The organism is Streptomyces sp. NPDC085866 (genome assembly GCF_044541035.1).
Classification (GTDB): Bacteria; Actinomycetota; Actinomycetes; order Streptomycetales; family Streptomycetaceae; genus Streptomyces.
Window position 1 is genome coordinate 618,737 of the sequence record NZ_JBITSQ010000004.1, and the last position, 43,615, is coordinate 662,351.

The following is a 43,615-nucleotide window of genomic DNA, read 5'->3' on the forward strand; positions in this document are numbered from 1 at the left end:
CGGCTTGTCGCTGTGCTCGGTCATGGTGAGCACGTCGGCGAGCATCTGGGTGGGGTGCCACTCGTCGGTGAGGCCGTTGTAGACGGGGACCCCGGCGTAGGTGGCCAGCTCCTCGATCACGCCCTGGCCGTGTCCGCGGTACTCGATGGCGTCGAACATCCGGCCGAGGACGCGGGCGGTGTCCTTCACGGACTCCTTGTGCCCGATCTGCGAGCCCGACGGGTCGAGGTAGGTGGTGTGGGCACCCTGGTCGGCGGCGGCGACCTCGAACGCGCAACGGGTGCGCGTCGAGGTCTTCTCGAAGATCAGTGCGATGTTCTTGCCGCGCAGGTACTGCGTCTCGACCCCCGCCCTCTTGGCGGCCTTCAGCTCGGCGGCCAGCTCGACCAGACCACGGAACTCCTCCTCGGTGAAGTCCAGCTCCTTGAGGAAGTGGCGGCCGGCGAGGGCGGTCGGGACTGTCGCCATGGGGGCGCTCCAGGGATACGGGTGCACGGACTTTGGAATTCTATACGATCCTCAGCATTTATATACAGCCCGCTTCGTCACACCGGCCCGGTCACACCGCCTCGCGCTCGACGGGACAGCTCATACAGCGCGGGCCGCCCCTGCCCCGCCCCAGCTCGCTGCCCGGGATCTCGATCACCTCGATGCCCTGCTTGCGCAGATGGGTGTTGGTGGTGACGTTGCGCTCGTAGGCGACGACGACACCGGGCTCGACGGCGAGCACGTTGCAGCCGTCGTCCCACTGCTCGCGCTCGGCCGCGTGGACATCCTGGGTGGCGGTCAGGACGCGGATCTCGCTGAGCCCGAGGGCGGCGGCGATCGCGCGGTGCATGTGCTCCGGCGGGTGGTCGGTGACCTTGAGCTCCTTGTCGGCGGCGCCCGGCTCGATGGTGTACGAGCGGAGCATGCCAAGGCCCGCGTACTGGGTGAAGACATCGCCGTCGACCATGGTCATCACGGTGTCGAGGTGCATCAGGGCGCGCTTCTTGGGCATGTCGAGCGCGACGATCGTCTGCGCGGACCCCGCGGCGAACAGCTTGTGCGCGAGCATCTCGACGGCCTGCGGGGTGGTGCGCTCGCTCATGCCGATGAGGACCGCGCCGTTGCCGATGACCAGGACGTCGCCGCCCTCGATGGTGGACGGGTAGTCGGCCTGCCCCTCGGACCAGATGTGGAACAGCTGGTCGCGGAAGAGCGGGTGGTGCCGGTAGATCGCCTCGAAGTGCACGGTCTCGCGCCGCCGCGCCGGCCAGCGCATGGCGTTGATGGAGACTCCGTCGTAGATCCAGGCGGAGGTGTCACGGGTGAAGAGGTGGTTGGGCAGGGGCCTGAGCAGGAAGTCGTCGAGGTCCATGACGTGGAATCGCACGGAGGTCGGCTCCTCGTGCGCCGCCAGGAACTCCCGTTTGGTCATCCCGCCGACGAGGGCCTCGGTCAGCTCGCGCGCGGGCAGGGTCTCGAAGGCGGCCCGGAGGTGGTCGGTGGCCAGCGGGCCGTACTCCTTCTCGTCGAAGACCCGGTCCAGGACGAGCGCCCGCGCGGCCGGCACCTCCAGCACCTCCGCGAGCAGGTCGCCGAAGAGATGGACGGCGACCCCGCGGTCGCGCAGGACGTCGGCGAACCCGTCGTGCTCGGCGCGCGCCCGGCGCACCCACAGCACGTCGTCGAACAGCAGGGCGTCCTTGTTGCTGGGGGTGAGCCTTTTGAGCTCTAGGTCGGGCCGGTGCAGGATCACGCGGCGCAGCCGCCCGGCCTCGGAGTCGACGTGGTATGCCATGCCACCATCCTGGCCATTGCCGCCCGTCTTCACGCCCTTCTTGGCCGTTTCCGCCCCTTCCTGTTTTCGTCCTCTTGACGAGAAGCGGAGTGGACGATTATCGTCGCCATGACGAAAAGCGAGGGGGACTCATGGCCGACATCACCCGGCGCCTGGGCTGGCGCCATCTGCGCGGCGCGCCCACGGCGCACATCCGGCACCACCGCTCCGGAACGCTGGTCCACGACGGTCCCGGACTCAGCTTCTGGTTCCGCCCACTGACCGCCGCCCTGTCCGAGGTGCCGGTGGACGACCGGGAACTGGCGATGACCTTCCACGCCCGCACCTCCGACTTCCAGGACGTGGCGGTGCAGGCGACGGTCACCTACCGGATCGCCGACCCGGCCGTCGCCGCCGCCCGCCTGGACTTCTCGATCGACCCCGACACCGGCGCCTTTCGCGGCACCCCGCTGGAACAGCTGGGCACCCTGCTCACCGAGACGGCCCAGCAGCACGCACTGGACGTCCTCGCCCGTACACCGCTCTCGGCTGCGCTGGTCGACGGCGTCGCGGCGGTGCGCGAGCGGGTCGCAGCGGGCCTCGGCGCCGAGCCGCGGCTGCCCGCCACCGGCATCGAGGTCGTGGCCGTACGCGTGATGGCGCTGCGGCCGGAACCGGAGGTGGAGCGGGCGCTGCGCACCCCGGCCCGGGAACAGATCCAGCAGGAGGCCGACCGGGCGACCTACGAGCGGCGGGCCGTCGCGGTCGAGCGGGAGCGGACCATCGCCGAGAACGAACTGGCGAGCCGGATCGAACTCGCCCGCCGCGAGGAGCAGTTGGTCGAGCAGCGGGGCACCAACGCGCGCCGCGAGGCCGAGGAGCAGGCTGCCGCGGACGCGGTGCGCGCCCAGGCGGAGGCGGCGCGGTCGGTGAAGCTGGCCGAGGCGGAGGCCGCACGCTCGGTCAAGCTCGCGGAGGCCGAGGCGGACCGGACCGTGAAGCTCACCGAGGCGGAGGCGGCGCGGACCCTGCGGCTCGCCGAGGCGGAGGCCGCGCGGGCCGAGCGGATCGCCCGCGCGGAGGCCGAGGGCGCGCGCGAGGTCGGCGAGGCGCGGGCGCAGGCCCAGGCGGCCTGGCTGCGGGTGCACGCGGAGGCCGGGATCGACGGGACGGCGACCCTGCAGGCGCTCACCGCGACCCGGCTGGCCGAGAACCTGCCGCGCATCGACAGCGTGACGGTCTCCCCGGACGTGCTGACCGGACTGCTGGCGAAGCTGGGCGGCGGCTCGCCCGAGGCGGCGCGGTGAGCCTCGCGCCGCGCGCCGTGCTGGTGCATCGCACCACGGAGTACGAGGAGTTGGTGGCCCGGCACGGCACGCACGGCCAGGCCGCCTTCTTCCTCGCCTCCCGGGGCCGGGACATCGAGGAGGTCGCCGAGCGACACCGCCGGGCCCGCGGCGCCCTGGCCGAGGTGACCTCGGCCGTGCCGCTGACCTGGCGTCAGGCACAGGTGGAGCGGGCCGACCTGGACCGGTTCCTGTTCGCACCGGAGGACGTGGTCGTGGTGGTCGGCCAGGACGGGCTGGTGGCCAACGTCGCCAAGTACCTGACGGGCCAGCCGGTGATCGGCATCGACACCGACCCGGGCCGCAACCCCGGGGTGCTGGTACGGCACCGCCCGCAGGACGCGGCGAAGCTCCTGTCGGCGGCGGCGACCACGGTGGACGAACTCACCATGGTCGAGGCCGTCGCCGACGACACCCAGCGGCTGGTGGCGCTCAACGAGATCTACCTCGGTACACCGGGCCACCAGACCGCCCGCTACCGCCTGGGCCTCGACGACGACGGGGGTGCCGTCGAGGCCCAGGCCTCCTCCGGGGTGCTGGTCGGGACCGGCACCGGCGCGACCGGCTGGCTGCGCTCGGTGTGGCAGGAGCGGGGCAGCCGGCTCCCGCTCCCCTCCCCCACCGAGGACCGGCTGGTGTGGTTCGTCCGGGAGGCCTGGCCGTCACCCGCCACCGGTACGGCCCTGGTGGCCGGCGAGCTCGCGGCCTCGGCGTCCCTGACGGTCACCGTGGAGTCCGACCGGCTCATCGCCTTCGGCGACGGCATCGAGACCGACGCGCTCCAGCTCACCTGGGGGCAGACGATCCGGGTCGGGGTGTGCGGGCAGCGGCTGCGGCTGGCGGGCTAGGGCTTCTGGTTCACAGGCGCGGGTCGACCGGCTCGGACTCCAGGGCCAGCACCCCGAACGCCGCCTCGTGCACCCGCCACAGCGGCTCCCCCTCCGCGAGCCGGTCCAGGGCCTCCAGGCCCAGGGCGTACTCGCGGATCGCCAGTGACCGCTTGTGGTTCAGGAACCGCTGCCGCAGCTTGGCGAGGTTGTCCGGCCGGGTGTACTCGGGACCGTAGATGATCCGCAGGTACTCACGGCCCCGGCACTTGATGCCGGGCTGGACCAGCCGGCCCTCCGGGCTGCGCACCACCGCCCCGACCGGCTTGACGACCATGCCCTCGCCGCCCCGGCCGGTCATCTCCAGCCACCAGTCGACACCGGCGCGGACCGACTCGGGGTCGCCCGTGTCGACGTACAGGCGCCGGGTGGTCTGCAGCAGTCCGGTGCCGTCGTGCTCCACCAGCCGGTCGATGAGGGCCAGCTGCTCGTCGTGCGGCAGCGCGGCCAGGCTGCGCCCGCGGACGGCCAGGATCTGGAAGGGGGCAAGGCGCACCCCGTCCAGGCCGTCGGTCGTCCAGCAGTAGCGGCGATAGGCGTCGGTGAACGCGGCCGCGGCCGCGGCGCGGTCACGCTGCCGGTCCAGCAGCCCGCCCACGTCGGTGCCACGGCCCGCCGCGGCCTCCAGTGCGGCGAGCGCACCGGGGAACACGGCACCGGAGGCGGCGCCCACCGCCGCGTACTGGCTGCGCAGCAGACCCGAGGCCTTGAGCGACCACGGCATCAGCTCGGCGTCCAGCAGGAGCCAGTCGCCCGCGCCGGAGGCGCTGTTGGATGCAGCGAGCTCCTCCCACAGGCCCGCGTCCCCGACGGCCGAGCGCAGCCGGCCGAGGATCTCCTCGGTCACCTGCTCGTCGTCGAAGAACGGCCGCCCGGTACGCGTGTACAGGGCCCCCGTGGGGCCGTCCACCCCGAACCGCTCGCGTGCGGCGTCCGCGTCCCGGCACACCAGGGCCACCGCCCGCGAGCCCATGTGCTTCTCCTCGCACACGACCCGCGCGACCCCGTCCTCCGCGTACTGCGCGAAGGCCTCCACCGGGTGCTCCAAGTAGCCTTCCTCCTGCGAGGTCGCCGTCGGTGCCATCGTCGGTGGCAGATACGGCAGCAGGCGCGGGTCGACCGCGAAGCGGCTCATGACCTCCAGGGCCGCGGCCGCGTTCTCCTCGCGGATCGCGACGCGGCCCGCGTGCCGGGTCTCCACGGCCCTGCGGCCGTGCACGTCCGCCAGGTCCAGCGGCCGCCCGTCGTGCCCGCCGGGCGCCTCGCTGCGCAACGGCCTCGTCGGCTCGTACCAGACCTGCTCCGCCGGTACGTCCACCAGCTCGCGCTCCGGCCAGCGCAGCGCGGTCAGCTTGCCGCCGAAGACTGCGCCGGTGTCCAGGCAGATGGTGTTGTTCAGCCAGGTGGCCTCCGGGACCGGGGTGTGCCCGTAGACCACGGCCGCGCGGCCCCGGTAGTCCTCCGCCCACGGGTAGCGCACGGGCAGCCCGAACTCGTCGGTCTCGCCGGTGGTGTCGCCGTACAGGGCGTGCGAGCGCACCCGGCCGGAGGTGCGGCCGTGGTACTTCTCGGGCAGGCCGGCGTGGCAGACGACCAGCTTGCCGCCGTCGAGCACGTAGTGGCTGACCAGCCCCTCCAGGAAGCGGCGCACCTCCGCCTTGAACTCCTCGCTCTCGCCCTCCATCTGCGCGATGGTCTCGGCCAGGCCGTGGGTGTGCTGGACCTTGCGGCCCTTGAGGTAACGGCCGTACTTGTTCTCGTGGTTGCCGGGCACGCACAGCGCGTTCCCGGACCCGACCATCGACATCACCCGGCGCAGCACACCGGGGCTGTCCGGGCCGCGGTCGACCAGGTCACCGACGAAGACGGCGGTACGGCCGTCCGGGTGCACGCCGTCGGCATAGCCCAGCCCGGCCAGCAGGGACTCCAGTTCGGAGGCACAGCCGTGGATGTCGCCGATGATGTCGAAGGGGCCGGTGAGGTGGGTCAGGTCGTTGAAGCGCTTCTCGGTGACGACGGTGGCGCCGTCGACCTCCTCGACCCCGCGCAGGACGTGCACCTTGCGGAAGCCCTCGCGCTCCAGGTGCCGAAGGGAGCGGCGGAGTTCGCGGATGTGCCGCTGGATGACGCGGCGGGGCATGTCGGCGCGGTCGGTGCGGGCCGCGTTGCGCTCCGCGCACACCTCCTCGGGCACGTCCAGCACGACGGCGATGGGCAGCACGTCGTGCTTCTTGGCCAGCTCGATGAGCTGACGCCTGCTGTCCTGCTGCACGCTGGTGGCGTCGACGACGGTACGGCGACCGGCGGCCAGCCGCTTGCCGGCGATGTAGTGCAGGACGTCGAAGGCGTCCCGGGTCGCGCTCTGGTCGTTCTCGTCGTCGCAGACGAGACCGCGGCAGAAGTCGGAGGAGATCACCTCGGTGGGCTTGAAGTGCCGGCGGGCGAAGGTGGACTTGCCCGAGCCGGAGGCGCCGACGAGGACGACGAGGGAGAGGTCGGTGACGGGGAGGACCCGTCCCCTGTCCTGCGTCTCGCTCATGCTGCCTTCGCCTCCTTCGGAGTGTCGTTGCGGATCTCGTCACGGTGGAACACGGCCATCTGGGTGGGCGGCCCCACCTCGGGGTCGTCCGGCCCGACGGGCTGGAACCCGACCTCGTAGCCGTGCCGTTCGGCCACGGCCGCAGCCCAGGTGCGGAACTCCTCGCGGGTCCACTCGAAGCGGTGGTCGCCGTGCCGGACGTGTCCGGCGGGCAGGGTCTCCCAGCGGACGTTGTACTCGACGTTCGGGGTGGTCACGAGGACCGTGCGCGGGCGCGCGTGTCCGAACACCGCGTACTCCAGGGCGGGCAGCCGGGGCAGGTCGAGGTGCTCGACGACCTCGCTGAGCACGGCGGCGTCGTAGCCCTTGAGCCGCTTGTCGGTGTAGGCGAGCGAGCCCTGGAAGAGCTTGACGCGGGCCGCCTGCCGCTCCCCCATCCGGTCGAGCTTCAGCCGCCGCGAGGCGATGGTGAGGGCCCGCACGGACACGTCGACGCCGACGACCTCGCTGAACCGCGCGTCCTTGAGCAGTTCCTGCACCAACTGGCCCTGCCCGCAGCCCAGGTCGAGCACCCGGGCGGCGCCGGACGCGTGCAGGGCGGCGAGGATCGCCTCCCGCCGCTGCACGGCGAGCGGGGTCGGCTTCTCCTCGCCCTCCGGCTCCTCCTCCACGGCGTTGTCGATCGACTCGACCTCGCTGTCGTCGGCCTCGGCCAGGCGCACCAGCTCCAGCCGCTCCATCGCCTGCCGGGTCAGCGACCAGCGACGGGACAGGTACCGGCTGGTGATCAGCTTCTGCTCCGGGTGCGTGGGCAGCCAGCCCTCGCCGGCCCGCAGCAGCTTGTCCACCTCGTCGGAGGAGACCCAGTAGTGCTTGGCGTCGTCGAGGACGGGCAGCAGCACGTACAGGTGGCGCAGTGCCTCGGCGAGGGTCAGCTTCTCCGACTCCAGGACGAGGCGGACGTAGCGCGAATCGCCCCAGGCCGGGAACTCGGTGTCGAGCGCGACGGGCTCGGCGGTCACCGCCCAGCCGAGCGGTTCGAAGAGCTGTCGTACGAGGTCGGGGCCGCCTCGGGCAGGCAGCGCGGGCACCTCGATGCGCAGCGGCAGGGGCTCGGCGGCCCGCTGCGGGCGGGCGTTGCACACGCCCCGCAGGGCGCTCGAGAACACGGCGCTCAGTGCGACCGCGAGCAGCGAGGAGGCCGCGTAGGGGCGGTCGTTGACGTACTGCGCGAGTGCCGCGTCGGGTGCTCCGCCACGGCCCTTGCCCTTGCCCCGCCGGACCAGCGCGACCGTATCGACCTCGAGCAACAGCGCGGCCGTGCAGCGCTCGGCGTCCGCCTCCGGGTAGAAGACGTGTGCGGTGCCGTAGGAGGTCGAGAACTTCTGCGCCTTGTCGGGGTGCTTGTGCAGCAGGAACCCGAGGTCGGTGGCGGGGAGGGCGGCTGTGCCGCTCGTGGATATCGTCAGGAACACGCGTCCGAGTCTCCCGCGTACGGCGCGCTGTGACCATCGGTTTTAGGGCGGTGCCGCCGCCCTCCGGTGCCGCCGGCGGGCGCCGCCCTACGCCTTCTCGATGATCGTCCGGGCGTTCCCGACAGCCCGCTCGTTCGCCGCGCGCATGGCGTCCAGATCCTTCTTGCGCTCGCCGATGACCTTCTTCTGGACACGGGACTCGATGCCGTGGACGGTGTCGATGTAGTCGGTGTCGAGCTTGCACCGGGCGTCCGCGGACGCCGTCTTCTTCTCCTTGCCCGACGGCTTCTCGGTCCGGTACCAGGCGGTGTCGACCGATGCCTCGTCCGGGTCGGGGTAGCGGAAGCCCTTCTCCTTCATGCAGGCCGACCACGCGCGGTCGGCCTTCTTCCACGCCGGATCCTTGCGCGCCTTCTTGTGGGACTCGTACCAGAGTTCGAGGGGCAGCGAGTAGTAGCCGGTGAGCTTCACGGCGCCCACCTTCGTCGTCCTCGGCGCAGGACCGTAGATCCGCCGCATCGCCTGTCCCAGACACCCGCCCTCGGGGACGGGGTTCCCGTGGGCACGGTGACTGTCACCGGAGTCGAACACGCCGGTGAGGGCGGCGTACTGGTCGGCCGGCCACTCCTGGGGCTGGGAGGACTCCTCCTGGTCCTGAGCGCGGTTGTGGTAGCCGTGCTCGGCGGCCAGGTCGGGGTCGTCGACCCCGTAGGGGCTGTCGTCACCGACCGTGCCGCGACTCGCGAGGTTTCCCTGCCGGACCGGGTACGTCGACTCGACGGCCTTGGTGTTGAGCGCCGCGAAGCCGGAGAAGCCGAGCCGGACCATGCACCTCTTCGCGAGGATCCACTGCGCCTTGCCGATGGCCCTGCCCCCGTCCGACGACGGGTCCGGCAGGTAGGCGTGCAGCGGGAACGACTCCATGGTGTTGAGTCGGTGGGCGTCGCCGACGGGATCGTCCTGGCCGGCGAACTGACAGGCCGACAGGGCCAGCAGGCCGGTGACAGCGAGAGAGAGCACTTTACGCACGCGGTCATCCGATCAGGCCTGGATCATGCGCGCCGTGACGGAGCCCACAGTTCCGGTACAGGGAGTCCACACCGTGACCACATCGCACCACTTCCTGTGATCTTCGCCATGGCTCTGCGGGGCCCGGCCTGGTGAAGTGAGTGACCGTCAACTGACCACTGACAGAACGGGGATGGCAATGACCATCAACTCAGGCGTACCCAAGCGCAGACGAGCCGCGATCGCGGCGGCGGCCGCCGTCGTGCTCTCCACGGGGGTTCTCGCGGCCGCTCCCGCCCAGGCCGCTCCGTCGGCTCCGCCGGCGCCCACCGTGTCGGCCCAGGGTGCGTACGCGATGAACGCGGCCACCGGCAAGACGCTGTTCGGGAACGCGGCGGACACCGAGCTGCGGACCGGTTCCACGACGAAGATCATGACGGCACTCGTGGTGCTGTCGCAGCGGAACGTGGACCTCGGCCGCAAGGTGAAGATCAAGAAGGAGTACACGGACTACGTCATCGATCCGAAGACCCACGACGCTCGGTACTCCAGCGCCAAGCTGATCCTCGGCGACTCGATGAGCGTGGGGGACCTGCTGTACGGGCTCATGCTGCCGTCCGGGTGCGACGCGGCGTACGCGCTCGCGGACACCTACGGGTCGGGCTCGACGACGGCCCAGCGGACGACGTCGTTCATCGCCAAGATGAACAGCAAGGCGCGCGAACTGGGCCTGACCCACACCTACTTCGACTCCTTCGACGGGGTGTCCAACGGCAGGAACCACGCGTCCCCCCGTGACCTGGCCAAGCTGGCCGGTGTCGCGTTGAAGAACAAGACGTTCAAGAAGGTCGTCGGCACCAAGGTGTACGACGACATGAAGTCGTACCGGCCCGGTGGCGGAACGCACGCGATGGCGCCGTGGAAGAACTCGAACACGCTGCTGAACACCTACCGGGGCGCGATCGGCGTGAAGACCGGCTCCGGCCCCGAGGCGAAGTTCTGCCTGGTCTTCGCGGCGACCCGGGGCGGCAGGACGGTCGTGGGCACGGTGCTCGCGGACACGTCGGCCGACGAGCGGTTCAAGGACGCGAAGAAGATCCTCGACTACGGCTTCGCGCAGCGCGGCTGAGTGAGGTGAGGGACGGTGGGGGCCGGGCAGGCAGCAGTCCGCCCGGCCCCCGTCGGCACCTCGGCTCTCTCAGGTGAAGTCCGACCAGGCGAGGTGGGTGCCGCAGGCCCGGCAGCGGAACAGGTGGGCGGTCGGCTGGTCGTCCGCGTCGAGCGCCCTCAGGTACGCGTCGACCCGCTCGGCGGACCAGCCCCACTCCCCGCACTCCCGCCGCAGCGCCTCCACGGCGTCCGGGAAGTGCCGCAGCTCCTCGGCCCCGGCCGGCCCGAGGAACTCGGCGCCGTCGCCGCAGTGCGTCAGCCAGCGCGGGGACTGCCAGGACCGGATGCCCGGGGTCCGTTCCAGGATCTCGCGCGCCACCTCGTCGGGGACCTCGCCGTCGATGACGTCGTTGAAGGTGACGCCGTAGCGTTCGGCGGCCTTGCCGAAGGCGATGCAGTACGGGCAGATGCCCCCGCTCGGCACCTCGGCCCCGTACACCGGGCCCGTGTACACCCAGCCGCGCACCTGTCCGCAGCACACGCACGGCTCGTCCGACGGTGCCACCGCCCCGGCCCCCGAGTGGTAGGCGAAACGGGGCAGGGCCGGCCGCCTCGGGGGCTCCGGCAAGGGGCGGACGGCCTGCTCGATCGCCCGGCCCGACCAGGCGGCGGGCGGCACGACGACGGCGTGGGCCCGCAGGTCGCCGTCGGGCAGGTGCCGCCGGTCGTGCTCCCGCTGCAGGAGCACGGGACCGTCCGGCGGCATGACCACGGCGCCGGTACGGCGCGCGAGTTCGGCCATCCGGTCGAGGACGAGGCGGCCGGAGACATGGGTGAACGACAGACAGGTGGCGTCGCCGTACACCTCCGCCTCGCCGCCGTCCCGGGTCCGCAGGTTCCACCACTCGGGCAGGCCCCGGCCCGGCAGGCCGTCCACCGTGACCGAGCTCAGCACCGCACGGATCGCCTCCTCCTTCATCGGAACCGGCGCGCCGTCGCGGAACTTCAGCACGTGGAAGGGGTGACTCATCGCTCTCCCCCGTCGGCGTATGCCCGGGCCCGGAGTTCGGCGGCGTACCCGTTCGCCACGACCAGCGCGATCGAGGCCAGGGCCAGCACCGCGACCACGGTGTTGATCCAGAAGTAGGCGGGGCTGCTCGGGTAGGTGCCGCCGTCGTCCAGGACGCAGTCGAAGCGCAGCGGCAGATAGGAGGCCGTCTGCCCGACGAGGTGGTCGGCCCGGTAGTCGTCGCGGCACTCGTGGGCCGGCGTGGAGTCCGCGCCGGACGAGGACTCGTGCACGGCGAGCCCGACCGCCCCGGCACCGAGCACATAGAGGATCACCGCGCCCCAACCCGCCATCCACGCGGACCAGCGCAGCAGATCCCGCCGCCAGTCCGGGCGCCGGCCGGGCGCCGCCACGGAGATGAGTTTGACGGCGACCACGATCACCCAGACCGGAACCGCGAGGACGGCGGGAATGCTCAGCAGGAAGAAGAAGGAGCCCAGCACGGATTCACGCATCGGACGAGATCATCAGGGCGGCACGGATCCGGCTGTGGCGGAGGCCATAGTTCCGGTCACAGGGTCGTCACAGGTCGCACGGCCCCTCCGGTCTCGGGCCGAGAGGGGCCGGTACGGGGCGTGTTACGACAGCTGCGACTGGACCTGAGCGGAGATCAGCTCCAGGTGGTCGAGGTCGGCCAGGTCGAGGATCTGGAGGTAGATCCGCCGGGAGCCGATCTCGGCGTACCGGCCGATCTTGTCGACCACCTCGGCGGGCGAGCCGGCCAGACCGTTGGCCTTCAGCTCGTCCACCTCGCGGCCGATCGCCGCTGCCCGCCGGGCGACCTCCTGGTCGTCCCTGCCGACGCACACCACGAGCGCGTTGGAGTACGTCAGGTCGTCCGCCCTGCGGCCCGCCTCCTCGGCGGCGGCGCGCACCCGGCCGAACTGCCGCTCGCTGTCCTCGACGGAGGCGAAGGGGATGTTGAACTCGTCGGCGTACCGGGCCGCGAGACGCGGGGTACGGGTCGCGCCGTGCCCGCCGATGAGCACCGGGATCTTCTCCTGGGCCGGCTTGGGCAGCGCGGGCGAGTCGGTGAGGTCGTAGTGCCTGCCGTGGAAGTCGAAGGTCGCGCCGAGCTTGGTCGCCCACAGCCCGGTGACGATCTCCAGCTGCTCCTCCAGACGCGCGAACTTGTCCTTCGGGAACGGGATGCCGTACGCCTTGTGCTCCTCCTCGAACCAGCCCGCACCCAGGCCGAGTTCCACGCGGCCGCCGGACATCTGGTCGACCTGGGCCACCTGGATGGCGAGTACGCCGGGCAGCCGGAAGGTGGCGGCCGTCATCAGGGTGCCGAGGCGGATGCGCTTGGTCTCGCGGGCCAGGCCGGCCAGAGTGATCCAGGCGTCCGTGGGGCCGGGCAGGCCGTCCGCACTGCCCATCCGCACGTAGTGGTCGCTGCGGAAAAAGGCGTCGAATCCGAGGTCTTCGGTGGCTTTCGCCACGGTGAGCAAGGTGTCGTACGTCGCCCCCTGCTGGGGCTCGGTGAAGATTCGAAGGTCCATACATCTATCCTGCACGCCACCTACCCCGTCAACCTCACTGGTGGCGCCGGGCGCGGCCGTCCCCGGTCGGGTGAAAATCGTCCCATGTGCGCGCCGGGTGAGGCCTGGGCCAGTGACCGGCCCTGGTGGTGATCGTTGGCCCGTCGGAGCCGGACCGTCCGGCACCCGCGCCGGACGGTCGTCGCCGTCGCGTGTCGGGCCGAGGAGGCCTCATGTCAGAAGAGCCGGTTCCCTCCCGGGGTGGCTCCGCCGGTCAGCCGAAGGGGTTGCTGGAGCAGATGGAGGAGCTGATGGCGGCGTTGAACGCGGATCTGTCAGCCCTGGACGCGGATCTGCAGCGGACGTCGGCCGCAGAGGGCGAGCCGGCCTGACGCTCCGCAGAGCCGGTCTGCGCAGCGCTCGCCTCACACGCCGGACGGGCTGTCCTTCGCCTCCTCCGGTAACACCTCCTCCCGCGCCGCCAGTTTGCGCAGCATCTCCAGGACCCGGTCCCGGGACTCGTCCGCGGCGTCGATGGCCTCCATGCACTGCCAGTAGGTCGTCTCGTCGGCCGCGGAACTGGCCATGCCGACCAGGGCGATGCCGACCTCGCCGAGCAGCCCGCCGAGGAAGAGCAGGGTCTGCCGGGCGTCGTCCAGCTCGGTGAGCTGGGCGGCGCGCAGATCGCCCGGGTCGAGTTCGGGAGGGTCCAGGACGCCGCAGCCCCGGCCCGCCAGCTCGGTCAGGCCCAGTGCCTCGCCTCGCAGCTCCGGAGGGCCGGACACCGCGAGGCGACTGCCGATCGCCTGGGCCAGGGCCTGTGCCTGCCACACCTCGGCCATGATCTCGGGTATGTCGGCACCTCCCGCCAGAGCCCGCCTGCTCGTCACAATGAGCCGCACCGCATCCATGCGCTGCCCCCGTCCCACTTGTCGTGCGTCCTCGCACGTCCGCTTGAACTCTCTTGTCCATTACCCAGCGTGAAACCCTGTAGGGCGAAAAGCCAGAGGTCGTCCGAAATCTGTGGACAACAATTCGGATTCGGCGCGGAATTCAACTGCGTAGAGTAATAACGGAGCTCTGCAGTCCAGGAGTTGGGGCTGCGGCCGACGTCAGGTGGTGTCGTCCGTACCGGGGGCCGGAAAGCGCTGTTCGTTGCGGTCGATCTTGGCCGACAGGGCTGCCAGCGGGTCGATGCCGAGCACCTCGCAGAGCTGCAGGAGATAGGCGAGCACGTCGGCGACCTCGTCCGTGACCCGGTGCGCGGTGTCGGGATCCGCCATGACACGGGCCGACTCCTCCGGGGTCAACCACTGGAAGATCTCGACCAGTTCGGACGCCTCCACACTGAGGGCGGCCACGAGGTTCTTGGGGGTGTGGTAGGGCTGCCAGTTGCGCGCGGCGGCGAACTCGGCGAGTCTGCGCTGAAGTCCGGCCAGGTCAGGGTGTTCCGTCACGGGATCAGGTGTACCACTGTGACGCCCTCGGTCCCGGCCGCCCACGAGGCGTCGCTCACCGCGCCCACGCAGCGGATGTGCCCGCGCTCGCCCATCCGTGCCGCCGTCCGCAGGAGTTCGCGGCGCTGGCCCGGGTCGAGGCCGCGGTCGAAGCCGTCGGCGAGCACGGTGAGGGTCCGCAGGGCGTCGGGCACCTCGCCCGGTGTGTCCATGTCCAGCACGCCGGGTCCGGTCAGCAGGACCAGCGCCAGCGCGACGTAGCGCAGTTCCCCGTCGCCGAGCCGGGCCAGTTCGGTGCGGAAGCCGTCGCCGCGGTCGAGCAGCGCGCGGACAGTACCGTCGGCGAGCGGCTCGGCGACCAGGTCGGCGACCGGTCCCGCGCAGCCCGCGCGCAACACCTCGACCAGCGCGGAGTGCCGGCGGCCGCACTCGAACCGGGTGCGCCACAGGACGTCGGCGAGGTTGTCGCAGCCGGGCATGAGCCGTCCCGTGCCGGTCGGGACGGGGGCGCGCATGTACTCGGGGCGCGGGTCGCAGACGAAGACGGAGCGCAGGGCGACGACCATCTGTTCGGCAGCGGCCAGCACATGCCGCTGCCCGTCCGTCTTGCCCGCCACCCGCAGCGGCAGCAGGGCGGTACCGAGGCGGTCGTCGGGCAGCGGGGCGCGGGTCACCGGGGCGGAACCGGCGGTGTGCCAGGCGGCCTGTACGGTCCGGCGGCCGGGGTCGCGCAGGGCGGTCTCCAGCAGGACCACGCCCCGCGCCGTCAGCCGCTCGCCCACGATCCGCAGCTCCGGCTCGGCCTGTACGGCGACGTCGAGCCGGACCGGGCCCTCGGCACCGTCGGCCGTGCACCCGATCCGGAACCCCCTCCGCCCCTCGGCGTCGGGCCGCGCCCGCTCCGGCACACAGGCGACCGGGTCCGGGAACACCTCGGCGAGCCGGCCCCCTCCGCCGAGTCGCGCCAGCGCCTCGTACGCCCCGAACGCGGTCGACTTCCCCGCACCGCTGGGCCCGGCGAACAGGGTGACGGCCCCCAGCGGAAACGCGGCCCGCCGGTGCCCGGCGAAGGCGGACAGCCGCAACTCGGTGATCCGGGCGCGTACGTCGACGGCAGCGGGTACGGGGGAAACCGAGTCCGCCGGGACGGACTCCGAACAACGGGCCGACTGCGCCGGCACGACAGGCTCGGTGGACGCCGGGAGGTCGGGGGCCACGGAGGACCCGGACGACGCGGCGGACTCGGCGGACGCGGCGGACGCGGAAGGCACGGCCATATCCGGACGGTAGGCCTCCACTGCCACGGTGAACCGTTTTACCGACGGCACCTTCCTACGATCGGGGGACCGACCGACGTGAAACCGGCCGGACGGCTCGCCAGAGGAACGGACACGCCTGCCGGAAGTCCACATCCGCCGGGAAACACGTCCACCCGCAGAGCGCACCCACCGGCAGAGCACGCCCACCGACCGAAGCGCCCGCCCGAAGCCACCGTGCCTCAGCCCCCGGACATACCCGCCCCCTCCATCAACCCGCTGACCTCCGTACCGGGCGGGGTGAGGAGGAACACGTTCCGGTCGACCCGGTGCATTCCGCTGCCCAGGCCGAAGACGACGCCGGTGCTGAAATCGAGGACGCGCTTGGCGACCTCACCCTCCGCGTTGGAGAGGTCGAGCAGCACCGGCACCCCGGCCATGAGTGTCTCGGCGACCTCGCGGGCGTCCGCGAAGACGTTGACCCGCAGGACGACGAAACGGCGTCGCGTCTCGGTCTCCGCGTCGGGCAGCGAGCGGTGGTTCACCGCCGACGGCCAGGCGTCCCGGCCACGCAGCGGCACGACCTGGGCGAGCCCTTCCCACTGTTCATCGGTGACGTCGTAACGGCTCACCGGCTCCCCCCCGACCTGACTCGCACTCCATGCCTGCACCAGCCAATTCTTACGCCAAGTCACCCGTTCGGCCCAACAACGACACGAAGCGCGACAGGTCCGTTCGCCTCTCCCCCCGCCCGGCACGAGGCACATGTACGAATACGCCCGTTTCTTACCGCCCTCACACCGGACTCTTCACCTGCCACGCCGCCCCGCTCACCGGCTGCCACTAGCGTCCGATGCCGTGCACTTGGCAGAAACACAGCAGGTGACACCCGGCCGGCGGACGCAGTCGGCGGTGTCCGCCACCCCGGGGGGTCGCACAGAAGACTTCGGCAGCCCCGCGCAGTGGCACCGCGTCCTGACACTGCTCGCCGACGCGAGCCTCTTCATCGGGACCCGCTCGGTCTGGAACCAGGCGGCCAGCCACCGGCTGGCCCTCGCGGCGGTCATCTCCGTCTGCTACGCCTCGATCCTGATCAGCGGCGTTCTCACGCTGACGGTGCGCCGGGCGCGCTCGCTGGCCCGGCTGGACCTGGTGGTGCTGCTGACCGCGATCACGCTCACCCTGTGCACCTGGGCGCTGAACCACGCCGGCGGCGACGAGGCGGTCCTCACCACCCAGGCCGCGCGGGAAATGGTGGCCGGACACCCGATCTACGGGCAGCCGTGGCCCTGGCTGTTCCACACCAAGGGCGTCGCACTGACGGCGACGATAAACGGCGGTTACGACTTCACGTACGGCTATCCCCCGCTCACCCCGATGCTGACCGCGCCCCTGCTGTGGCTGGGCCACGGCGGCGCTCCGGCGACGGTGATGGCGACGCTCGCGCTGATCGCGGCCGCGGTGGTGCTGTGGCGGATGCTGCCGATGCCGTGGCGCTCGACGGCGACGATGCTCTGTCTGGGCTTCAGCTTCCTGCCGACGTACGCCCGCCAGGGCTACCCGGCGATCGTCGCCCTGGCCCTGCTGGTACCGGTGGTGGTGCGCTGGCCGCGGATCGGCGCCGGTGGCCGACTCGGCGCGGCGGGGATCGCGCGGGCCGTCTGCCTCGGGGCCGCGTGCGCGGCGCAGCAACTGCCCTGGTTCGTGACGCCGTTCCTGCTGGTCGGCATCTACGCCGTACGCCGGGGTGAACTGGGCGGGCGCGCGGCCTGGCTGGTCGTGCTGCGGATCCTGGGGGTCGCCGCGACGACCTGGCTGCTGATCAACATGTACTTCGTCGTGCACGAGCCGGGCCCCTGGCTCGGCGGGATCGCCCTGCCGCTGACACAGGGAGCGGTGCTGCACGGCCAGGGCCTGGTGGACATCTCGCTGTACTTCACGCACGGCAGCGACCGGCTCGACTGGTACGACCACGCGAGCGTGCTGCTGGCCGCCGCCCTGCTGGCGCTGTTCGTGCTGTTCGTACGGCGGCTGGGCCCGGCGGCGACCGTGCTGCCCTGGTGTGCCTTCTACCTGGCGACCCGCTCCCAGGACGGCTACTACCTGATGATGACCCCGCTGTGGCTCGCGGCGGCGATCACCGTACCGCTGTCGGACTTCGCGCGGGCCTGGCAGCCGCGCCCCCGCCGACTGACGGGTCCGCGCCGTCGCCCGGCGCTGGTGGGCGCGGTGGTCCTGCTGGTGCTGCCCGCGCTGGTGAGCGCGACCCTGGCGGTGACGGGCCGGCCGCCACTGCGGATGGCCGTCGCGTCGGCACGGCAGGCCACGGGGCAGTCGCTGGCCGCGCTGACCCTGCGGGTGACCAACACCGGGAGCGGTCCGCTCACCCCGCACTACATGCTGACGACCGGCCAGGGCATGAGCAGGTACTGGTCCCTGGTGCGTGGCCCGGCCACCATCCCGGCGCACACCACGGCCACCGTCGAACTGCGCGCGCCCTCCGGCCGGTTCCCGCTGCCGGACAAGAAGAGCGCCCACATCCGGCTGCGTGCCTTCACGGGGAACCCGCAGACGCTCTCCACCCGGGACCTACGGCCGGCCGATCTGGGCGTCAGGCCGCGGCGCGGCTGAACCTGAGAGCGGCCGTCACCGTGGTCAGGCCGCGCATCATGGCGAGCTGGTTCCAGGTCACCCCGAACTGCTCGCGGTCCACGGTGAACTCGGTCTCCAGGGTGAGCGCCTCGGCCGTCGCAGAGGTCAGACGTGCGGTGAGGTTCAGCGGCCTGCTGACGCCCCGCACGGTCAGCTGACCGGTCACCCGGACGCTGTCGCCGTCGAGGCGGTCGGCGCCGCGGACGGCGAAGGTGATCTCCGGGTGGTTGCCGGCGTCCAGGAGGTCGGCCGAGCGCAGGTGCTCGTCCCGCTTGGCGTTCTTGGTGTCCAGGGAGGCCACCTCCAGCGTCACGGTGCCGGTGGCCGAGCCGTCCGGCCGGACCTCGCCCTGGCCGGTGACCGCGGCGAAGGTGCCCTTGACGGTGACCAGGCCCCAGAAGGTCTTGTGCCGCAGGCCCACGGCGGACGCGGTCGGGTCGAGCTGCCAGGTGCCTGTTTCCACGGCGACGGTCATGGCCGTCCTCCTCATTTCGTTGACATGTGGTCGTTCAAATTTGGATGACCTCACGCTAACCCAATATCCAAATTTGAACAACAGGTAGACTCGAGGCCATGGCCGCCCCCGACGAACACCCCGCCGACCAGCCCCCTTGCCTCTCCGCCGCGGGCGGCGGACTGCTCCCCGGCGAACTGCGCGCCTGGATGCTCCTGCTGGCCGCGACGGGAGCGGTGGAGCAGCGGCTGCGGTCGGTCGTGAAGAAGACCCTCGACGTCTCGCACGACGAGTTCCTCATCCTGTGCCTGCTGGCCGAGCAGCCGCGGGGCGGCCTGCGCATGACCCGGATCGCCGACCTCCTCGGTCGCCCCAAGACCCGGCTCACCTACCAGATCGCCTGCCTCCAGCGGGCCGGCCTGGTCACCCGCGAGTCCGTGTGCGGCGACAAGCGCGGCATCGAGGTCGCCCTCACCGAGAAGGCCCGGCGACTCCTTCGGGAGGCCTCCGGCGCCCTCGCCGAGACGGTCCGCGAGGCGCTCTCCCGGTTCGTCGGCCCCGAGCAGCGCGAGGCGCTGTGCGCGCTGGTGCCGGACCTCGCCGAGGAGCCGGACCAACCATAGGAAAAGGGGCCTCCGCGCCCCCGAGGGGCGCAGGTCACAGCCGTAACGAGGGAAAGGTCACAGGCCCACGCTCTGCAGTCACTTGAGCGCCCTGACCTAACATCCGAGCATGACGGTCCTGCCTGACGACGGGCTCTCACTGGCCGCCGAGTTCCCTGACGCGACACACGAGCAGTGGCAAGCCCTGGTCGAGGGTGTGCTGCGCAAGTCGGGCAAGGAAGTCTCGGGCGCGGCAGCTGAGGACGCTCTGTCCACCACGCTCGAGGACGGGCTGCGCACCCGGCCGCTGTACACCGCGCGCGACGGCGCGCCCGACCCCGGCCTGCCCGGCTTCGCGCCGTTCGTGCGCGGCGGCCGCCCCGAGGGCAACACCGCGGGCGGCTGGGACGTACGGCAGCGGCACGCGACGCTCGCCGACGGCGCGGTCCTGACGGACCTGGAGAACGGCGTCACCTCGCTCTGGCTGGTCGTGGGACAGGGCGGCATGCCCGTGTCCGCGCTCGCACGCGCCCTCGACGGGGTCTACCTCGACCTGGCCCCGGTGGTCCTGGACGCCGGCCCCGACGTGGAGGCCGCAGCGGCCGAGCTGCTGCGGCTGTACGAGGAGCGGGGCGTCGACCCGAAGGACGTGCGCGGCAACCTCGGCGGCGACCCGCTGGGGTACGAGGCTCGCACCGGCGAGGCCCAGGACTTCGCTCCGCTCGCCGCGCTGGCCCGGCGGACCGCCGAGCAGCAGTACCCGGGCCTGCGCACGCTGACCGTGGACGCGCTGCCGTACCACGAGGCGGGCGGCTCGGCCGCGCAGGAGCTGGGCGCCTCCCTGGCCACCGGTGTGGCCTACCTGCGGGAGCTGACCGCGGCCGGCCTCACGGTCGAAGCCGCCTGCGCGCAGCTGGAGTTCCGCTACGCGGCCACCGCCGACCAGTTCCTGACCATCGCCAAGCTGCGCGCGGCCCGCCGGCTGTGGGCGCGGGTCGCCGAGGTGTCCGGGGCGCCCGGCGCCGGCGCGCAGGTGCAGCACGCGGTGACCTCGCCGGTGATGATGAGCCGCCGCGACCCGTGGGTGAACATGCTCCGTACGACGGTCGCGACGCTGGCCGCCGGGGTGGGCGGCGCCGACTCCGTCACCGTGCTGCCCTTCGACCACGCGCTCGGCCTGCCGGACGCGTTCGCCCGCCGTATCGCGCGCAACACCTCCACGATCCTGGTCGAGGAGTCCCATCTGGCCCGGGTCATCGACCCGGCGGGCGGCTCCTGGTACGTCGAACAGCTCACCGACGAACTCGCCCGTGCCGCCTGGGAGTTCTTCCGGTCGATCGAGCGGGACGGCGGCCATGCGGCCGTACTGCGCTCGGGCCGGATCCGCACGGACCTGGCGACGACCTGGGCGGAGCGTTCCAAGAAGCTCGCCAAGCGGCGCGAGCCCATCACCGGCGTCAGCGAGTTCCCTCTCCTGTCCGAGAAGCCGCTGGAGCGCGAGCCCGCGCCCGAGCCGCCGTCCGGCGGGCTGCCCCGGGTGCGCCGGGACGAGGCGTACGAGGCCCTGCGCGCCCGCTCCGACGCCCACCTGGCGGCGACCGGCGCCCGCCCCCGGATCTACCTGGCCACCCTCGGCACGGCCGCCGAGTACACCGCGCGCTCGACCTTCGCCGCCAACCTCTTCCAGGCGGGCGGCATCGAGCCGGTGACCGAGGGCGGCTTCGAGGACAGCGGTGCCACCGAGGCCGTGCTGTGCTCCAGCGACGCGCAGTACGCCGAACAGGCCGAGCGGACGGCCGAGTCGCTGAAGGCGGCCGGGGCCCGGCACGTGGTCCTCGCGGGCCGGGGCGACTACGCCGGCATCGACTCGTACGTCTTCGCGGGCTGCGACGCAGTGGACGTGCTGTCCGCGACCCTCGACCGCATGGGAGTGTCCTGATGGGAATCCCCGACTTCTCCGGCATCGAGCTGGGGACCCCCGGCGCCGAGGGCGGTGACGCGGAATGGCGTGCGGCCGTCAAGCACGCCACCGGCGGCGAGGCACCGGTGTGGGAGACCCCGGAAGGCATCGGGGTCAAGCCGCTGTACACCGGCCGTGACCTGGAGGGCCTGGACTTCCTCGGCACCTACCCGGGCATGGCGCCGTACCTGCGCGGCCCCTACCCGACGATGTACGTCAACCAGCCCTGGACGATCCGCCAGTACGCGGGCTTCTCCACCGCCGAGGAGTCCAACGCGTTCTACCGGCGCAACCTGGCGGCCGGCCAGAAGGGCCTGTCGGTCGCCTTCGACCTGCCCACGCACCGGGGTTACGACAGCGACCACCCGCGCGTGACCGGCGACGTCGGCATGGCGGGCGTGGCGATCGACTCGATCTACGACATGCGACAGCTGTTCGACGGGATTCCGCTGGACAGGATGACCGTGTCGATGACGATGAACGGCGCCGTGCTGCCGGTGCTGGCGCTGTACATCGTGGCGGCGGAGGAGCAGGGCGTACCGCCCGAGAAGCTGGCCGGAACCATTCAGAACGACATTCTGAAGGAGTTCATGGTCCGCAACACCTACATCTATCCGCCGAAGCCGTCGATGCGGATCATCTCCGACATCTTCGCGTACACCTCGCAGCGGATGCCCCGCTACAACTCCATCTCCATCTCCGGCTACCACATCCAGGAGGCGGGTGCGACGGCCGACCTGGAGCTGGCGTACACCCTCGCGGACGGAGTCGAGTACATCCGCGCCGGGCGGGAAGCCGGCCTGGACGTGGACGCGTTCGCGCCCCGGCTCTCCTTCTTCTGGGCGATCGGCATGAACTTCTTCATGGAGATCGCCAAGCTGCGGGCGGCCCGGCTGCTGTGGGCCAAGCTGGTCTCCCAGTTCGAGCCGAAGAACTCCAAGTCCCTGTCCCTGCGCACCCATTCGCAGACCTCGGGCTGGTCGCTGACCGCGCAGGACGTGTTCAACAACGTCACGCGTACGGCCGTGGAGGCGATGGCGGCGACCCAGGGCCACACCCAGTCGCTGCACACCAACGCCCTGGACGAGGCGCTCGCCCTGCCGACCGACTTCTCGGCGCGCATCGCCCGCAACACCCAGCTGCTCATCCAGCAGGAGTCCGGCACCACCCGGGTCATCGACCCGTGGGGCGGCAGCGCGTACGTCGAGAAGCTGACGTACGACCTCGCCCGCAAGGCCTGGGCGCACATCCAGGAGGTCGAGCAGGCGGGCGGTATGGCGCAGGCCATCGACGCCGGCATCCCCAAGCTGCGTGTGGAGGAGGCGGCGGCCCGCACCCAGGCCCGTATCGACTCCGGCCGTCAGCCCGTGATCGGCGTCAACAAGTACCGCGTGGAGAACGACGAGGCCATCGAGGTCCTCAAGGTCGACAACTCCTCCGTGCGCGCCCAGCAGATCGAGAAGCTGCGGCGGCTGCGCGAGGAGCGGGACGAGAGCGCCTGCCGGGACGCGCTGGACGCGCTCACCCGGGCCGCCGACGGCAACGGCAACCTGCTGGAACTGGCCGTGCACGCGGCCCGCGCCAAGGCCACGGTCGGCGAGATCTCCGACGCCCTGGAGAAGGTGTACGGCCGCCACGCGAGCCAGATCCGTACGATCTCCGGCGTGTACCGCAACGAAGCAGGGGAGTCCCCGTCCGTGGACCGCACCCGTGCCCTGGTGGACGCCTTCGAGGAGGCCGAGGGGCGCCGGCCGCGCATCCTGGTCGCCAAGATGGGCCAGGACGGCCACGACCGCGGCCAGAAGGTGATCGCGACCGGCTTCGCCGACCTCGGCTTCGACGTCGACGTCGGCCCGCTGTTCCAGACCCCGGAGGAGGTCGCCCGCCAGGCGGTCGAGGCGGACGTCCACGTGGTCGGCGTGTCCTCGCTGGCCGCCGGTCACCTCACCCTCGTACCGGCGCTGCGCGAGAAGCTCGCCGAGGAGGGCCGGGAGGACATCATGGTCGTGGTCGGCGGGGTGATCCCGCCACAGGACGTGCCGACGCTGCTGGAGATGGGCGCCGTGGCCGTGTTCGGGCCCGGGACGGTGATCCCGGACGCGGCGTACGACCTGGTGCAGCGGCTGTCGGCCGACCTCGGCCACGACCTCTGATCCGCATGGCAGCGATCGATCTCGACACGTATGTGAAGGGTGTGCTCGACGGGAAGCGGGCCCTGGTGGCCCGTGCCATCACGCTCGTCGAGTCCACCCGCCCCCAGCACCGGGCGCTGGCGCAGGAGTTGCTCACCGAGCTGCTCCCGCACAGCGGCCGGGCGCGGCGGATCGGCATCAGCGGGGTGCCGGGCGTGGGCAAGTCGACGTTCATCGACGCGTTCGGCACGCTGCTGACCTCGCAGGGCCACCGGGTGGCCGTACTCGCCGTGGACCCGTCCTCCACCCGGACCGGCGGCTCGATCCTCGGCGACAAGACCCGCATGGAACGCCTGGCGGTGGACCCGAACGCCTTCGTGCGCCCCTCCCCCAGCGCGGGCACGCTGGGCGGGGTCGCGAAGGCGACGCGCGAGTCGATGGTGGTCATGGAGGCGGCGGGCTACGACGTGATCCTCGTCGAGACCGTCGGTGTCGGCCAGTCCGAGACCGCGGTCGCCGACATGGTCGACTCGTTCCTGCTGCTCACGCTGGCCCGCACCGGCGACCAGCTCCAGGGCATCAAGAAGGGCGTGTTGGAGCTGGCCGACGTCATCGCCGTCAACAAGGCGGACGGCCCGCACGAGCGTGACGCGCGTGCGGCGGCACGGGAGTTGGCGGGCGCGCTCAGGCTGATGCACGGCAAGGACGCGTTCTGGACACCGCCGGTGCTGAGCTGCAGCGCCCGTGAGTCCGCCGGCCTGGACGTGGTGTGGGAGCGGCTGGAGCAGCACCGCACGCTCCTCGACTCCACCGGACGGCTCACCGCCAAGCGGCGGGACCAGCAGGTCGACTGGAGCTGGTCGATGGTCCGCGACGAACTCCTGGGCCGCCTGCACGCACACCCCGCGGTACGCGCGGCCGCCCCGGCCCTCGAACAGCAGGTCAGGGACGGCACGTTGACGGCGACCCTGGCGGCGGAAGCCATTCTGGCCGCGTTCGAGAACGGTCCGGATTCCGCCGCCGACGCGTGAGTCGCCCCGCGCCCCGTGGGACCGAACAGATCGAGTCGCCGCGGGTCGGCCGAGGTCGCCCGCTCACCGACGGAGGTCGCGTGGCGCGATGTGGAAGTCGAAGGCGTGCGTCCCGGGGTCGAGAGCGGTCGCGCCGCCGTCGACGGTGAGCACGGCGCCGTTGACGTACGACGCCGCCGGGGACAGCAGCCAGCTGATCGCCTCCGCGATCTCCCGCGGCTCACCGGGCCGTCCCATGGGCAGCAGCCTGGTCGCCTCCTCGTAGGCGGCCTCCACGCCCCCGTCTCCCAGGTCCGCCTCCTCGGCGAAGCGCGCCATGCGCCGGTCGGCCATCTCGGTCCGTACCCAGCCGGGGCACACGATGTTGGCACACACCCCCTGCCGCCCGTAGTCGACGGCGACGGAACGGCAGAGCTGGAGCAGGGCCGCCTTGGAGGTGGCGTACGGGGCGTTGCTCGTGCCGTTGCGCAGTGCGGACACCGACGCGACGCCGACCACGGCCCCCCTGCTCTCCAGCAGGTGCGGGATCGCCGCGCGCAGCAGGAGCAGCGGACCGGTGACGTTGGTGCGCATGACCTCGTCCCAGTCCGCCAGGGACAGGTCGCCCACCGCTCCGCCGCGCCCGATGCCCGCGTTGAGCACCAGCCCGTCGAGCCGTCCGTACGCGGTCAGGGCCGCCCGGACGAGGCTCTCGGCCGCTTCGGGGTCCCCGACGTCGGAGGGGTGCGCGAGGGCCCCGGTCTCGCGCTCGACGCGCCGCAGGGGTTCGGGCCGCCGGCCGGAGACGACCACCTGGTGGCCCTCCTCGCACAGCACCCGGGCGGCGGCCTCCCCGATGCCCGTACCTCCGCCGGTCACGATGACAACGCGCTTGTCCGACACCGCAGTTCAGCCCCTCCGTCGACACCAACAGCGTCCGAGCCTAGGGCCTGTCCGGCGGATCACGCGCACGTCGGGCAGGTACGGCTAGACGACCAACAGCACGTCCCGGCACGAGTACTCGAGAGCCTTCGAGTAGACCTCCAGGGTCCACCGGCCCGGTTCGGCACGCAGTTCGGCACGGAAGTCCCCGTCTCCGCACGGCTGCATCGCCTCGTCCGCCACGGACCTGCCGTCCGCACCGAGACGGCGAACCCGCAGCCCCATCGCGGTGTCGGCGTTGATCGCCCACACCTCGAAGGGCTCTCCGGCCCGGGCGAAGTCGGGAAACTCGACGCCGACGGGCTCCCCGGTACTCAGCACCCCGGCCGGTTCGAGGCCGTCGCAGACGCGCCTGAGCTGCTTGAGGGCCTGCTCGGAGTTGATGAGGTCGGCGTGCCTGCTGTCGAGCCACACCGCCTGACCGGTGTCGGACCACTCGGGCGGGATCTGGGCGATGTGCGCCACCGTGCCGTCACCGAAGAGCGACAGACCCTGGTCCTCCGGATCACCGGAATCCGAGAAGTCCTGATGGAACTTCGGCCTGCCGTCCGAAGAGAGGGAGAGCGCCTGGTCGGTCCGGTGCTTGTCGCCCCCGAGCGGGACCAGCGTGTAGCGCCTCAGGCCGTGTACGGCGTCGTTCTCCTCGATGGCGTCCTGCACCTCCTGGAAGAAGGCGAAGGAGTCGTCGATCGTCCGGGTCGCGACGCCCTCGACCGGTTGCCCCCTCAGCCGGGACCTGCCCTCCTGACGGTCGACCACCACCCGGTAGGTGGGGACGAGCTGGCCGAGCGAGGGGTAGGTCGAGCAGACCTCGTGGATCCACTCGCGGAACGGGCTCGGCACCCACCGCACCCGGCCGGTCAGGAACCGCAGCGCCTTGACGCTCCCCGAGAAGGGTGTACCCAGCGTGGCGACCGACCGGGTCTGCTCCCATCCCCCGAGCACCTCGGTGTAGTACCGCACCACCAGACCGCCCATGGAACGGCACAGGAAGATCACCTTCGCGTGTTTGGCCCGCGGAAACCGTTCGGGGTCGGCCGTCTCCTGCCACCGGGTCAGCCGTTCCTGGACGAAGAGCTTGAGCTTCTCGGCCGAATTGCGGTTGCTCAGACGCCAGTCGTAGGCGAATTCCACGAATCTCTCCTGCTCGATGCCGAGCAGTTCACGGAGGTCCGGGTGTTCCATGTTGGAGACCAGTCCCGGAAGGAGGCGCGGCCCGCGGATCACGCTGCCCAGGTCCAGGGCGTGCGGCGGCTCCGGGTCCTCGTCCCCGATGCCCTTGGGCAGTTTGAGCATGTCTCTCGTTCGTCCGGGCCGGAAGAGCCCGCTCATCGCCTCCGGGGTCAGGTCCCAGATGTCGGCTCCGTTCCGGGTCAGGGCCGTGCCCATGATGCCGGGGACGAGAACCACCAGATCGTCCTTCAAAGAACGCGCTCCTTGTCTCTTCGTGGGGATCCGACCGGCCAGGGCACGAACACCTGATCGCAGCGGACGCTGTTCTGCGCGATGCCCTGGATCATGAGGGTGACGCCGCGACTGTCGAAGGCCGAGTCCACGCCCGTCACGTCGTACCCTCGCGATTCCATGGGGTCCAGCGCCTTCTCCCGCCTGACGTCCCAGAGCCTGAGGCGGCCGGAGTTCCGGCTCCAGCCCACGAGCAGGGGCTGCTGCGCCGGACCCGCCAGAGCGACACCGTCGAGTGCTCCCCCGGGCTGCCGCGGCAGGACGGTCGGCACGGCGTAACCTCCGTCGCACTCGGCGAACTTCACCGTCTCCCCGGTGGTGAAGGCGATCAGCGGTACCGGTGTGTTCGTGCGCTTCAGCAGGCCCGTGGCCACTGCCTTCGCCCGGATGACACCGACCGGCTGCGGCTTCGCGCCGGGCTCCGTGAGATCCCAGACCCGGACCGCGTTGCCGCCCCAGGCCGACAGCCACGAGGGACCCGGGGCGAGCCCCACCACCTCCAGCCGCTGCACGGCGCCGGAGGCTCCCATCCAGAACGTCCGTCCTTCGCTCCAGGTGCCGGGATCCCGCAGCTCGCGTTCCCAGGTGACCACGCTCTGCCCGGACGGCCACAGCAGCCGCAGCCGGCCGGTTCCGGTGGCCTGGAGAGCCAGGGAAGGCACCGGCCGATCCTCCGGTCCCGGCAGGGCGAAGCTTTCGGTCCGCAGCAGTCTCAGCCCCGGCCCGAGCGTCCAGAGCAGCACCTGCCTGCGTCCGACCGCCGCGGTCAGCCAGCGGTCACCGACCCTCGCCGCGGCGAGCGCCTCCACCTTCGCGGGGTGCGCGAGCCGGAGCGCCTCGCCTGCCTGCCCGTCGAAGGAGTGCGGGCTGACCAGCACGTCGGGGCCCTGCGAGCGGCTCAGCAGCAGGGTTCCGTCGGGTCCTGGGTCCGTCACCCGCAGCCGTGTCCCGCCGACCGCTCTCCCGCCGGTGTGGCGGGCGTCCGCCACTGCACCGTCGGCCGGCGGATCATGCGGCTCCCAGACGCGGATGCGTGTCTCGTCAGCCACCGCCAGTCGCCCTGTTCCCGAAGGGTCGAAGGCCAGGGACTGGTGATCGTGATCGCACGGCAACGAGACCTGTTCCGTGCCCTTCTCGTCCCAGACACGGACCGCGGCGTCCTCCCCCACCGCTGTCAGCAGTCCACGCGGGCCCCGTCCGACGGCCACGGCCCGGCCGGCACTCGCGGGTCCGGGGCCGTACAGCGGGCGTGCCTCTCCCTGGAAGAGGTCGTCCATCCGCCAGGTGTGGAGCGTATGGCCGTCCAGCGCCCCGATCACCGCCCCGGATCCGGCACCGTCCGGCAGGGCCAGCGCCGACACAGCGACGACCTGCTCGATGCCGTCCCCCAGTGACCGGACCAGACGGGGCGGCTCCTTCATCGTCTTCCGTCCGGGCAGCTCCCACACCTTCACCCCCGCGGGGCCCCCGGTGATCACCGCGGCTCGCTCGCCCACCACCAGGAGACAGGCGCAGAGGGCCGGCACGCGGACGGTGTGCGTACGGAGTTCGTCCCGGGAGTACTCCCTGGTGCTGTCCCACCGCCACAGCCACACGCGGTCACCGTCGACCGTGGTGAGGAGGACCTCCCTGCCCCACCGCACCGAGTCGACCGTGCCCGGAGTCCCGCCCCAGTACAGCTCCTCCACCGGGTACCTGACGTTGCCGTGCCACATCCGCACGCACCGGCGGTCCACGGTGGCGACCACCCGGCTGTCGCCCCGGCCCGACGCCGTCACGCCCCGCTGCCGCGGAGGGGCGCCCCAGGTGGCCGGCCCGGTGTCCCTGCCCCGGATCTCGTGTCCCTCCGTGGTCCAGGACTTGACCTCACCGGCGCCCGACGCATGGATGATCCCGTCGCCGTGCGCCTCCCAGTGCACGGCGAGCGCCCCGCCCGGCGGGGCGGGCCAGCTCCTGTGCAGCGGAAGCCGGACGGCGCTGCTCCACACGTCGTCCCAGAACACCGGTGACGGTTTCGGCACGGCGGCGAGGAACTCCCGCGAGAACATGGCCAGCGCGGTGGCACGGAGCATCGCCCACCTGCCCTCCTCCGCCTCGTGCCGGCGGAAGTGGCCGGCGACGCCCAGATAGAGCGCGCTGTGCGCGGTGGTCGTGAGCCGGGCGGCGACCAAGGGTTCGAGGACGTCGGGCGAGGCGGCCACCAGGAAGTGACAGTCGCCCACCAGTTCCTCGAGGAGGTCGTCCCCGCCCAGGGCGGCATGTGCGGTGAGGTGGCGCTTCACGTACTGCTCCGCGGTCCGCCAGTCCTCGCCGCGGCGCGGGGTCAGGGCCCGGTGGACCGCTCGGTGCTGTTCCCGCTGCCGCAGCTCGTCGCCGAGCAGATGGGCGCCGAAGCTGGGGTGGTGGAGGCGGTAGACCTCCTCGCCCGCCTCGACGTCCTTCGCGATGGTCACGCCGGTGGCCCGGCGGATCACGTCACGCAGATCCGGCTCCCCGTACTCCCTGCTCTCCGGCGCGCGCACCGCATTGGTCACGGCCAGCCACACCCCGGGCTGGGGCAGTCCGACTCCCTGGGCCAGCGCGAGGGCGGTCATGAAGTCCCGGACCCGGGCGGTGTCCTGCGGGTCGAGGCGTAACAGCTCCTCGGCCAGCAGGGCGTCCAGGACGGACGTCCCCTGCCGCAACTCCCTGCGCACCTGCTCCGCGTCGGACGGCACCGGCCGCTTGGCCACGTGCCGTGCCCACAGGGTGGCCACGAGGAAGAGGCCGTTGCTGCCGGCCGCGATCTGCCGGGCGACGGCGCCGCGTTGCTGCGCGGCGTGCGGCAGCCCGTAAGGGGAGTTCCCCTCGGCGAGCAGCCGTTCGACGTGCCGGGCGATGTCCTGCTGGGTCTCGTCCTTGCGGTCCAGCTCCAACGCGGTGGTGCTGTGCAACACATCCAGCAGGGTCTCGGCGCGCAGCTCGCCCGGAAGACGGCGGCGGGCGTTCGGCCGGGTCGCCACCACCACGCGTACGCCCGGCAGGGCCGCCAGCGGGTTGAGCAGCCCCCGGGCGAGGTCGAAGGAGTGCCCCGCGGCCGCCTCGTCGAGCCCGTCGAACATCAGGGTGAGACTGCCCTTGCGCTCCGCCAGCGCCTCGACCTGCCGGACGAGGCTGTGCGGTGATCCCTGCCTGATCTGTGTCGTGTCCAGCCCGAGCGGGGTGAGGCCTCGTGCCAGTTCCTCGCAGAGCGCCGACAATGTCCGGCCGCGGCAGTGGAGCGCGGCGTTGACCGAGCGGAGTTCGGGCAGCACCCGGGGGCGCCGGTCCTCGGGCAGGGAGGCCACGAAGTGCTCGACGGTCAGGTGTGCCACGTATGCGAGGAGCGTCGACTTGCCCGCGCCGGACGCTCCCGTCACCGTGAGCATCCCGGTCTCCTGGGTGCGCAGCCAGTTGACGAGGTCGGCCAGCACCCGATGCCGGGAGGCGAAGTTCCGCAGGTGCCAGCTCTCGCCCGAGCCGGAGAAGACCGGCAGTTCCTCGCCGGCGAGTTCCTTGCCGATCCAGGACCGGTCGTCCTCCGGACGCAGCGCGGACCGCGCCCGCGGGGACCAGTGCGGGTTGGGCAGGAACCAGGCGCGCAGTGTCTGCGGCTCCTGCCAGAAGGGGACCTGTTCCCCGGTCCGGCTCCGGACCGCGCTCATCAGCTGCTGGAAGGGAACGTATTCGTTCTCGCGCTGGAAGATCCGTGCGCTGTCGTCGATGATCTGTTCCGGAGTCGACAGGACCTCCTCCAGGCAGTCGACCCAGTGTCCCTCCAGCGCCTCCTGCCGTGATCCGGCGGTCGCGACGACGGCGAATCCGACCTCCGCGTCGTCGACGCCGGCGCTCAGCCGCGCGTCCTTGACGTGGTGGCTGACCTCGCGCACCGCCTCGCCCGAGAAGCAGGCGTCCAGGACGAGCAGTGTGTCCGTGGGGTCCTCGGCGAGCCAGGAGACGAGTTCCTCGGCCGAGACCGCCCGGCCGGGATCGAACTTCCCCTCCTGGTAGCTGTCTTCGCAGGCGAGGTAGAAGGCGCCCGACACGACTTCGCCGTGCCCGGTCCAGTAGAGGATCTTCCTGTCCACCGCCTGCTGCCTCAGCCGCAGCACCAGGTCGTGGATCTGCTCCCGCCCTGCGGACAGTTCGGTCCCGCCGCCCCTTCCCGCGCTGGTGACTCCTAGTGATGGAGCATCAAAACCGAGCCGCGCGGCCTGTTCCACGAATCGAGAGGCCGTCTTCCGCAGCTGCGTACGGTCCCTGACCCGCCGTGCGTCACCCCGGTATGTGTCGACGACGACCGTGGCGACCACACCGTCACGCTTCTGACCCCGGTCCAACCGAACTCCCCCTCCAAAGAGTTCAGCCACCCGTCCGTGCGGCACGGCAGGACGGTTTGTGGAAACCTGACGTCTCACACCTGACAAGGTGCGCTGCTCACGCTACTCGACACGGGGGGAGAACTCGTGGAATCGCGCGACCGCATGGTCATCGGGAATTTCGTCACGGACTGTCACATCTTCGAGGGAGACGGCACACACCCGATCCCGAAGGAGAATGTGCAGATCATCTACGAACCGGGGCTCCGCCGCGTGGAACTCCCCGTCGAGGTCCAGCGGTGGCGGGAGGACATCGAGGCGGAGATGCAGCGCCGGCAGGCGGCGGGTGAGCCCTACGCCTGGAACAACCCTCGTTTCGCCGTCGAGAGCATCATCACCTCGCGGAGCGACGAGACCGAAGAGCCCTTGGTGCGGATGAGTCTGTGCGACGCGGACTACTACGACTTCCTCGCCACGTCCGTCAACCTCGACGAGCCGCTGCGCGAGGGGGAGTCCGCCACCCTGCGCTCCCAGTACCTGGAGAACGCCGACCCGGTGACCACGCCCGCGTTCCTGTCCTGCAGCTTCGGCGTCAACGTGGCGGTGGAGACGGGCCCCGACCGGAAGATGGTCTTCGCGCGCCGCAGCGTCAGGGTGGAGGGCCACAACAAGGTGCGCTGGAACTCCTCGGTCAACGAGGGGCTCGCCGCCATCCACGACGTCCCCGAGGACGGCTCCCCCATCAGCCTGCACGCCGTGGCGCGCCGCGCGCTGCGGGAGGAACTCGCCGTCCAGGACGAGGACGAGGTCGAGCTGGAACTGCTCGCCTTCGCGCTCGACGTGCGCAACCACCAGTGGGCGGCCTTCTACCGGGCCGTGCTCCCCGACCTGACGGCGGACACGCTCGTGGCCCGCCGGAGCCGCGGGATCGAGGACAAGTGGGAGCACGACCGGTTCGACTTCGTCCCGGCCGATCCCGACAGCGTGCTCGACTTCGTTCTGCAGAAGGAGCCCGAGGAGTGGACCCCGTGCGGGCCCGCCCTCTTCTATCTGGCCCTCGTCCGCGCGGCCGTCGTCGCCCGCGGCGGCAACCGGTCGGGCCGGCTGGACGTCGAGGCCGCCGAGCGCCGGGCGGTGGAACGGCTCGCGACGCCCGCCGCCCGCAGGTAGCACCGCCGCGCCGGGGGCGGCTCGTCAGAAGACGTTCCGCTCCCGGTGCTGCCGGCGCAGCTCCAGGAACTTCGCGCGCACCTCGTCGGCCGGCATGCCGCCGCCCGCCTGGATCCTCAGGTCCGCCAGCGCGTCCCGGGACTCCATGAACCCACGCCACTTCTGCTGGGGCTTCAGCCAGGTGTCCACGGCCGTCATCACCGCGACGACCAGTGCCAGCGCGGGCACCCAGTCGATCAGCCAACTTCCGTGGCCGCCCCCGAGGTTCTGGTCGGCCGCCACGACGGCGCTGGCGATGATGAGCAGGATGCGGCTGAGGTAGTAGGTGACCCCGTAGTTGAAGGTGGCGATCCGCCACCTGCGCATCTCCCTGTCCATCTCCTTGACGAGGGGCTCGGGCAGGGGCTCGGCCGCTGCCCGCTGCTCGGTTTCCGTCACGGTCTCCACGACGTCCTCGGCCATGCGTCCCCCTGCCTCCCTGTCACCGCGCGAACATCGCCCATTCTCACCGACGGTGCGACGGCTGGTACCGGTGCCCGGTTCAGTGCTCCGCCGTGGCCGTGGGGTGGGTGAGCGGCTGGGGCGGGGTGACGTCGAGGAGGGCTACGTACCGGGCGAGTCGGACGGAGGCGTTGAGCATCGCCACGCCTCGGACGGTGAGGCGTTGCCGCCAGTCGTCGAGGGCGGCGGAGAGTGCCTGGGTTCCACCGGCGGTGCGGATCTGTTGGACCACGGTGGCGATCTGGTCCAGTTGATAGCCACCGCGCCTGAGGAGATGGGCCAGTTCCGCGTCGCGGATCTCGGGGGCTCCGTACGTGCGGTGGCCGGTGACCGGTGCGCGGTCGGGGGCGAGGATGCCCGCCGCTTCCCAGTTGCGGAGGGTCGCCGCGGTGACGCCCAGACGGTGGGCCAGTTCACCGATGCTGAAGGTCTCGCTGCTCACCGGTGTGTGCGCGGCGCTGTCGGGACTGGTGGTCAGGTGGGCCACGGCCTGTCCGACCGCGTCCAGTGTTCCCCGGTCGCGCAGCAGTTGGGCATGGCTGCGGTCGACGGCCGTGAGCGCGGCGTCGAGTTCGCCCGTGTTGAGCGCCCTCATGATCTGCCCGCTCACGGCGTATCCGTGCGCCGGGACGAGCGCCAGATAGGCCCGCAGGGCGGCCGCGTGCGCCTCGGTGTAGACACGGTAGCCGGACGGGGTGCGGTCGGCGAGCGGGATGCACCCGTCCCGCTCGTAGTTGCGGACCGCCTGGGTCGAGATGCCGTGCTCACGGGCCAGGTCGGTGGGACGCAGGTAATCCATGGTTTGAGACTTTAGCGCACTATTCCTGCGGCTTTTCTTCAAAAGTTTCAACCGGGATTGCAGGTATACGCTTGAGCTTCATGAGCAGGGAAGTTCGGGAATCGCCACAGCTCGGAAAGGAAATCCGGTAAATGCCGGCAGCGATCGAAGTGGCTGGACTGTGCAAGAGCTTCGGCTCGGTGATGGCACTCGACCACCTTGAACTCACCGTGCCGGAGGGCACCGTACACGGTCTGCTCGGCCCCAACGGCGCGGGCAAGACGACCACCGTCCGCCTCCTGAGCACCCTGATCAGCCCGGACGACGGGACGGCCGAGGTGTTCGGCATCGATGTGCGCAGCGACCCACGGAGAGTACGGGCCATCATCGGACTCACCGGGCAGTACGCCGCGGTGGACCAGTTACTGACCGGGCGCGAGAACCTGCACATGATCGGCAGGCTGTTCCGGCTGTCCAAGTCCGACAGCAGGGCCCGGGCGAGCGAACTGCTGGAACGCTTCGACCTCGGTCAGGCGGCCGACCGGCCGACGAAGACGTACTCGGGCGGGATGCGCCGCCGGCTCGACCTCGCCGCGAGCCTCATGGCGCGCCCCAGACTCATCTTCCTCGACGAGCCGACCACCGGCCTGGACCCGCGCAGCCGCATGGCGGTGTGGCAGATGGTGCGCGAGCTGGTCGCGGAGGGCACCACCGTGCTGCTCACGACCCAGTACCTGGAGGAGGCGGACCAGCTCGCCGACTCGCTGTCGGTGATCGACCAGGGCAAGGTCATCGCCGGCGGCACACCGGACGAGCTGAAGGCGCAGGTGGGCCAGGACTGGGTCGGCATCACCCTCGTCGACGGCGCCGCCCTCGACGAGACCACGAGACTCCTGCGGGAGCGGCTGGGCATCGAGCCGACCGCCGACCCGGAGAGGCTGGTGGTCCACGCGCCGCTGGCCGACGGCGGCACCCTGCCCGATCTCCTGCATCTGCTCAGGGACTCCGGTGTCGCGATCGGCAACGTGGCGCTGCGCCGCCCCACGCTCGACGACGTGTTCCTCGCCGTGACCGGTCATTCCGCCGAGCACAGGACCGACCAGCAAAGCAGCGGGAAGGACAACGAGCGGTCATGACGTCCACGGCCCTGACCTTGCAGAGCGGCAAGGCCGACACGAAGCCGCGCAGCGGAGTCTCCTGGTGGTTGTCCGATGTGTGGGAGATGACGCTGCGGAACATCCGGCACACCTTGCGCAGCCCCGAGTTGGTGAGCTTCTCGCTCCTCCAACCGGTCATGTTCATCCTGCTGTTCACATACGTCTTCGGCGGCGCGATCAACATCGGGGGCGGACGGTACGCCCAGTTCCTGCTCCCCGGCATCTTCGTCCAGATGGCGCTCTACGGTTCGGCCGCCGGCACCACCATCGGCATCGCCACGGAAATGCGCGAGGGTCTGATGGACCGCTTCCGTTCGATGCCGATGAGCCGCTCCGCCGTGCTCGTCGGCCGCACGGTGTCGGAGATCTTCCGCAACGCCGTCACCGTGGCCGTGACGGTGCTCATCGGCCTGCTCGTCGGATTCCGCTTCCTGGGCGGGTTCCTTCCGGCACTGGGCGGCATGCTGCTGTTGCTGCTGTTCGGCTACGCGGTGTCCTGGTTCGGCGCCTTCATCGGTCTGTCGGTGCCGGGCGCGGAGGCCGCCCAGGCGGCAGGTGCCGTGTGGATCTTCCCGTTCACTCTGATCTCCTCGGCGTTCGTGCCGACCAGCACGATGCCGGGATGGCTCCAGGCCTACGCCGCCCACAGTCCCATGACCGCGGCCGTCAACGCGCTGCGCGCCCTGTTCGGCGGCGGCCCGGCGGGCAGCTACGTCCTGCAGACGGTCGCGTGGTCGATCGGCCTGATCGTGGTCTTCGCCCCGCTCTCGGTGCGCAAGTACGCATCGAGCTCCCGCTGATCCCCCGGCCTACCCCCGGTTGATCAACGGTTTGAGACTTCCCGAGGCAACTGAGCCCGCTTGAGGAGCCGGAGCTTCGGGAAGTATCAACCGGTCTTGCAATGGTTCAATTGAGACACATGAGAAAGAACCTGCACGACCTCACCGTGGCCTCATGCGACCTGCTGGCGTTCGGTGAGCCGACCCACCAGGAGCCCGCCTTCGGGTGGGTCCGCAACGAGCTGTTCGTCCAGCTGGTCGACCGTGGCTTCCGGTCGATCGCCCTCGAGACCGACCGCGTGGCCGCGCTCGCCGTGAACGACTTCGTCCAGGGGGGAGCCGGAAGCCTCGACGCGGTCATGCGCGAGGGCTTCTCCCACGGCTTCGGGGACCAGGAGCCCAACAGGCAGCTGATCGCCTGGATGCGCACCTGCAACCAGAACCGGCCGCCGGAGGAGCGCCTGGCCTTCCACGGCTTCGACACCCCGACGGAGAACCACAGCGCCCCCAGCCCGCGGCGCTATCTCGAGCACACCCGGGACTACCTGCAACTCGGCGTCGACCTCGCGGACCTCCTCGGCGACGACGAGGGCTGGAGCCGCACGGAGGCGGTCATGGACCCGGCGCTGTCGCTCGGTGCCACGGCCGAGGCCGAGCAGGCACGCTCGATCGCCGACGCCATGCTCACCCTGCTGCACGCACGCGAGCCGGAGCCGGCCGCGGCGGACGCGCACGCCGAGTGGCTCAGTGCCAGGACGCATCTGACCGCAGGCCTCGGCCTGCTGCGATACCACAAGCAGTGTGCGCAGAGCCTCGAACACGCCACACGGATCTCTCGTCTGCTCGCCACCCGGGACTCGCTCATCGCCCAGAGCCTCCTCGACGTCCGCAGCGCCGAGGCACGGCGGGGCCCCACCCTGGTCTTCGGCCACAACCTCCACTTCCAGCGCAACCTGAGCAGCTGGTGCCAGGCGGACCTGGACCTCAACTGGCACGGCGCCGGCACCGTCCTGGGGCCCCTGATGGGCGAGCGGTACGGCTTCGTCGCCGGCAGCCTGGGCCGCAGCGAGGCTCTCGGGCTCCTGGATCCCGAGCCCGACACCTACGAGAGCCTGCTGCAGAGCGGTATCAACGCCTGGGATCTGGCAACGGACGTCACGGACGCCCCCGCCCGCACGCGGACCGACATCGCCCCGCAGCAGGGCTACCGCCCGCTCGACCGGACGATCCTCGAGGGAGCCGACGCGGTCCTGCACATCAGCGACGGCACAGCCGCCACCAAGCAGTCGCGGGACGCACTCCTGCCCGTGCCGGCAGTCACTTCGTGATCGGTCACGGCACCGCGCCGACGGATCCGTCGGGGCGCCTGCCGGCACCTGGGTGATGTTCTCCCGGCTCGACACCGCGTGGACCGACTGCGGCACGCGGTGTCGTAGCTGCGCGCCCTCAGACGGCCGCGTTCTCCAGCACATAGCCGCGTCCCCACGCGGTCCGGATGACCAGGTCGATCGGGCACAGGCGGCGGCGGAGCCGCATGATGTGCAGGTCGAGCGAGTTTCTCGTGGGCATCGGCACCCGGTCGGCGAGCCGCTGCGTGAGTTCGTGCCGGTACACGACCTCACCGAAGTGCTCGATCAGCAGCTCCATCAATTCGGTCTGCGCATTCGAAATGGTGATCGAGTGCGGTCCGAAACACAGCGTTCCGGCCGAATCCAGGGTCGGAACCTGACGGCTGTCGAGCCGGTTCTGTAACGCCCTGACGCGGGCGTCCAAATCCTCTCGGGATATGGGCGCACGCACCCAGTCCTCGAACGGATCATTGCACACGGGAGGGCGTGCACCTCCCTCTACGACGAGAAGACGGGGCACCCCCTCCCTCCTACATCGATTCCGCAGGTCCGTTTGTGCCGGCCATCGGACGAACATTACGTCGGTGTTTGTGCCAGCCACAGCACAAGCCTCCCCGTTGACGCTCATGGATGGGTCAGGTCCATGCCTCTATGCCATGTTAGGTTGTTCGGCCTGCAACCGGGAGGCGGTACCGATCCGTTCCGGCCCGCCCCGAGCGTGCGCCTTTCACCACGGCGCGCGACCTACCGGTCCATCGCCTCTCGGAGGCTGCGGGGCCGCATGTCGGTCCAGCTCTGCTCCACGTAGGCGACGCTCTCCGCCCGTCCCGCCGGACCGAAGACAACGCGCCAGCCGGCCGGCACCTCGGAAAAGGAGGGCCACAGCGAGTGCTGGTCCTCGTCGTTGACCAGCACGTAGAACTGGCCATTCTCGTCGTCGAACGGGTTGATACTCACCCTAATCCTCCAGATATCGTTCCAACGGTCAAGGGTTTGGCCCAGATCATCGCGCTGCGCGCAGAATCTGGTTGATGACACGACAGATTTCAGCCGCGTTACGCGGCCAGTACATTTCGTTGTGAGCACAGGGGATGTCAAAGCGCTGGATTCGGCCGTCGACGAACTCCTGCCACAGCACCTCGAGTTCCTCCTCCAGCTGCCGCTTGTCGTGGCTCTCCGGGTCGAGGAGCGCGTTGAAGAAGACCACGTCGCCGTGGTACCTCGGCGACCTGAACCGGCGCATCTGCTCCATCTCGCCGACGAAGATGGAGGAAGCCGTGGCGACCAGGGTCGGGTATTCCTCCATTCCGGCCAGATGGCCCATGTAATTGGCCAGGAATCGGCGCACCATGGCCTCGTCGAGGGCTTCGAGATCGGCGAAGTGGCTGGAGGGTGCGGCGTCCAGCAGCGCGAGGAGCGCCACCTCGTGTCCGCGGCGCTGCAGTTCCGCCGCCATGGCATGGGCCAGGGTGCCGCCGAAGGACCAGCCGAGCAGGTGGTAGGGGCCGCTCGGCTGGACCTCCAGCACCTGCCCCACGTAGTCCTGGACCATCTCCTCGATGGAGCTCGCCGGCGGCGTGGTCCCGTCGAAGCCGCGTGCCTGGATGCCGTAGAGCGGCCAGGACGGGTCGATGTGCCGGGCGAAGCCCAGGTAGGGCCAGCTGAGCCCGCCGCCCGGGTGCAGCCACCACAGCGGGGGCTTCTCCCCCTCGGTGCGGATCGGCAGCAGCACGGCGAACGGGTCCTCGAAGCCCACCTCCGTGTCCGCGGACAGCTGCGCCGCCAGTTCGGCCACCGTGGGGTACTGGAACACCGTCCGGATCGGCACGTCCACGCCCAGCTTCTCGTGGATCTGCCAGACCAGGCGGGTCAGCCGCAGGGAATGGCCGCCGCAGGCGAAGAAGTCGTCGTCGATCCCGATCCGGTCCAGGCCGAGCACCTCGGCGAAGAGTCCGGCGAGTTCCTCCTCGCGCGGTGTGCGCGGGGCGCGGTAGTCGCCGCCGCTCGGGTCGGGGTCGGGCAGCGCTGCCCGGTCCACCTTCCCGTTCTCGGTGAGCGGCAGCCGGTCGAGGACGATGATCTCGCTGGGCATCATGAACTCCGGGATCCGGCCCGCGAGTTCCTCCCGCAGCCGCGAAGGCAGCCGGGACACGCGGCGGGACACCGCGGGCACGTTCACCAGGCGGGACGAGGGGGCGTCGGCGGGCCGGTACACGCCGTCGCAGCACCGGGCGTCGACGTCGGGCAGGACGACCGCCTCGAAGCAGTCCGCCGCCTGCGCCGACCAGGTGCAGTACACGGCGAGCCCGCGTGCCGCGCCCCACGCCTCCAGCTCGGCGGGGTCGAGCGTACCCCCGGTCTCTGCCGGGGCGCCCCACTCGGCGACCTCGCCGGCCAGCCTGGCGTTCGGGACCCGGGTCAGGCGCAGTTGGCCGCCGTGCCGGGCCAGCGCGGTCTCCACGTCGGCCAGTTCACGCACGTCCGCTCCCCAGACCGCCGTGGGCAGGTCCGCCAGGTGCAGCGAGCGGGTGGGCTCCTTGTGCAGCACGACCTCGTAGCGGTGGCGGGTCAGCTCGTTGTGGTGGCTGCCCTGCTTGAGGCGGATGTCGGCGGCAACGGCCTCCGGACGTGCCGAGGCCCAGCGGGTGAAGTAGCCCGGGTCGATGACCAGTTCCTTCTCGCCCAGCACCGCGCGTTCGACGGCTGCCTGCACGGCGGCCGGGCCGTCGTCCGGTTGCCGGGAGCGGTGGACCGCGGCGCTGAACATCCGCAGGGTGCGGTAGTTGCGGACGTCGCCGATCACGATGCGTCCGCCGGGCGCGAGCCGGTCCATCGCGAGGTCGAGCACCCGGGTGAGGTAGTCGGCGTCCGGGAAGTACTGCACGACCGAGTTGAGGATCACCGTGTCGAAGAACCCCGTGGGCAGGCCGTCCGGGTCGTCGGCCGGCCGGCAGCGCAGGGTGACCTTGTCCGCCAGCCGCCGGTCGGCGCGGACCTGGGCGCGCAGCCGCTCGATGACGGGGGCGGAGAAGTCGGTGCCCCAGTACTCCTCGGCCTCCGGTGCCAGGGGTCCCAGCAGCAGGCCCGAGCCGACGCCGATCTCCAGTACCCGGCGCGGCCGCAGGGCGCGCACCCGGGCGAGCACGGCCTCGCGCCAGGCCCGCATCTCGGGCAGCGGGATGGCCCGTCCGGTGTACGAGCTGTTCCATCCGGTGAAGTCCTCGCCGACCCCACCCGGGTCCACCGCTGTCCCGCCGTACATCTCGTCGTAGATCTCACGCCACTCGCCGACCTGCTCGACCGCGTCGCGGCCGGTGGAGGCGGACGCGTCGGGCACCACGTAGGCCACCATGCTGCGTTCACCGAGGCGGTCCTGGCGTACGGCTACCACCGCGTGCGCCACACCCTCGCGCTCACGCAGCACCGCTTCGAGTTCGCCCGGCTCCACGCGGAAGCCGCGGAGCTTGATCTGGTCGTCGGCCCGGCTCACGTACTGAAGGCTCCCGGCCGTGTTCCAGCGCACCAGGTCACCCGTGCGGTACATGCGCGCCCCGGGCGGCCCGAACGGGTCGGCCACGAACCGCTCACCGGTCAGGCCCGGCCGGCCCGCGTACCCGAGGGCCGCTCCGTCGCCCCCGATGTACAGCTCCCCGACCACGCCGGGCGGCACCGGCCGCAGCCGGTCGTCAAGGACCAGCAGCCGGCTGCCGTCCATGGGTGTGCCGATGGGCAGCGGGTCGGTGCAGCGGTCCACCGAGGACACCCGGTACCGGGCGGCGAACGTGGTGGTCTCCGTCGGGCCGTACCCGTTCACCACGGTGAGGCCGGGGCAGGCGTCGAGGACCCGGCGGACGGCGGTCGGCGAGAGGACGTCACCGCCCGCCCACACCTCGCCGACATTCGTGAAGCACTCCGGGCGCTGCTCGGCCATCACGGCGAACAGTCCGGCGGTCAGCCACAGTCCGGTCACCGCCCGTTCGGCGACGACACGGGCCAGTTCCCCGGTGTCCGGCCGTCCGGCACGCGCCACCACCGCGGTGCCGCCGCCGAGCAGCGGCACCCACAGCTCGTACGTCGACGCGTCGAACGTGTGCGGTGAGTGGACCAGGACACGGCGGTGGGCGCCGGTGGCCCAGCAGTCGTCGAGCGCGAGGTCGACCACGTTCCGGTGCGTCACCTCGACGCCCTTGGGGCGGCCGGTGGAGCCGGACGTGAACATCACGTATGCAACACTGCGCTCCCCCACGCCGTCGGCGTCGAGCGGGGAGTCCGGGCACCCGTCGAGGTTCTCGTCGGCGAGGCCTTCGTCCACGGTGACGGTGGGAGTGAGGTCGCCGAGCATGAACTCGATGCGCTCGGGCGGATAGGTGGGGTCGACCGGCACATACGCGGCTCCCGTCTTCAGCACCCCGAGGATCGCGGCCACGAGCAGGGGCGAGCGTTCGAGCACGAGGGCCACCCGGGTGTTCGGGCGGGCGCCGTGTGCCCGGAGGTGGTGGGCGATGCGGTTGGACCAGCGGTCCAGTTCGGCGTAGGTCCAGCTGTGCGTGCCGTCCGCGGAGACCAGCGCGATCGCGTCCGGCGTCGCGGCGGCCGTGGCGGCGAACCGCTCGTGGACGGTGCCGGCCTCGAACCCGGCGTCCCGGCCCTGACCACCCCACCGGTCCAGCGTCGCCCGCTCGCCGTCGGCCAGGATGTCGACGGCTCCGATGGACGTCTCCGGTGCGGCGACCACCTGGCGCAGGAAGTGGACCCAGCGGTCGAGCATCGTGGTGATCGTGCCGGCGTCGAACAGCTCGGTCGCGTACTCGGCGAAGCCCTCGATCCGGGCCGGCCCGTCGTCGTCCCGTTCCGTGAGGCTGATGAACAGGTCGAAGCGCGAGGTGCCCATGCTGAAGGGTTCCTCGGACACCGCCAGGCCCGGCAGGGCGAACTCGGGCCGCGCGTTGTTCTGCAGCGCCAAACACACCTGGAAGAGGGGGTGGTGTGCCGACGACCGCACCGGGTTCAGGACCTCGACCAGATGCTCGAACGGGATGTCCTGGTGGTCGTAGGCTGCCAGGCTCGTCTCCCGTACCCGGCGGACGAGTTCGGTGAAGCCGGGGTCGCCGGAGGTGTCCGCCCGGAGCACCCAGGTGTTGACGAAGAAGCCGACCAGCCGGTTGAGCGCCTCGTCGGTACGGCCCGCGATCGGCGAACCGATGGGCACGTCCGTGCCCACGCCCAGCCGGGTGAGCATCGCGGCCAACCCCGCCTGCAGCACCATCGACACGGTGGCGCCGGTCTCCCGGGCCAACCGCCGTATGCCCTCGGTCAGCTCCTCGTCGAGTACGAGCGGAACCAGGTCGCCGGCGTACGACGCCACAGTGGGCCGTGACCGGTCGGTGGGCAGGTCGATGGTCTCGGGCAGGCCGGCCAGATGAGTGGTCCAGTAGTCCAGCTGACGCCGGTACAGGCTGCCCGGGGCGTCGCCGTTCCCCAGCAGCTCCCGCTGCCACAGGGTGTAGTCCGCGTACTGCACCGGAAGCGGCTCCCACTCCGGTGTCCGGCCGGCCCGGCGGGCCTCGTACGCGGCGGTCAGGTCCTGCGCGAGCGGGAGAGCCGACCAGCCGTCCGCCGCGATGTGGTGCGCGCCGATCAGGAACACCGACTCCAGCTCGCTGATCCGGAACAGCCAGGACCGGAAGGGGATCTCGGTCGCCAGGTCGAAGGGCAGGCGCGCCGCCTCCCGCAGGGCGTCGGGGAGTTCGGCCTCCGTGACCTCGCGTTCCTCCCAGGGGACCTGGATCGCGGTCGGCTCCAGGATCTGCTGGTACGGCTGCCCGTCCGCCTCGCCGAAGACGGTGCGCAGGGACTCGTGCCGCACCACGACGTCGTGCACGGCCTGGCGGAGCACGGCCGTGTCGAGGTCACCGCGCATCCGCAGCGCCAGCGACACGTTGTACGTCGCCGACGGCCCCTCGAACCGGTGGATGAACCACAGCCGCTGCTGCGCGAAGGAGACCGGCAGCAGCTCGGGCCTGTCCTTGGGCAGCAGGGGCGGGCGGACATTGCTCAGGGACGTCAGGTGTGCCGCCAGCTCGGCGACCGTAGGGGCCTGGAAGACGACCCGGATCGGGATCTCCACGCCGTGCACGGCGCGAATACGGCTGACCAGTCGGGTGGCCAGCAGCGAATGCCCGCCCACGGAGAAGAAGTTGTCGTCCACGCCGACCCGGTCGAGTCCGAGCACCGCGGCGAAGAGCGCGCACAGCGACTCCTCCTCCGGCGTCGAAGGGGCCCGGCCGCTGCTGCCGGCCGAGTAGTCGGGCACGGGCAGCGCGCGCCGGTCCGGCTTGCCGTTGTCGGTCAGCGGCACGCTGCCGATCGGCACGATCGCCGTCGGCACCATGTACTCGGGCAGCGTCTCCCGCAGGTGCGCGCGCAGGGCGGGCAGCAGCGCGGTGATGGCGCCGGCGGCCACGGGGTCGTTGACCAGGGTGCGTTCGCCGACCGCCGGCAGGTACGTGCCGGTGAGGATCCGACCGGCCACCGGGTCGTCCCGGAAGACGAGCACGTCGACCTGGTCGACCGCGTCCGCCGACCACGTCACCACCGCGTCCCGTCCCTGCACCGCGGCCCACGCGGGAACGTCGCCCGGGTCGAGTGCCGGCAACTCCGACGCGACGGAGTCCTCCTGGCCCAGCTCGCGCGCCGCCGCGATCTCGTCGGTCAGGCGCGCGTTCGGGATGCCGGTGATGCGTACGACCGGCGCGTCGTGATCGCTGACGCTGCGGACGAGGCGGTCGAGGTCGCCGTCCCACGCCACGGTGGGAACAGCGTCCAGGGACACCGGTTTCGTGGTGCCCGGCTTGTGCAGCACCACCTCGTAGCGGTGCCGGGTCAGCTCGTTGTGCGCACTGCCGTCCTTGACCCGGACATCGACCGCGACACCCCCG

Annotated in this window: 34 protein-coding genes (1 of these 34 only partly in view); 13 read left to right on the top strand and 21 right to left on the bottom strand. The window is 71.3% G+C overall.

Features of this window, described 5'->3' with window-relative positions:
- Positions 1–468, bottom strand: the beginning of a protein-coding gene (argF, locus tag ACIF83_RS12845; RefSeq protein ID WP_399726218.1) for an ornithine carbamoyltransferase. It extends 561 nt beyond the left edge of the window; only the first 468 of its 1,029 coding nucleotides appear in the window; its start codon is at positions 466–468; its stop codon lies off the left edge, out of view.
- 91 nt (positions 469–559) lie between these two features.
- The gene (locus ACIF83_RS12850) at positions 560–1,783 is read right to left on the bottom strand and encodes an arginine deiminase (protein ID WP_398140866.1); all 1,224 of its coding nucleotides are present in this window, start codon (positions 1,781–1,783) and stop codon (positions 560–562) included.
- A gap of 131 nt (positions 1,784–1,914) precedes the next feature.
- Between ACIF83_RS12850 and ACIF83_RS12855 the strand changes: the two genes are divergently transcribed.
- Complete coding sequence (locus tag ACIF83_RS12855) at positions 1,915–3,069, top strand: SPFH domain-containing protein (protein WP_398140865.1); 1,155 nt, start codon at positions 1,915–1,917, stop codon at positions 3,067–3,069.
- The gene (locus tag ACIF83_RS12860) at positions 3,066–3,956 is read left to right on the top strand and encodes a hypothetical protein (protein ID WP_393474027.1); all 891 of its coding nucleotides are present in this window, start codon (positions 3,066–3,068) and stop codon (positions 3,954–3,956) included. Before ACIF83_RS12855 ends, ACIF83_RS12860 begins: the two co-directional genes overlap by 4 nt.
- 10 nt (positions 3,957–3,966) lie before the next feature.
- Here ACIF83_RS12860 and ACIF83_RS12865 read toward each other — a convergent pair whose 3' ends face one another.
- The 3 genes from ACIF83_RS12865 to ACIF83_RS12875 all read right to left on the bottom strand — a co-directional run bounded on the left by ACIF83_RS12865 (position 3,967) and on the right by ACIF83_RS12875 (position 9,029).
- Positions 3,967–6,534: a polynucleotide kinase-phosphatase gene (locus ACIF83_RS12865; RefSeq protein ID WP_399726222.1), complete on the bottom strand. Its 2,568-nt coding sequence runs from the start codon at positions 6,532–6,534 to the stop codon at positions 3,967–3,969.
- The gene (locus tag ACIF83_RS12870) at positions 6,531–8,009 is read right to left on the bottom strand and encodes a 3' terminal RNA ribose 2'-O-methyltransferase Hen1 (RefSeq protein WP_399726225.1); all 1,479 of its coding nucleotides are present in this window, start codon (positions 8,007–8,009) and stop codon (positions 6,531–6,533) included. Before ACIF83_RS12870 ends, ACIF83_RS12865 begins: the two co-directional genes overlap by 4 nt.
- A gap of 87 nt (positions 8,010–8,096) precedes the next feature.
- Complete coding sequence (locus ACIF83_RS12875) at positions 8,097–9,029, bottom strand: hypothetical protein (protein ID WP_393474036.1); 933 nt, start codon at positions 9,027–9,029, stop codon at positions 8,097–8,099.
- A 187-nt stretch (positions 9,030–9,216) separates the two neighbouring features.
- Here ACIF83_RS12875 and ACIF83_RS12880 point away from each other — a divergent pair, with 187 nt between their 5' ends.
- Positions 9,217–10,146: a D-alanyl-D-alanine carboxypeptidase family protein gene (locus tag ACIF83_RS12880; protein ID WP_393474039.1), complete on the top strand. Its 930-nt coding sequence runs from the start codon at positions 9,217–9,219 to the stop codon at positions 10,144–10,146.
- A 69-nt stretch (positions 10,147–10,215) separates the two neighbouring features.
- Here ACIF83_RS12880 and ACIF83_RS12885 read toward each other — a convergent pair whose 3' ends face one another.
- From ACIF83_RS12885 to ACIF83_RS12895, 3 genes are all read right to left on the bottom strand, one after another.
- Positions 10,216–11,157 carry a CbrC family protein gene (locus tag ACIF83_RS12885; protein ID WP_398140862.1) on the bottom strand — a complete coding sequence of 314 codons (942 nt, stop codon included), beginning with the start codon at positions 11,155–11,157 and terminating at the stop codon, positions 10,216–10,218.
- Positions 11,154–11,651: a hypothetical protein gene (locus tag ACIF83_RS12890; protein WP_398140861.1), complete on the bottom strand. Its 498-nt coding sequence runs from the start codon at positions 11,649–11,651 to the stop codon at positions 11,154–11,156. The genes ACIF83_RS12885 and ACIF83_RS12890 overlap by 4 nt, the downstream gene beginning before the upstream one ends.
- Before the next feature lie 123 nt (positions 11,652–11,774).
- Positions 11,775–12,698 (bottom strand): LLM class F420-dependent oxidoreductase, encoded by a 924-nt coding sequence (locus tag ACIF83_RS12895; RefSeq protein ID WP_393474045.1) that lies wholly within the window; start codon positions 12,696–12,698, stop codon positions 11,775–11,777.
- Positions 12,699–12,910: 212 nt separating this feature from the next.
- Here ACIF83_RS12895 and ACIF83_RS12900 point away from each other — a divergent pair, with 212 nt between their 5' ends.
- Entirely contained in the window at positions 12,911–13,069 is a 159-nt protein-coding gene (locus ACIF83_RS12900) for a hypothetical protein (protein ID WP_393474046.1), read from the top strand.
- A 33-nt stretch (positions 13,070–13,102) separates the two neighbouring features.
- Here the strand turns inward: ACIF83_RS12900 and ACIF83_RS12905 are convergent, their stop codons facing one another.
- The 4 genes from ACIF83_RS12905 to ACIF83_RS12920 all read right to left on the bottom strand — a co-directional run bounded on the left by ACIF83_RS12905 (position 13,103) and on the right by ACIF83_RS12920 (position 16,022).
- Positions 13,103–13,588 carry a DUF6099 family protein gene (locus ACIF83_RS12905; RefSeq protein ID WP_386575791.1) on the bottom strand — a complete coding sequence of 162 codons (486 nt, stop codon included), beginning with the start codon at positions 13,586–13,588 and terminating at the stop codon, positions 13,103–13,105.
- 201 nt (positions 13,589–13,789) lie between these two features.
- Positions 13,790–14,134 (bottom strand): nucleotide pyrophosphohydrolase, encoded by a 345-nt coding sequence (locus tag ACIF83_RS12910; protein ID WP_393474048.1) that lies wholly within the window; start codon positions 14,132–14,134, stop codon positions 13,790–13,792.
- Complete coding sequence (locus ACIF83_RS12915; RefSeq protein ID WP_393474050.1) at positions 14,131–15,411, bottom strand: AAA family ATPase; 1,281 nt, start codon at positions 15,409–15,411, stop codon at positions 14,131–14,133. The genes ACIF83_RS12910 and ACIF83_RS12915 overlap by 4 nt, the downstream gene beginning before the upstream one ends.
- Positions 15,412–15,632: 221 nt before the next feature.
- Positions 15,633–16,022 (bottom strand): cell division protein SepF, encoded by a 390-nt coding sequence (locus ACIF83_RS12920; protein WP_399726232.1) that lies wholly within the window; start codon positions 16,020–16,022, stop codon positions 15,633–15,635.
- 226 nt (positions 16,023–16,248) lie between these two features.
- Here ACIF83_RS12920 and ACIF83_RS12925 point away from each other — a divergent pair, with 226 nt between their 5' ends.
- Positions 16,249–18,021: a hypothetical protein gene (locus tag ACIF83_RS12925; RefSeq protein WP_399726235.1), complete on the top strand. Its 1,773-nt coding sequence runs from the start codon at positions 16,249–16,251 to the stop codon at positions 18,019–18,021.
- On the opposite strand, the gene ACIF83_RS12930 is transcribed toward ACIF83_RS12925, so the two are convergent.
- A complete protein-coding gene (locus ACIF83_RS12930; RefSeq protein WP_399726238.1) occupies positions 18,002–18,517 on the bottom strand; it encodes a YceI family protein in 516 nt (171 codons plus the stop codon). The two genes, ACIF83_RS12925 and ACIF83_RS12930, sit on opposite strands and share 20 nt — an antisense overlap.
- 98 nt (positions 18,518–18,615) lie before the next feature.
- Here ACIF83_RS12930 and ACIF83_RS12935 point away from each other — a divergent pair, with 98 nt between their 5' ends.
- From ACIF83_RS12935 to meaB, 4 genes are all read left to right on the top strand, one after another.
- A complete protein-coding gene (locus ACIF83_RS12935) occupies positions 18,616–19,119 on the top strand; it encodes a MarR family winged helix-turn-helix transcriptional regulator (RefSeq protein ID WP_393474058.1) in 504 nt (167 codons plus the stop codon).
- A gap of 109 nt (positions 19,120–19,228) precedes the next feature.
- The gene (locus tag ACIF83_RS12940; protein WP_399726242.1) at positions 19,229–21,037 is read left to right on the top strand and encodes a methylmalonyl-CoA mutase family protein; all 1,809 of its coding nucleotides are present in this window, start codon (positions 19,229–19,231) and stop codon (positions 21,035–21,037) included.
- Positions 21,037–23,211 (top strand): methylmalonyl-CoA mutase, encoded by a 2,175-nt coding sequence (gene scpA, locus ACIF83_RS12945; RefSeq protein ID WP_393474062.1) that lies wholly within the window; start codon positions 21,037–21,039, stop codon positions 23,209–23,211. The genes ACIF83_RS12940 and scpA overlap by 1 nt, the downstream gene beginning before the upstream one ends.
- Positions 23,212–23,216: 5 nt before the next feature.
- Positions 23,217–24,221, top strand: coding sequence for a methylmalonyl Co-A mutase-associated GTPase MeaB (gene meaB / locus ACIF83_RS12950; RefSeq protein ID WP_399726246.1), 1,005 nt, complete (start codon positions 23,217–23,219; stop codon positions 24,219–24,221).
- A 63-nt stretch (positions 24,222–24,284) separates the two neighbouring features.
- On the opposite strand, the gene ACIF83_RS12955 is transcribed toward meaB, so the two are convergent.
- The 3 genes from ACIF83_RS12955 to ACIF83_RS12965 form a co-directional block, all read right to left on the bottom strand.
- Positions 24,285–25,103 carry an SDR family NAD(P)-dependent oxidoreductase gene (locus ACIF83_RS12955; protein ID WP_399726249.1) on the bottom strand — a complete coding sequence of 273 codons (819 nt, stop codon included), beginning with the start codon at positions 25,101–25,103 and terminating at the stop codon, positions 24,285–24,287.
- An 84-nt stretch (positions 25,104–25,187) separates the two neighbouring features.
- On the bottom strand, positions 25,188–26,567 hold the full coding sequence (locus ACIF83_RS12960) for an esterase/lipase family protein (RefSeq protein WP_393484971.1): 1,380 nt from the start codon (positions 26,565–26,567) through the stop codon (positions 25,188–25,190).
- Entirely contained in the window at positions 26,564–30,964 is a 4,401-nt protein-coding gene (locus ACIF83_RS12965; RefSeq protein ID WP_399726252.1) for an AAA family ATPase, read from the bottom strand. The genes ACIF83_RS12960 and ACIF83_RS12965 overlap by 4 nt, the downstream gene beginning before the upstream one ends.
- Before the next feature lie 126 nt (positions 30,965–31,090).
- Between ACIF83_RS12965 and ACIF83_RS12970 the strand changes: the two genes are divergently transcribed.
- Positions 31,091–32,113, top strand: coding sequence for a translation initiation factor 2 (locus ACIF83_RS12970; protein WP_393484969.1), 1,023 nt, complete (start codon positions 31,091–31,093; stop codon positions 32,111–32,113).
- Positions 32,114–32,137: 24 nt separating this feature from the next.
- On the opposite strand, the gene ACIF83_RS12975 is transcribed toward ACIF83_RS12970, so the two are convergent.
- Positions 32,138–32,575 carry a hypothetical protein gene (locus ACIF83_RS12975; RefSeq protein WP_393484968.1) on the bottom strand — a complete coding sequence of 146 codons (438 nt, stop codon included), beginning with the start codon at positions 32,573–32,575 and terminating at the stop codon, positions 32,138–32,140.
- A gap of 79 nt (positions 32,576–32,654) precedes the next feature.
- Complete coding sequence (locus ACIF83_RS12980; protein ID WP_399726256.1) at positions 32,655–33,413, bottom strand: TioE family transcriptional regulator; 759 nt, start codon at positions 33,411–33,413, stop codon at positions 32,655–32,657.
- A gap of 131 nt (positions 33,414–33,544) precedes the next feature.
- Here ACIF83_RS12980 and ACIF83_RS12985 point away from each other — a divergent pair, with 131 nt between their 5' ends.
- The 3 genes from ACIF83_RS12985 (at position 33,545) to ACIF83_RS12995 (ending at position 36,656) form a co-directional block, all read left to right on the top strand.
- Complete coding sequence (locus ACIF83_RS12985; protein ID WP_399726259.1) at positions 33,545–34,528, top strand: ATP-binding cassette domain-containing protein; 984 nt, start codon at positions 33,545–33,547, stop codon at positions 34,526–34,528.
- Positions 34,525–35,349, top strand: a complete 825-nt coding sequence (locus tag ACIF83_RS12990) for an ABC transporter permease (RefSeq protein WP_393484965.1) — start codon at positions 34,525–34,527, stop codon at positions 35,347–35,349. Before ACIF83_RS12985 ends, ACIF83_RS12990 begins: the two co-directional genes overlap by 4 nt.
- A 119-nt stretch (positions 35,350–35,468) precedes the next feature.
- Positions 35,469–36,656 carry an erythromycin esterase family protein gene (locus ACIF83_RS12995; protein WP_399726262.1) on the top strand — a complete coding sequence of 396 codons (1,188 nt, stop codon included), beginning with the start codon at positions 35,469–35,471 and terminating at the stop codon, positions 36,654–36,656.
- Positions 36,657–36,774: 118 nt separating this feature from the next.
- Here the strand turns inward: ACIF83_RS12995 and ACIF83_RS13000 are convergent, their stop codons facing one another.
- The 3 genes from ACIF83_RS13000 to ACIF83_RS13010 all read right to left on the bottom strand — a co-directional run.
- On the bottom strand, positions 36,775–37,155 hold the full coding sequence (locus ACIF83_RS13000) for a winged helix-turn-helix domain-containing protein (RefSeq protein ID WP_393484963.1): 381 nt from the start codon (positions 37,153–37,155) through the stop codon (positions 36,775–36,777).
- Between the two features lie 266 nt (positions 37,156–37,421).
- The gene (locus ACIF83_RS13005; protein ID WP_393484962.1) at positions 37,422–37,634 is read right to left on the bottom strand and encodes an MbtH family protein; all 213 of its coding nucleotides are present in this window, start codon (positions 37,632–37,634) and stop codon (positions 37,422–37,424) included.
- Positions 37,635–37,680: 46 nt separating this feature from the next.
- A partial coding sequence (locus tag ACIF83_RS13010; RefSeq protein ID WP_399726266.1) for an amino acid adenylation domain-containing protein occupies positions 37,681–43,615 on the bottom strand: 5,935 nt, incomplete at its 5' end.

Excerpts from the sequence above, each read along its gene's own strand:
- ACIF83_RS12985 (WP_399726259.1), top strand. The coding sequence starts at position 33,545 with ATGCCGGCAGCGATCGAAGTGGCTGGACTGTGCAAGAGCTTCGGCTCG.
- ACIF83_RS12995 (WP_399726262.1), top strand. The coding sequence starts at position 35,469 with ATGAGAAAGAACCTGCACGACCTCACCGTGGCCTCATGCGACCTGCTG.
- ACIF83_RS12905 (WP_386575791.1), bottom strand. The coding sequence starts at position 13,588 with ATGGATGCGGTGCGGCTCATTGTGACGAGCAGGCGGGCTCTGGCGGGA.
- ACIF83_RS12930 (WP_399726238.1), bottom strand. The coding sequence starts at position 18,517 with ATGACCGTCGCCGTGGAAACAGGCACCTGGCAGCTCGACCCGACCGCG.
- ACIF83_RS12865 (WP_399726222.1), bottom strand. The coding sequence starts at position 6,534 with ATGAGCGAGACGCAGGACAGGGGACGGGTCCTCCCCGTCACCGACCTC.
- ACIF83_RS12850 (WP_398140866.1), bottom strand. The coding sequence starts at position 1,783 with ATGGCATACCACGTCGACTCCGAGGCCGGGCGGCTGCGCCGCGTGATC.
- ACIF83_RS12855 (WP_398140865.1), top strand. The coding sequence starts at position 1,915 with ATGGCCGACATCACCCGGCGCCTGGGCTGGCGCCATCTGCGCGGCGCG.
- ACIF83_RS12915 (WP_393474050.1), bottom strand. The coding sequence starts at position 15,411 with ATGGCCGTGCCTTCCGCGTCCGCCGCGTCCGCCGAGTCCGCCGCGTCG.
- ACIF83_RS12980 (WP_399726256.1), bottom strand. The coding sequence starts at position 33,413 with ATGGATTACCTGCGTCCCACCGACCTGGCCCGTGAGCACGGCATCTCG.
- ACIF83_RS12900 (WP_393474046.1), top strand. The coding sequence starts at position 12,911 with ATGTCAGAAGAGCCGGTTCCCTCCCGGGGTGGCTCCGCCGGTCAGCCG.
- ACIF83_RS12935 (WP_393474058.1), top strand. The coding sequence starts at position 18,616 with ATGGCCGCCCCCGACGAACACCCCGCCGACCAGCCCCCTTGCCTCTCC.
- ACIF83_RS12940 (WP_399726242.1), top strand. The coding sequence starts at position 19,229 with ATGACGGTCCTGCCTGACGACGGGCTCTCACTGGCCGCCGAGTTCCCT.
- ACIF83_RS12975 (WP_393484968.1), bottom strand. The coding sequence starts at position 32,575 with ATGGCCGAGGACGTCGTGGAGACCGTGACGGAAACCGAGCAGCGGGCA.
- ACIF83_RS12890 (WP_398140861.1), bottom strand. The coding sequence starts at position 11,651 with ATGCGTGAATCCGTGCTGGGCTCCTTCTTCTTCCTGCTGAGCATTCCC.
- meaB (WP_399726246.1), top strand. The coding sequence starts at position 23,217 with ATGGCAGCGATCGATCTCGACACGTATGTGAAGGGTGTGCTCGACGGG.
- ACIF83_RS12880 (WP_393474039.1), top strand. The coding sequence starts at position 9,217 with ATGACCATCAACTCAGGCGTACCCAAGCGCAGACGAGCCGCGATCGCG.
- ACIF83_RS12990 (WP_393484965.1), top strand. The coding sequence starts at position 34,525 with ATGACGTCCACGGCCCTGACCTTGCAGAGCGGCAAGGCCGACACGAAG.
- ACIF83_RS12895 (WP_393474045.1), bottom strand. The coding sequence starts at position 12,698 with ATGGACCTTCGAATCTTCACCGAGCCCCAGCAGGGGGCGACGTACGAC.
- ACIF83_RS12885 (WP_398140862.1), bottom strand. The coding sequence starts at position 11,157 with ATGAGTCACCCCTTCCACGTGCTGAAGTTCCGCGACGGCGCGCCGGTT.
- scpA (WP_393474062.1), top strand. The coding sequence starts at position 21,037 with ATGGGAATCCCCGACTTCTCCGGCATCGAGCTGGGGACCCCCGGCGCC.